The organism is Methylocaldum gracile (genome assembly GCF_053646815.1).
In genome coordinates, this window is record NZ_CM132196.1 from 2,855,890 (window position 1) to 2,913,560 (window position 57,671).

The 57,671-nt window shown below is 58.5% G+C and carries 44 protein-coding genes, 1 tRNA gene and 1 pseudogene (2 of these 46 only partly in view); 19 read left to right on the plus strand and 27 right to left on the minus strand.

Going from position 1 to position 57,671, the window contains the following annotated elements; genetic code table 11:
- Nucleotides 1-932, minus strand: the 5' portion of a protein-coding gene (locus tag ACWJJK_RS12560; protein ID WP_156881435.1) for a glycoside hydrolase family 2 TIM barrel-domain containing protein. Its footprint begins 844 nt before the window's first position; the window shows 932 of its 1,776 coding nt (coding positions 1-932); its start codon is at nt 930-932; its stop codon lies beyond the left edge, outside the window.
- A 30-nt stretch (nt 933-962) separates the two neighbouring features.
- Nucleotides 963-3,647, minus strand: coding sequence for an FAD-dependent oxidoreductase (locus ACWJJK_RS12565; RefSeq protein ID WP_454128127.1), 2,685 nt, complete (start codon nt 3,645-3,647; stop codon nt 963-965).
- Nucleotides 3,648-3,972: 325 nt separating this feature from the next.
- Between ACWJJK_RS12565 and ACWJJK_RS12570 the strand changes: the two genes are divergently transcribed.
- Nucleotides 3,973-5,790, plus strand: coding sequence for an ATP-binding cassette domain-containing protein (locus ACWJJK_RS12570; RefSeq protein WP_133718536.1), 1,818 nt, complete (start codon nt 3,973-3,975; stop codon nt 5,788-5,790).
- Between the two features lie 149 nt (nt 5,791-5,939).
- Here the strand turns inward: ACWJJK_RS12570 and ACWJJK_RS12575 are convergent, their stop codons facing one another.
- Nucleotides 5,940-6,683: a ferritin-like domain-containing protein gene (locus ACWJJK_RS12575; RefSeq protein ID WP_077731592.1), complete on the minus strand. Its 744-nt coding sequence runs from the start codon at nt 6,681-6,683 to the stop codon at nt 5,940-5,942.
- 30 nt (nt 6,684-6,713) lie between these two features.
- A complete protein-coding gene (locus ACWJJK_RS12580; RefSeq protein WP_434150910.1) occupies nt 6,714-7,877 on the minus strand; it encodes a hypothetical protein in 1,164 nt (387 codons plus the stop codon).
- 301 nt (nt 7,878-8,178) lie between these two features.
- Here ACWJJK_RS12580 and ACWJJK_RS12585 point away from each other — a divergent pair, with 301 nt between their 5' ends.
- Both ACWJJK_RS12585 and ACWJJK_RS12590 read left to right on the plus strand, forming a co-directional pair.
- On the plus strand, nt 8,179-9,381 hold the full coding sequence (locus tag ACWJJK_RS12585; RefSeq protein ID WP_454128128.1) for an ammonium transporter: 1,203 nt from the start codon (nt 8,179-8,181) through the stop codon (nt 9,379-9,381).
- Between the two features lie 359 nt (nt 9,382-9,740).
- Nucleotides 9,741-10,118 carry a hypothetical protein gene (locus ACWJJK_RS12590; protein WP_133718539.1) on the plus strand — a complete coding sequence of 126 codons (378 nt, stop codon included), beginning with the start codon at nt 9,741-9,743 and terminating at the stop codon, nt 10,116-10,118.
- A 114-nt stretch (nt 10,119-10,232) separates the two neighbouring features.
- Here the strand turns inward: ACWJJK_RS12590 and typA are convergent, their stop codons facing one another.
- The 11 genes from typA to def all read right to left on the minus strand — a co-directional run bounded on the left by typA (nt 10,233) and on the right by def (nt 22,549).
- The gene (typA, locus tag ACWJJK_RS12595) at nt 10,233-12,053 is read right to left on the minus strand and encodes a translational GTPase TypA (protein WP_077731595.1); all 1,821 of its coding nucleotides are present in this window, start codon (nt 12,051-12,053) and stop codon (nt 10,233-10,235) included.
- A 75-nt stretch (nt 12,054-12,128) separates the two neighbouring features.
- Nucleotides 12,129-12,863: a glycosyltransferase gene (locus ACWJJK_RS12600; protein WP_156881432.1), complete on the minus strand. Its 735-nt coding sequence runs from the start codon at nt 12,861-12,863 to the stop codon at nt 12,129-12,131.
- A 233-nt stretch (nt 12,864-13,096) separates the two neighbouring features.
- Nucleotides 13,097-13,495, minus strand: a complete 399-nt coding sequence (locus tag ACWJJK_RS12605; protein ID WP_077731596.1) for a rhodanese-like domain-containing protein — start codon at nt 13,493-13,495, stop codon at nt 13,097-13,099.
- 53 nt (nt 13,496-13,548) lie between these two features.
- On the minus strand, nt 13,549-14,136 hold the full coding sequence (locus tag ACWJJK_RS12610; protein WP_077731597.1) for a class I SAM-dependent methyltransferase: 588 nt from the start codon (nt 14,134-14,136) through the stop codon (nt 13,549-13,551).
- 15 nt (nt 14,137-14,151) lie between these two features.
- On the minus strand, nt 14,152-15,525 hold the full coding sequence (gene trkA, locus ACWJJK_RS12615; RefSeq protein ID WP_077731598.1) for a Trk system potassium transporter TrkA: 1,374 nt from the start codon (nt 15,523-15,525) through the stop codon (nt 14,152-14,154).
- 60 nt (nt 15,526-15,585) lie between these two features.
- Nucleotides 15,586-16,950: a sigma-54-dependent transcriptional regulator gene (locus ACWJJK_RS12620; protein WP_086135541.1), complete on the minus strand. Its 1,365-nt coding sequence runs from the start codon at nt 16,948-16,950 to the stop codon at nt 15,586-15,588.
- A gap of 3 nt (nt 16,951-16,953) precedes the next feature.
- Nucleotides 16,954-19,140 (minus strand): ATP-binding protein, encoded by a 2,187-nt coding sequence (locus tag ACWJJK_RS12625; RefSeq protein WP_156881431.1) that lies wholly within the window; start codon nt 19,138-19,140, stop codon nt 16,954-16,956.
- Nucleotides 19,122-19,679, minus strand: coding sequence for a DUF4390 domain-containing protein (locus ACWJJK_RS12630; RefSeq protein ID WP_077731601.1), 558 nt, complete (start codon nt 19,677-19,679; stop codon nt 19,122-19,124). Before ACWJJK_RS12630 ends, ACWJJK_RS12625 begins: the two co-directional genes overlap by 19 nt.
- Nucleotides 19,679-20,974 carry a 16S rRNA (cytosine(967)-C(5))-methyltransferase RsmB gene (rsmB, locus tag ACWJJK_RS12635; RefSeq protein WP_077731602.1) on the minus strand — a complete coding sequence of 432 codons (1,296 nt, stop codon included), beginning with the start codon at nt 20,972-20,974 and terminating at the stop codon, nt 19,679-19,681. The genes ACWJJK_RS12630 and rsmB overlap by 1 nt, the downstream gene beginning before the upstream one ends.
- On the minus strand, nt 20,974-21,897 hold the full coding sequence (fmt, locus tag ACWJJK_RS12640; RefSeq protein ID WP_156881430.1) for a methionyl-tRNA formyltransferase: 924 nt from the start codon (nt 21,895-21,897) through the stop codon (nt 20,974-20,976). The genes rsmB and fmt overlap by 1 nt, the downstream gene beginning before the upstream one ends.
- A 115-nt stretch (nt 21,898-22,012) precedes the next feature.
- Entirely contained in the window at nt 22,013-22,549 is a 537-nt protein-coding gene (gene def / locus ACWJJK_RS12645) for a peptide deformylase (protein ID WP_077731604.1), read from the minus strand.
- A 194-nt stretch (nt 22,550-22,743) separates the two neighbouring features.
- Between def and ACWJJK_RS12650 the strand changes: the two genes are divergently transcribed.
- From ACWJJK_RS12650 to ACWJJK_RS12680, 7 genes are all read left to right on the plus strand, one after another.
- Nucleotides 22,744-23,769, plus strand: a complete 1,026-nt coding sequence (locus ACWJJK_RS12650) for a LysM peptidoglycan-binding domain-containing protein (RefSeq protein ID WP_156881429.1) — start codon at nt 22,744-22,746, stop codon at nt 23,767-23,769.
- Nucleotides 23,766-24,881 carry a DNA-processing protein DprA gene (dprA, locus tag ACWJJK_RS12655; RefSeq protein WP_077731606.1) on the plus strand — a complete coding sequence of 372 codons (1,116 nt, stop codon included), beginning with the start codon at nt 23,766-23,768 and terminating at the stop codon, nt 24,879-24,881. Before ACWJJK_RS12650 ends, dprA begins: the two co-directional genes overlap by 4 nt.
- 40 nt (nt 24,882-24,921) lie before the next feature.
- Entirely contained in the window at nt 24,922-25,389 is a 468-nt protein-coding gene (locus tag ACWJJK_RS12660; RefSeq protein ID WP_077731607.1) for a DUF494 family protein, read from the plus strand.
- Nucleotides 25,390-25,480: 91 nt separating this feature from the next.
- Nucleotides 25,481-27,781: a type I DNA topoisomerase gene (topA, locus tag ACWJJK_RS12665; RefSeq protein ID WP_454128129.1), complete on the plus strand. Its 2,301-nt coding sequence runs from the start codon at nt 25,481-25,483 to the stop codon at nt 27,779-27,781.
- Between the two features lie 27 nt (nt 27,782-27,808).
- Nucleotides 27,809-28,363 (plus strand): Sua5/YciO/YrdC/YwlC family protein, encoded by a 555-nt coding sequence (locus ACWJJK_RS12670; protein ID WP_434112491.1) that lies wholly within the window; start codon nt 27,809-27,811, stop codon nt 28,361-28,363.
- Between the two features lie 101 nt (nt 28,364-28,464).
- Entirely contained in the window at nt 28,465-29,487 is a 1,023-nt protein-coding gene (ispB, locus tag ACWJJK_RS12675; RefSeq protein ID WP_077731610.1) for an octaprenyl diphosphate synthase, read from the plus strand.
- Nucleotides 29,488-29,498: 11 nt separating this feature from the next.
- A tRNA-Pro gene (locus tag ACWJJK_RS12680) sits at nt 29,499-29,575 on the plus strand.
- A gap of 651 nt (nt 29,576-30,226) precedes the next feature.
- Here ACWJJK_RS12680 and ACWJJK_RS12685 read toward each other — a convergent pair.
- The gene (locus ACWJJK_RS12685; RefSeq protein ID WP_139841170.1) at nt 30,227-30,514 is read right to left on the minus strand and encodes a hypothetical protein; all 288 of its coding nucleotides are present in this window, start codon (nt 30,512-30,514) and stop codon (nt 30,227-30,229) included.
- Nucleotides 30,515-30,640: 126 nt separating this feature from the next.
- A pseudogene (locus ACWJJK_RS12690) lies at nt 30,641-31,453 on the minus strand (IS5 family transposase).
- Between the two features lie 162 nt (nt 31,454-31,615).
- Between ACWJJK_RS12690 and ACWJJK_RS12695 the strand changes: the two are divergent.
- From ACWJJK_RS12695 to ACWJJK_RS12710, 4 genes are all read left to right on the plus strand, one after another.
- On the plus strand, nt 31,616-36,787 hold the full coding sequence (locus ACWJJK_RS12695) for an AAA family ATPase (protein ID WP_434130236.1): 5,172 nt from the start codon (nt 31,616-31,618) through the stop codon (nt 36,785-36,787).
- Between the two features lie 41 nt (nt 36,788-36,828).
- Complete coding sequence (locus tag ACWJJK_RS12700; RefSeq protein WP_077730190.1) at nt 36,829-37,530, plus strand: response regulator; 702 nt, start codon at nt 36,829-36,831, stop codon at nt 37,528-37,530.
- A 15-nt stretch (nt 37,531-37,545) separates the two neighbouring features.
- Nucleotides 37,546-39,054: a PAS domain-containing sensor histidine kinase gene (locus ACWJJK_RS12705; RefSeq protein WP_347257390.1), complete on the plus strand. Its 1,509-nt coding sequence runs from the start codon at nt 37,546-37,548 to the stop codon at nt 39,052-39,054.
- A 659-nt stretch (nt 39,055-39,713) separates the two neighbouring features.
- Entirely contained in the window at nt 39,714-39,929 is a 216-nt protein-coding gene (locus ACWJJK_RS12710) for a (2Fe-2S)-binding protein (protein WP_454128131.1), read from the plus strand.
- 80 nt (nt 39,930-40,009) lie between these two features.
- On the opposite strand, the gene ACWJJK_RS12715 is transcribed toward ACWJJK_RS12710, so the two are convergent.
- The 7 genes from ACWJJK_RS12715 to ACWJJK_RS12745 form a co-directional block, all read right to left on the minus strand.
- On the minus strand, nt 40,010-40,453 hold the full coding sequence (locus ACWJJK_RS12715) for a DUF2721 domain-containing protein (RefSeq protein WP_077730188.1): 444 nt from the start codon (nt 40,451-40,453) through the stop codon (nt 40,010-40,012).
- 107 nt (nt 40,454-40,560) lie between these two features.
- Complete coding sequence (locus ACWJJK_RS12720) at nt 40,561-40,866, minus strand: DUF6794 domain-containing protein (RefSeq protein ID WP_434112484.1); 306 nt, start codon at nt 40,864-40,866, stop codon at nt 40,561-40,563.
- Nucleotides 40,867-41,736: 870 nt separating this feature from the next.
- Nucleotides 41,737-44,172 (minus strand): sigma 54-interacting transcriptional regulator, encoded by a 2,436-nt coding sequence (locus ACWJJK_RS12725; protein WP_454128133.1) that lies wholly within the window; start codon nt 44,170-44,172, stop codon nt 41,737-41,739.
- 325 nt (nt 44,173-44,497) lie between these two features.
- Complete coding sequence (locus ACWJJK_RS12730) at nt 44,498-47,683, minus strand: efflux RND transporter permease subunit (RefSeq protein WP_454128134.1); 3,186 nt, start codon at nt 47,681-47,683, stop codon at nt 44,498-44,500.
- Complete coding sequence (locus ACWJJK_RS12735) at nt 47,680-48,915, minus strand: efflux RND transporter periplasmic adaptor subunit (protein ID WP_454128135.1); 1,236 nt, start codon at nt 48,913-48,915, stop codon at nt 47,680-47,682. Before ACWJJK_RS12735 ends, ACWJJK_RS12730 begins: the two co-directional genes overlap by 4 nt.
- Nucleotides 48,916-48,975: 60 nt before the next feature.
- Nucleotides 48,976-49,446, minus strand: a complete 471-nt coding sequence (locus tag ACWJJK_RS12740) for a carboxymuconolactone decarboxylase family protein (protein WP_077730183.1) — start codon at nt 49,444-49,446, stop codon at nt 48,976-48,978.
- Between the two features lie 791 nt (nt 49,447-50,237).
- The gene (locus tag ACWJJK_RS12745) at nt 50,238-50,852 is read right to left on the minus strand and encodes a Slp family lipoprotein (RefSeq protein WP_168175401.1); all 615 of its coding nucleotides are present in this window, start codon (nt 50,850-50,852) and stop codon (nt 50,238-50,240) included.
- A gap of 413 nt (nt 50,853-51,265) precedes the next feature.
- Here ACWJJK_RS12745 and ACWJJK_RS12750 point away from each other — a divergent pair, with 413 nt between their 5' ends.
- Nucleotides 51,266-52,333 carry an SDR family oxidoreductase gene (locus ACWJJK_RS12750; protein WP_454128136.1) on the plus strand — a complete coding sequence of 356 codons (1,068 nt, stop codon included), beginning with the start codon at nt 51,266-51,268 and terminating at the stop codon, nt 52,331-52,333.
- Here the strand turns inward: ACWJJK_RS12750 and ACWJJK_RS12755 are convergent.
- The 3 genes from ACWJJK_RS12755 to ACWJJK_RS12765 form a co-directional block, all read right to left on the minus strand.
- Complete coding sequence (locus ACWJJK_RS12755; protein ID WP_454128137.1) at nt 52,287-52,700, minus strand: DUF6567 family protein; 414 nt, start codon at nt 52,698-52,700, stop codon at nt 52,287-52,289. The two genes, ACWJJK_RS12750 and ACWJJK_RS12755, sit on opposite strands and share 47 nt — an antisense overlap.
- Complete coding sequence (locus tag ACWJJK_RS12760) at nt 52,697-53,074, minus strand: sensory rhodopsin transducer (RefSeq protein WP_454128139.1); 378 nt, start codon at nt 53,072-53,074, stop codon at nt 52,697-52,699. The genes ACWJJK_RS12755 and ACWJJK_RS12760 overlap by 4 nt, the downstream gene beginning before the upstream one ends.
- 87 nt (nt 53,075-53,161) lie before the next feature.
- Complete coding sequence (locus ACWJJK_RS12765; RefSeq protein WP_454128140.1) at nt 53,162-54,952, minus strand: thiamine pyrophosphate-requiring protein; 1,791 nt, start codon at nt 54,950-54,952, stop codon at nt 53,162-53,164.
- 529 nt (nt 54,953-55,481) lie between these two features.
- On the opposite strand from ACWJJK_RS12765, the gene ACWJJK_RS12770 reads away from it, so the two are divergent.
- From ACWJJK_RS12770 to ACWJJK_RS12785, 4 genes are all read left to right on the plus strand, one after another.
- On the plus strand, nt 55,482-56,261 hold the full coding sequence (locus ACWJJK_RS12770; protein WP_454128141.1) for a L,D-transpeptidase family protein: 780 nt from the start codon (nt 55,482-55,484) through the stop codon (nt 56,259-56,261).
- 137 nt (nt 56,262-56,398) lie between these two features.
- On the plus strand, nt 56,399-56,752 hold the full coding sequence (locus tag ACWJJK_RS12775; RefSeq protein WP_434112471.1) for a BON domain-containing protein: 354 nt from the start codon (nt 56,399-56,401) through the stop codon (nt 56,750-56,752).
- Nucleotides 56,753-56,813: 61 nt separating this feature from the next.
- Nucleotides 56,814-57,539, plus strand: coding sequence for a ZIP family metal transporter (locus ACWJJK_RS12780; protein WP_454128142.1), 726 nt, complete (start codon nt 56,814-56,816; stop codon nt 57,537-57,539).
- Nucleotides 57,540-57,662: 123 nt separating this feature from the next.
- Nucleotides 57,663-57,671 carry the start of a cytochrome ubiquinol oxidase subunit I gene (locus ACWJJK_RS12785; RefSeq protein WP_454128143.1) on the plus strand. Its footprint extends 1,377 nt past the window's final position, so only the first 9 of its 1,386 coding nucleotides appear in the window; the start codon lies at nt 57,663-57,665; the stop codon falls past the right edge of the window.

Below are 57,671 nucleotides of genomic sequence, written 5' to 3' on the forward strand. Positions count from 1 at the left end.
TCCGGCCAGTAGCCCTGGTCCAAGGCCAGGCGCAGAACATAAGGCCGGCCGTTCAGCAAAATGCGCTCCCGCTGTGCGCCCACAGACCGCAGAGCGGTGTAGGAATACACTTGATCGACCACTTGCCCTTCGCAGAGCAGCTTTATTTCGGCATCGATCAGCGTAGGCCATTCAGGAGACCAGAGCAGTTCGTTGCGGAAGTCGTCGATGCCGGGATCGGACAACCCGATCCGTCGATGCACCTCGCCGCCGATGACGCGATAGGTGTCGTTCGCGAGAATTTGCGCACCGCAGCGGAGACATACGGAGACATAAGTCTCATCGGGATGCCTCCCGGTCACGTAAGCATCGAAGGCGATGTCCCAGCGCTCCACGCTGGGGGTCCAGCGGATTTTTTCGATGTAGTTGTCGCCCACGAATTCCAGCCACACGGTCTGCCAGATGCCGGTGGTACGTGGATACCAGATGCTGTGGGACTCCAGCCGCCAGTCCTGCTTGCCGCGCGGCTTTTCGAGATCATGAGGGTCATCCTCGGCCCACACCGTGATGCGCTGCCTGCGACCGGGCGCCAGTGCGAAGCTGATGTCGGCGCCGAAGGGCGTATGCCCGCCCTGATGTTCGGCCACCTTGACGTCGTTGACCCAGACCCGAGCCTGCCAGTCGACCGCGCCGAAGTGCAGCAGAACCCTGCCGCTGCGATTTTCCGGAAGATCGAACTCCCGCTGATACCAGCACGCCCGGTGAAAACTCGTATCGGCGACACCGCTCCGCTGGCTTTCAGGGGCGAACGGCACCTCGATGGTCAAAGGCCAGTCGGGCACGTCGCGCGGTACCCGGAAAGCCAGTTCATCGTCGAACCGGAAGCGCCACGAACCATCCAGCGATATCCAGTCGGGGCGCCGCAGTTGAGGTCTTGGATAGCGGCTATCCATACCGATCCTTCTACATGTCATCGCGCCGCTCTAGAATTTCAGCGCGCCCTCCGCGGCCGCCGCTGCAGCCAGGAGCACCGATTCGGAAGCTGAACTCATCTTGTGTTGCGCGCGCTTAGTCTGCCGCTCCCGCACCGCCTCGGCGGCCCGCTTTCCGGCGAGGAAGGCGTGATCGGAATTGTAATACTCCCATTCGCTGTAGCGCCCGGCCAAAAGGATGTCGTGTTCGGCAAGCCAGTCCCGGATCAGCTTCACGTTTTCGGCACGGACATGATCGTAAATGACGTAAGCATGCGGCAGGTCCACTTGGTGGGCAGCCCAAATCGGGTCGTCGGGGGTGAACATGCCAACCCTCTGACAGTCTCGAACGCAGCGCTCGATCAAGGCGTCACCGTCGCAGGGCAGCGGTTTCGCGGGCGAATAGGTGATCTCGCAGGTGAGGCCGAAACCGCCCGGCGCATTGCAATGGGGGCTGGCGTTGCCCTGCACGAAAATGCGGTGAAATACCGTGTCCTCTGGGTAATAGATCCAATGCTTCTCGGTGAGATGGGGCCGGCCGATCCCGAGATTTACGCAACGTACCGAGACGTGGCGTAAACCCTCGCTCGCCCGGCGGATATGGACCGGCGCTTCCTCGCCGAGGCTACGGACCAGTACCGGCAGCGGCATCGTGCTGATCAAGTGGCCGTACTCGATCTGCATGCCATCGGTCAAGGTTGCGGTATGCCGGTGAGGAGAGATCGCGACCACCCCGGCATTGAGGCGGAGCCGATCGCGCACGTGGGGAATAAAGCCGTTCATCAGCGCCTGAAACCCGCCCCGCAGGGGGTAGCCGAAGCGGGCGTTCGGTCCCATGGGCTTGGGCACCGGCCTCAAGGCGCCCTCGATCATGTCCTCCAGATCGGGCAGCGGTACCCGTCCGCCCAGCCAGGAGGTTTCCATCGCCTTGAGATCCACCGCCCATAACTTGCGGTTGTAGGGAATGGCGAAATGCTTGGCGATGCCGGCGCCCCACACCTTATAGATGAATTCCTCGAAATTTGCGAAGCCTTCCGGCAGTCCTTTCCGAGTGTTCGCAGCACCCCAGCGGACGGTACTTTCCAGGATGCCGTCGCCGCAGCAATCCTTCACGTCCCCGATCCGGCAATCCCGTTCACGGTGCGATTCCCGGCGGTTACCACCCAGAGTTTTCCGTTCACTCAGGGGGCCAAAACGGGCTTCGATGGCACCGACGAGACACTCCTTGATGACTTCGGGCGGCAGGCCGTACAGACCGCCCTGGAACGGATAGCGGGTGTACACGCCCTTGCTGTAGATCCAGGCTTCCCGATCCTGCCAGTGCACGTTGTCGCCCAAAAGCTTTCGGTATAGCTCGTGCACATACCCATCATTGGAAAACATGATATGCCCGGCATAATCGAAGGTGAAACCGTTCTCCTCGATGGAGCGGCACCAGCCGCCTATGCTGTCGTTAGTTTCCAGCAGCAATGCGCCGGGGGCATGATAAGCGGCGGATAGGCCGGTCGGTCCGGCTCCGATGATGGCAATATCCCACTGCTCCTTCTGCGATCGCATCGAACGGCGGGAAACGGGACCGGAGCCGCGCCGGCGTCCGTGCAGCACTTTGCCGATCTCGTTGGCCATGGACCGTGCGGTAGCATCCCAGGACGTATTCCGCAATACCTTGCGCATCGCCTCGCTGCGCCGGGTGCGATCGTCCCCTTCCGTCAGCGCCCGGTCGCAGGCGGTGACGAATTGCTCGACGCTATCCCCAAGGTGGACGATCTCCCCATAGGGCCCCGCCACGTCGGCGATGGGCGTGCCGACGATCGGTTTTTCCGCCGCCATGTATTCCAAGGTTTTGGTCGGACTGATGAAGCGGGTCGAATCGTTCCGGGCGAAGGGCAACAGGCAAAGGTCCCATCCAGCCAAGAATGCGGGCAGCTCCTCATAGGAACGCTGACCGAAGTAATGGAGGTTGGGGTGCCGTGGCAACTCCGCGGGATCGATCTTGGCGACGGGTCCGACCATCATCAATTGCCAGTCCGGCCTTGTCCGTGCCATGGCGTCCAGTAACGGCAGGTCGATGCGCTCGTCGATAACACCGAAGAAGCCGAGCCGCGGCCGGGGCAGATCCGCTTGCTCGGGATGATCCAGGCCGGCTTCGCCAGCCTTGCCGAAGTGGGCCGCATCAACGCTGCTCGGAAAGCAGTGTACGTTGGGATGGCGGTGCGCCTTGGCGCGATACAGGCTGGGGCCTCCGGTGAATACCAGGTCAACTGCGCGATAGGCCTCCGCTTCGAACTCCAATAGATCGGGAGAGGCGCCCTTGAAAGCGGACAGCTCATCCATGACGTCGTAGACCATCGCCGTGGGCTTGAGCCGACGGGCCAAAGGCAGCGCCATGGGTGTGTAGAGCCAAACCAGGCCATTGCGCAGTTCCTCGCGCTCGCTCAAGTCGTCCATGAGCGGCTCCAGTTCCGTGAACTGGCGATGGTTGAAGCCCGGGTCGAGAATAGGCGTGAAAGGGGTGGCAACAAGCACCCCCGGAACCGGGCGATGAAACTCCCAATGCGCGGCTTCAGAGTGTAGCGGCTCCTCGATAAAGACAGTGGAAAAATGCTTGGCCAGGCGAGACAGCAGATGTTGAGGGCGTTGCCAGACCCAATTCCAACGTAGGTGGGAAAATACGGTCATCTTGGGTGTTTTTTCCATGAGCCCTCCTTGGAAATGGATTTTTCTGCTGCATCGCGAAAAATAGACTATCCAATGAGACCGGGTCCGTTTGTTCGCGGTTCCGAAGTACGGAGAACGCGAAACCCGCTCCAACATCGAATCAAGCGCTAAATCCTTGTTTGTCGGCATGTTCAACGCCTACATATCCTCCTGATATACGGGACAGCCCCTATTCACCCGAGGTTTCGATCCGCTTAGCATCGGGTCGGATAACTGGCGGTTAGAGCGGACACGTCATAAGCATGATGCCAAGCCTTGCCGTTGCAATTGCGCATGAGCTTTGCGGTTTAGGGATCAGGGACAGATGCCAGACACCAAAAATTCGAATACGTCCGAAGCGACACCTCGTTTTCTGAGACGTCCCTTATTCTTTCTCCTGCACTATGTTCGGCGCCGGCCGTTCCATTTCGCCGGTTTGTTCCTGTTGGTGATCGGCGCCGCCGCCTGCGCCATCGGTGTGCAGGTGGGCATGAAGTTTCTGGTAGACGCCATGTCCGCTCCGGAGAGGAATCGGCTGGCCGTCTGGGGTCCCCTGGCACTGTTTATCACTCTCGTGGGTGTCGAGCATGGGCTGTGGCGATTGAGCGGCTGGCTCGGCTGCCGGACCATGGTGAGCACCGGCGTGGATGTGCGGCTCGATTTGTTCCAGCACCTCTCCGGCCACTCCATGTGCTATTTCAATGATCGTATGGCCGGCTCCCTGGGCAACCGCATCAGCGAAACCGCTGCCGCCACGGGGACGCTGTTCAGCGTACTCGCCTGGAATATGGTGCCGCCTTGCACCGATTTCCTGGGCGCTATGATCGTGCTGGGAACTGTCCACGGTGACATGGCTGCGCTCCTGTGCGTCTTTGTCGCGATCGTCGGTGGAGGCATGATTCTATTCGGGCGGCGCGGCCAACCCATACATCGCCATTATGCTGAACAGTGTTCGCGCGCGAATGGCGAACTGGTTGACGTGGTGGGAAACATCTGGGCGGTGAAGGCATTTTCCGCCCGGCAACGCGAACGGGAACGCTTGGCCGAGCATTTGGGATTGGAAGCCGAAAGCCAGCGGCGGAGCTGGATGTATCAGGAGAAAACCAGGGTGCTTCACGACCTGCTGCTATGGTTGATGGCGGGAACCATACTGGCTTGGGCGCTCCAACTCTGGGCTGAGAATCGGATTACGCCCGGCGAGGTGGTGCTGGTCAGCACGTTGACATTCCGCATACTACACGGCTCCCGCGACCTCGCCTTTGCCCTGTTCGGCACCACTCAGCAGCTCGGGCTTATCGCGGAGACCCTGAGGGACATCGGCAAGCCGCACTCGGTAACCGATTGTCCACGGGCGAAACCGTTCGTGCCACAAGGCGGAGCCATCAAGTTCGAGAACGTCTGCTTCGGCTATGCAAACGGCGATCTCCTTTTCCGCGATCTAGGCCTCGATATTCCGGCCGGACAGCGGCTAGGCATCATCGGCCCATCCGGCGCCGGCAAGTCGACGCTGGTGAGCCTGGTGCAACGGCTCGACGATGTTCATACAGGCCGCATTCTGATCGACGGTCGGTGCGTGACCGAAATTCCGCAGGATGCTCTGCGTGCGGCTATTGCCGTGGTGCCGCAGGATATTTCGCTGTTCCACCGTTCGATCCTGGACAACATCCGCTACGGCCGCTCCGAGGCCAGCGACGAGGAGGTCTACGCCGCGGCCCGTCAGGCCTTTTGCGATGCCTTCATCCGCGCGTTACCGGAGGGATACCACACGCTGGTCGGAGAGCGCGGCGTGAAACTGTCCGGAGGTCAGCGTCAGCGCATCGGCATCGCCCGCGCCTTTCTGAAGAACGCGCCGATCCTGATCTTGGATGAAGCCACCTCGGCACTGGATACCGCTTCGGAGCTCGAGATTCACCAGGCGCTGGCCAAGCTCATGCGGGGCCGCACCGTGCTGGCGGTGGCTCATCGGCTGTCCACGGTGGCCTCGTTCGACCGGATCATCGTGCTCAGTGAAGGCTGTATCGTCGAGGACGGCAGCCCCGAGGAACTGAGACGGCGGCGCGGTGTATTCGACGCCATGTGGCAGCTGCAAGCAGGAAACGCCGTTTCTCAGAATCCCAAAATCACTCCGGCTGCGCGGGCATGAATCGTGACGAATAAAATGGGCGAAGCAAAGGCGTTAGGCAATACGATCCTATGGTACGACAGCGCATCATCCTACTGCCCTGCAGCCGCCTCGGGCCGACCTTTGCCTGAATAAAAAGCCGAATCCCGAGGCAGCCGCACCGATGGCCGTCAGATCGCCGATACGCCTGCGTGGGACAGCGTGGATTGTTCGTGCCACTGGCGCACCTGCATCAGGTGATCATCCTCCTCCGCAAGCGCCGTCCGGAAATCGTTGGCCATATCATCAAGCCCCATCTCGCTGGTCAATCGGATCAAGAGTTCCCAACCGGCATGATCGACCAACTCGGCGGTGAGGATTGCTTCTAAGGATTGGTCTATGGAGGTGCGCGGATCGCTCATGATCTGAAGCACTCCGCTCGACGCGACGGCGCTGACGTCCGCACCGGGCGTTTGCGTGGTCGGATCGGCGCCTAACGACTCCAGTGCCTTTGCGACCAGCTTGAAATGCTGTGCCTCCTCTCGCCGAAAACGTTTGAGCGTGTCGACGGAGATCGGCGAGCCGGCCTCGGACGCGGTTTCACATTTGTTAATGAGATAGTCGTAGAGCCGCGTACCGGTGCGCTCGAACGCCAGGCGCTCGCCCAGCTTATCGACCAAGACTTCGGGATGCTTGCCGGTCAGTTTCTGTAGGGTGGCCTGAGCCATACCTTTCAAGGTACCCGGCGGCGGAACCGACCCCACCGGCTCGGCTTCCCGAATATAGACGCTATCGAGTTTCGCAAGCGCCGATTCGTCTCCCGACGAACTCGGAGGAGCCGCCTGCGCCGCGTCTATCATCCGCTGGCTGTCGACCGGCGACATGCCGATACCGGTGCGATTTTTCGAGCTCATCTCGACTGATGTTTTTTCCATGGTTCAACTCCTCAGACGGTTTCTAGCGATTTATGCGACCCTGCGATTCAACTCGGTACCGGGGGACCACTGGTATCCCGCCGCCACCGTTTGAGATGGCGACCCGTCCGAATTCATATGCTGCCGGTAATCCAAGGACGCCGAATCTTCCTGCGACTTATCGACAAATTGAGTGCCGCGGGTGCGCAAGTTCACTTCTTGATCGAGCACCTTGCGGACGAATTCGCGGTTGCTCTTGAACGGAATAGGTTCCGGCAACGTGTCTGAAATGACCTCGGCCGGATCGCGCCTCTCATACTTCTTGAACAGTTCCGACACGTATGCGACATGTCCGAGCTCATAATCCAGGAAACGCTCCCATATCGCCTTGATGCGCGGGTTGGATTCCTGCTCCACGCAGCTGTAGTAGTTGTAGGCTTCCGTCGCTTCGTGCAGCAGCCATTTTTCGAGCCATGTTTCGTTGGGGTCTATGATGGACTCATACTGAGTGACATGCTGCTCCTCGATCGAGGCGATTTCGGCATATAACTGGCGGGCGACCGCATCGGCATACATCGGTCCGACATTGGCGTAGAAATCATGGGTCTGATACTCGGCGGCCATGATCGTCGTCGCATGCAGCTTGCTGATCGCGGCCGCTTTGGTTCGATCGTAGTGCTCGCGCAAATCGTTCTCCGGCGCTCGATGCTCATCCACGGTCGGTCTTCCCGGGATGATGTCCGTGTGGGATTGCAGAATGTTGTTCGCGTCTTTGCCCTCGAGCCGATCCAACAGCGCCGAATAGCGGTAAAGGTGGTCGAAATCCTCCAGCAAGCCGAAGCGGTAAACCTGAGCCAGATAGCCGTCGGGCTCGTTTTGCGCTACCGCCGCGGTGACCTCGACGGCCACTTGCTCGTAGGCGATGGTGGTCTCCAGCGGTGAATGATCGGAAGAAATGAGCCAATTGACGGTAGTCTGCTGATGCTGTTCGGCCCGCCTGACCTTAGCCAGCGGCACCTGAAGGTCCTTGTTCATCCGTGCGCACAGGTGCTGAAAACGTAGCGCCTCCATTTCAAGTCCGTTCATGAGGATGATCCTGACCCGCGTGAACGCCTCGTCATCGAGCTTGCTGATCGGCTTCTGAACCATCTCTTTCCACGTGAACCGTTGCTTTTCAAGGGGAACACCCCTCGAGTCAAAGAGCTTTACGGCCATAACGCCTCCTGTCCAAAAATAAGTCAGTCCCAAGGAAATATCGTTTCGTTTTCGAAACACTCCTGACTATGACAGCGGGAAGGAGAATGGATTCAGGCAAACAATCTAAGTGCATTCACTTACCCTGCATGACGTATTGTTCATCTCTGGTGCACCTCTGTCCTTTTCGCACCATATAGGATCATTCGACGCTGCACCGTTTCGGGAAGACATGCCCCAAAACGAGGCCATATGCTGCCAAGAACAAAAGGCTCGTTTCTTGCTTACGACACCCCGTCCTGAAACCAAAGAGATCGTTTTTATGGAGACAGTCAGTAAAAGCAACGACGTATTCTTCGTGCTACTCGGCGCGGTCATGGTGCTTGCAATGCACGCCGGCTTCGCGTTTCTCGAACTCGGCACCGTTCGCCGCAAGAATCAGGTTAACGCCTTGGTAAAGATCCTGACGGATTTCGCCATGTCGACCGTAGCCTATTTTTTTATCGGCTATTACATCGCCTACGGCGTCCAATTCTTCGACGGGGCGGCACATCTGGCTCAAAACAACGGCTATGAGCTGGTCAAGTTTTTCTTCCTGCTCACTTTCGCAGCCGCGATTCCCGCTATCGTGTCCGGCGGGATAGCGGAACGCGCGAAATTCAATCCGCAAATAACCGCTACGTTTTTGCTGGTCGCGCTCGTGTACCCGTTTTTCGAGGGGATTGCATGGAACAAGAATTTCGGCGTTCAGGCTTGGCTCGAGCAGAGTTTCGGAGCAGGATTCCACGATTTTGCCGGCTCGGTCGTGGTGCATGCCGTAGGCGGCTGGATCGGCCTGGTCGCCGTGATTCTGCTTGGGCCGCGCCGGGGCCGTTATCATCGAAACGGCGACATCTCCGCCCATCCACCATCAAGCATACCGTTTCTGGCGCTCGGTGCCTGGATACTGACTGTCGGCTGGTTCGGCTTCAACGTCATGTCGGCGCAGACCTTGAATGCTGCCAGCGGTTTAGTAGCCTTGAATTCTCTCATGGCGATGGTCGGGGGGACCTTGGCTGCTCTTCTGATGGGACGCAACGATCCCGGCTTCGTACACAATGGTCCCTTGGCCGGTTTGGTTGCCGTATGTGCGGGATCCGATCTCATGCACCCGATCGGTGCATTGGTAGTCGGGGCCGGCGCCGGGATTCTGTTCGTCGTCTTGTTCACCCTGACCCAGAATCGCTGGAAGATTGACGATGTGTTGGGCGTTTGGCCCTTGCACGGCCTTTGTGGGGCATGGGGAGGAATCGCTGCCGGAATTTTTGGCCTGCCAGCACTCGGGGGTGTCGGCGGCGTCAGTTTCTTATCGCAGTTGATCGGCACCGGGCTCGGGCTTTTCGTAGCCGCGGTCGGCGGTCTCCTGATTTATGGATTTCTCAGGCTTACGGTCGGATTGCGCCTGGACCCGGAAGATGAATTCGCCGGCGCGGACTTAACCATCCATAAAATCAGCGCTTCCCCGGAGAAAGAAGCCGGCTGGTAGGTTCATTCACTCTCGGCCGATTTTTACCGGCCTTTTGATCCTCAAAACGTGGGCAGCATATTGTCGTGCTCCAATAGGTGCAGAGCGTTCTCCAGTCATGTTTTCAAGAAAGCTGTTAGGCCGCGTCTTGTTTCCCGTCACAAGAAATCGCCTGTTCGACGCTTTATAAGACGCTTTATAAATGGCAGATTGCAGCCTGTATCTGTAAACTGAAAACGGCAGGGTCGACGCTCTGTTCTGCACCAGGAAGACACCGTGAGGAAGCTCGACGAGACGCGAACTAGATAAACCCTGGCTTGGGCAAAATTTTTGTGCGGCTGCCCGAGAACCGGGGCACGAAAAACCAAAGGGGATCCACGATGAAAAAGGCCGGAGTGATTGGAGCAGGAGTGCTCGCAGCTATTTTTTGGGGCGATGTGCTGCTGGATTTTCTGATCACGGCGGTGGAACTTCTGCTCGAAACTCTCGAATTGGTGACCGAGCATGTCCTGGAGGCTCTCCTTGCCCTCACCCCGTATGAAGCTCAGGCAGTTACCGCGTGGCTCGGATTCGGGCTGCTGATGCTCATCCTCCTTTTCGGATTCAAAAAGCTGAACGGAATTTTCCAACGAGCCAAATCAACCGTTCCCGTTTGGTGGCAGGAACAAAAAGAGCGCGTCCAAGTCAGCTGGTCGAGCATCGGCTGGCAGATCGCCCTCACGGGGATGGCCCTGATACTCCTGCTTCTTTATATCTAGCGGAAAAGCCGAGCACCAGACCTTGGGCAGCCTCGACCGTCCGCCGCGATGACAAGCATCCGACAAACGGCCAAGGCAGATATCGACAATCGCGAATATTCCCTTATCTCGGCATCAGGCGCCCGCTGCACGGGTGGCTTTTTTGCGTTCGTGTTCCAGAAGCAGCTTTTTTCTGAGTCGAACGGATTTCGGGGTCACCTCCACTAGTTCGTCATCATCGATGAACTCCAGAGCCTGCTCCAGACTCAGTTTGATGGGCGGAGTCAAAATGATGTTCTCGTCGCTGCCGGCGGCGCGGATATTGGTCAACTGCTTGGCTTTGGTGGGGTTCACCACCAAGTCGTTGTCGCGGGAATGGATGCCGATGATCATGCCCTCGTAGACTTCCGTGCCGTGCTCGATGAACAGGCGTCCGCGTTCTTGCAGATTGAACAGCGCATAGCCCAGGGCCTTGCCTTCCACCATGGAAATCATCACACCGTTGATACGCTGGCCGATATCGCCTTTCTTCACCGGGCCGTAATGATCGAAGACGTGGTACAGAAGGCCGGTGCCCGAGGTGGCAGTCATGAATTCGGTCTGAAAGCCGATCAGGCCGCGTGACGGCATCATGTATTCCAGCCGTACCCTGCCCTGCCCGTCCGGCACCATGTTCAAAAGATCGCCCTTGCGCTCGCCCAGTTTCTCCATCACCGCGCCCTGATTCGCCTCCTCCACTTCGATGGTGACGAATTCATAGGGTTCGCAGAGCTCGCCGTCGACCTCCTTGATGATCACCTCGGGACGCGACACGCCAAGCTCGTAGCCCTCGCGGCGCATGTTTTCAATCAGGATGGAGAGATGCAACTCGCCGCGTCCCGAAACCTTGAATTTGTCGGGATCGGACGTGTCTTCCACGCGCAGGGCAACGTTGTGCAGCAGTTCCCGCTGAAGACGTTCGCGAATTTGCCGCGACGTGACGAACTTGCCCTCCTTGCCGGCAAAAGGCGAGTTGTTGACCTGGAAGGTCATGCTCACGGTGGGCTCGTCAACGGTCAAAGGCGGAAGCGGCTCTACGCAATCGACGGCACAAATGGTGTCGGAAATCTCCAGCGCATCGATGCCGGTGAAGGCGATGATATCGCCGGCATTCGCCTCGGGCACTTCGACCCTTTCCAGCCCCTTGAATCCGAACACCTGCAGGATACGGGCGTTGCGCTGCTTGCCGTCGCGGCTGACGACCACCACCGGGGTATTGGTCCTGATGGTGCCGCGCTGGATGCGGCCGATGCCGATCACGCCCACATAGGAGCTATAGTCCAGCTGGCTGATCTGCATTTGAAAGCCGCCCTCTTCGTCGACCACGGGCGGATGCACCTTTTCGATAATGGTTTCGAACAAGGGGTCCATGTTGCCTTCGCGGATATCCGGGCTGTGGCCGGCATAGCCGTTCAGGGCGGATGCGTAAATGACCGGAAAGTCGAGCTGCTCTTCGGTCGCTCCCAGCCGGTCGAATAAATCGAAGGTCTGGTCCAATACCCAATGGGCGCGCGCTCCCGGACGATCGATTTTATTGATGACGACGATGGGCTTGAGCCCCAGGGCGAACGCCTTCTGCGTCACGAAACGGGTCTGCGGCATCGGGCCGTCTACCGCATCGACCAAGAGCAGCACGGAATCGACCATGGACAAAACGCGTTCGACTTCGCCGCCGAAGTCGGCGTGGCCGGGGGTATCGACGATGTTGATGTGATAGCCGTTCCAGTCGATGGCGGTGTTCTTGGCCAGAATGGTGATACCGCGCTCCTTCTCCAGGGCGTTCGAGTCCATGACCCGTTCCTCCACTTTTTCGTGGGCGGCGAACGTGCCGGATTGCTGGAGCAGCTTATCGACCAGAGTGGTCTTGCCGTGGTCTACGTGGGCGATGATGGCGATATTGCGAAGTTTTTCGATCATAAATCGGAAAAAGGATGGATGGTGGGGGCAGGGAGCCGGGTAAAACCGGTTATTCTACCAGATTTTAAAGCTCACTCAGTCCTGAGCGGACGCACCGCTTTCGCCCTGCTGGACATGCGACCAGTAACCCCAATCCAGTCTGCGCCAGCGGGCAGGAATCAGGTCGCAATAAAGGAATAAGCACCGGACAACAGAGTGAAGCGTCTTGCGGAACACGCCCCGCTCCAGACGACGATGATCCATTGCATATACGGGCAGATCCGGTGCGAACGCGGTGCGGTAGCCGGCGCGTTTAATGCGCCAGACCAGTTCCGAATCTTCGTTGCAAAGCAGATCGGGATCGAATCCGCCCACCTCCGTCACGATATGGCGCCTGACCAGCAAATTGGAGCCGCTCGCCGCAGGAATTCCCATTTTGTGAGATATCCATTGCCCGTGGGCGAACCAGCGGTAATATCGGCGAAATCGATTGTGCGACAGTTTTGGACCGTAGACGCAGTCGAATTCCGCATATCCGGCGAGTGCCCGAAAGTAGGTTGGTGGGAATACCACGTCTGCGTCCGTAAACAAGACCCATCCGGTTCCGGCCAACTCCATACCGATCTGACGAGCTTCCGATATCGTGCTTTTCAGCCTCACGATTTGGGTGAACTCCGGCGAACGGTGGCGAGCGACGATTTCCGCAGTTCGGTCGTCCCCGGCATCCACGACAATGAGACGACAGCGATCCGGTAACGACGACAGAAAATGAGCGATGTTTATCTCTTCGTTCAGCGTCGGCAGCACAACCGTGATATCACTCGATTGCATGAAAACCCCTCTGATCCCTTCTCTATCGTTTTTGCGATACATGAGGCGACTATCATTAACATCGCCATGTTGCAAAACGAAGAACGGTAGCCGGTTTAAAGGGATTTATCGCAGGTCGAGCCTTTGATATGCGGATACGGACGCAGGGGGGGTGCGAAGCGCCTATCGGATCCGCGCCTTCCCCATTTCCGTGTGCGTTAGGGCGTTTAAAGTGACGGGCTCTTTCGTCCCTATCAGCTTTGCTCCCAAGGAAGCCCATGATAACGCCAGCCGCCGACGCTGCTACGATGTTTCTGTTCGTCGAGAGGGCCTTCGAAGCCTTGCTCGATATTCGTAAGATCCGAATAGCCTTCGGCTGCCAAGGCATTGGCGGCATCGAGCGAACGCTGCCCGCTGCGGCACAATAAGAAAATCGGGGTATCGGCGTTCGGAGCGATTTGGCGAACGCGATTCACGAAGTCCGGATTGGGCTTCCAGTCCGGCGCCCATTTCCACGGAATGTTGATGGCGCCGCACGGATGCCCGACATAGGAGAATTCCAAAGGATCGCGGACATCCAGCAGCACGGCACCGCTTTGTTCCCTGAAAGCATTCCACGCGTTGGGCGGAGTTAAGCTTTTTACAGACGACATCTTGGTACTCCTGAAGAGTTGATTCACGTGAGCAAGGTACCGCTACACGGCGCCTATGCCTTTTGCCCCACAAAAAAAGCCTCGTTGCGACTGCCTCGGTTCAAATCGCCGATTTGTCCTTCTTCCCGATAAAACACGAGTCTGAGGCTGCCAAACAGCCGAGGCAGTTCGTTCGTATCGAGAAGAAAAGCCGGATTTGTAGGCCCGATCCCGGCAGCTTTGTCTCGTGTGTAAGTCTGATAGAAGAGCAAGCCGCCGGGTTTCAGCGCCTTTGTAATAGCCAAGGTCAAAGACCGTTCCAAAAAGCGGCTGATGACGATGACGTCGAAGGATTCCGCCGTGGGAGGCAGCTCGACCACGTCTCTGGTCTCGGCGCGGAGACCCAGACCGAGCCGTCGGGCATGGACGTTCAGCCGGCTGATCGCCTCCGGAGAAATATCCCATGCCTGGGTCTCCAGCCCTCGCCGCGCCAGAAACAACGCGTTTCCTCCCAGCCCGCAAGCCAAGTCCAAGGCGGTTCCGGATTCAGGGAGAAGATGCGCATTATCCGCCAAAACCGGTGCCGGCTCGGGAATCGCGTCGCCGGCTCCCCGGTAGATCCGGTCCCATTTGTCTCGAATCGGAAACCCGTCGTCGGTCATAGATAATCTCCGGAATCAAACCGGTACATCGGTAGCTTGAAAGATTTGTTCGACCATGGGAATAAGTTTCTTGTCGAGTAGGAACATGATGACGTGATCACCCTCCTCGATCACCGTGTCGTGGTGAACCTGAATCACCTCGTCCCCCCTGACCAAGGCCCCCATCACCACGCCCGGCGGAATGTTGATCTTGTCGATGGGTATGCCGACCACCTTCGAGCTGCCGCGGCGCCCGTGGGCGACCGCTTCGATCGCTTCCGAGGCGCCATGCCGAAGGGAGTGGACCTGAACGATATCGCCGCGCCGAACATAACGCAGCAAGGCGCTGATGGTCGCCTGCTGCGGAGAAAGGACGAGGTCCACCAGTGAGGAATCGACGAGGTCCGCGTAAGCGCTCTTGTTCACCAGGCTGATCACCCGGCGGGCACCCAGGCGTTTGGCCAACATGGCGGACAAAATATTGGCTTCGTCGTCGTTGGTAATGGCGCAGAAAATATCGGTGTTCTCGATGTTTTCGCTGAGCAGAAGCTCCTTGTCCGAAGCATCGCCCGCCAATACCACCGTATTGCTCAGATCGGCGGCGATTTTCTGGGCGCGCTTATAATCCTTTTCTACGAGCTTGACCTGATAACGCCCCTCCAGCGCTTGAGCCACGCGCTTGCCGATGTGCCCGCCGCCGGCGAACATCAGTCGCTTGTAAGGCCGTTCGAGCTCTCTGAGCTCGCTCATGACCGCTTTGATTTCTTCGGACGATGCGGCGAAAAATACCTCGTCATCCGCCTGAATAATGGTTTTTCCGTTCGGGATGACAGGCAGGCCGTTTCGAAAAATTGCCGTGATGCGCGCATGGACATTCGGCATGTGCTGATGAAGCTCGCGGATTTCCCGCCCGACCAGCGGCCCGCCTTGATGGGCCCTGACCGACACCAGCCGGACGCGGCCTTCGGCAAAATCCAGGACCTGAGAGGCCCCCGGATACTTGAGCAGCCGCTCGATGAATTGCGTGATGATCTGTTCCGGGCTGATGACGACGTCGATAGGAATGGTCTCGGGGGAAAAAATGCCCGGATAGCTGAAATATTCGATGGCGCGGACCCGGGCGATCTTTCGCGGAATCTTGAACAGGATATCCGCCATCTGACAGGCCAGCATATTGGTTTCATCGTCGCTGGTGACGGCGATGAGCATATCGGCCTCATCCGCCCCGGCTCGCTTCAATACCGTGGGATGCGCCGCATTGCCCTGAACCGTGCCGATGTCGAACCGGTCTTGCAAATCCTTCAATAAGGCGGGCTGCGTATCGACCATGACGATATCGTTAGCCTCGCTCGCCAAGCTGGCGAGCACGCTGCTTCCGACCTGCCCGGCGCCAAGTATGATTATTTTCATTATCGAGAGCAGAAGTTAGAGAAACTAAGACAGGAAACGGCAAATTCGAGAGCCGCGATGCTATCGCTTTTCTCTGAATTTGATCCCAAGCGAATTGAGCTTGCGATACAAATGAGTACGCTCGAGGCCGATGGCATGTGAAAGACGGGCAACGCTGCCGCTGTATTTTTCCAGGTGATACTCGAGATAAGCCTTTTCGAACCGTTCGCGCGCCTCTTTGAGCGGCAGGTCATAGAAATCGGGCTGGCCCGCGGCTGGGCCGACTTCGCCCAAGGACTCGCCGAGCGCCGCCTTCACTTCGTCCAGCTCTACCTCTTCCCCGCTGCCCAGGATCAAGAGGCGCTGCACCAGATTCTTGAGCTCGCGGATATTGCCATGCCACGGATAATTCCGCAAAAAGTTCTGGACCGGAACGGGAAACTTCCGGAACGGCAATTTCTCCCGGCTCACGAAGTAATCCACATAAAACCGCAGCAGCTCGGGCACATCTTCGCTGTGTTCGCGCAAGGGCGGAACCTTGAGCGTGACGACGTTCAGCAGGTAATAGAGCTCGCGCCGGAAACGGCCGGCCCGCACCTCTTCTTCCAACGATTTTCGGGTCGATGCGACGATGCGGACATCCACGTTGATCAGTTCACTGCCGCCCACCCGCGAGAATGAACTCGATTCCAGCGCGCTGAGGAGGCGCAACTGCGTCTCCTCTTCCATATCGGCCACTTCGTCGAGGAATAACGTTCCGCCGTGCGCCTGCTCCAGCAATCCGTAGTGAATCCGGCCGTCTTCCATCCTGCCGAAAAATTCCACCGCCGAGAACTGCGGCGCGATCGTTCCTACGCCCACGTCCACGAAAGGGCCGTCGCGCCGCGCGCTGTTGGCATGAAGATAACGCGCCAGGGTTTCTTTCCCGGAACCGGGCTCGCCCACGAACAAGACGCGGGCGTCGTGCTGCGCCAAACGCTTGATCTGATCGCGGAGGCGCTCCATGGCGGCGCTCTTGCCGACAGGTTCTATCGGGATGTCCACCCGCCGCTTCAATCCGATGTTTTCCCGCTTGAGCCTGGCGTTTTCCAGGGCCCGCTCGACGGTAACCAGGAGTTTGGCCAGGGACAACGGCTTTTCAAGAAAATCGTACGCGCCCAGCCGGGTCGCTTCGACCGCGGTTTCAACCGTCGCGTGCCCGGACATCATGATGACAGGGCAAAGCTGGTCATCCCGGAGCCACTCTTTCAGCAGAGTGATGCCGTCCTCGTCCGGCATCCAGATATCCAGCAATATTAGATCCGGCATGCGTTCCGCCCAGAGCTTGCGCGCAACGCTCGCGTTCTCGGCCGCGGCAACCCGATAGCCCTCGTCCTCCAGAATCTCCTGGAGCAATTGGCGAATGTCCGGCTCGTCGTCCACCACCAAAATATTCGCTTTGACCACCGCTTATACCTCCATCGCTAGCCCGCGCACCGCAGCCGTTTCGGTTGCGATGGGCACTCGTATGATAAAGCGCGCGCCTTCACCGCGCCCCGAAACCAGCCGGATGCTTCCCCCATGCTCCTCGACAATCTTCTTTACAATGGCCAATCCCAAACCGGTACCCTTCGATTTAGTCGTTACATAAGGTTCGAAAATTCGGTCAGCCTGCCCGGGCGGAATACCGGGCCCGGAGTCGTGCAACTCGATTTCGACGTAATGATGACGGTTTTCCTCGATCAAACGCGTCTGAATGCCCATTTTACCCGACACCCCCGGTGCCATGGCTTCCTGCGCGTTCTTGATCATGTTGTGCAGAACCTGTCGAATTCTGATCGGATCGGCGTATATCGGAGGCAAAGTGGGCTCCAGATCGAGTTCGAACTCCAAACCGGATTGAGGCGGATAAAGCGCCACGACTTCCTCGATCAAAGCATCGATATCGATCCGTTGCAACTGGATAATGGATGGTTTGGCGTATTCGGAGAAGGCATTGACCATGGTCTTCATGGCCTCGACCTGTTGCACGATGGTACGGGTCGCGCGATCCAGAACCTCGGCTTCGGCCGTCTCCAGATTCTTGGACAGCTTGTGCTTGAGACGCTCGGCCGAAAGCTGAATCGGTGTGAGCGGATTTTTGATCTCGTGTGCCAGACGCTGAGCCACTTCGCTCCATGCCGCCTGACGCTGGGCCTGGATCAGTGCGGTGACATCGTCGAACACCACGACGGCACCTTGCGACTCACCGTCCGAACCGAATAGCGGCGTTCCGCGGCATAAGAGTTCCTGCCGGCCCTTGGGCCCGAGGAAGGGAATTTCTTCGCGCCAGACGCTATTTTCCTTTTCCAATCGATTTCCAACGATTTGCATCAAATCGGCCAGATGCGGCTGCGCTTCCGTCAGCTCGCCGATCGTAGCGCCGACGCTCTTGTCGAGTTCGGCGTGAAGAATGGCATTCGCGGCCTGATTGGCGGTCAGAAGCCGCATCGACTCGTCGAAACTCAACACGCCGGAGGAAAGGTTCGCCAATACGGTTTCCAGATAGGCGCGCTGGCGCTCAACCTCCTGCCGGGAATGCTGCGCCTCGTCTCTTGCCTGGGCGATCTTCTGCGTCATGGCGTTGAACGACTCGACCAAGAAGCCCAGCTCATCCTTGCGTTTTACCGGCAAGCGCTTCTCGTAATTGCCTTGGGCCACGGCTCTGGTGCCCTGGGCCAAATACCGGACCGGAGCCACGATGCGGCGGATGCTGAGAAACGCGGACCACATCGCGGCTAAAAGACTCAGAAGGAGTACCAGAGACAGGGTCAGGGAAAACGTCAGCTTCAATGACCCCCGCAGAAAGGTAAGCTCCTTGTAGTGAACATAAGCAGCCTCGACCGTTTTCGCGAGATCGGCCACACGCAACGGTACCGGATAAATGCCTTGAAGGTATTGCGCGTCATCCCCTGCGATGGATACGACCGCCCTGATTTGCAGGCCGTTTCCGACGTCGGGTTCGAGACCTACGTACGATTTGCCTTGCTTCACCTGCAACAAGACGCCCGTTTCCGGAAAGTCCGGAATGATTCTTCCGGTTTGGCTGCCGATAAAGCCCATGATGCGGCCTTGCTTGGAAAAAACGGTGAGCTCGCCGTCCTCGGCATGGCTGCGCAGCTCTGCCAAGCGAATAGGCACAAGACCTTCCGGCGAGCCTTCCAAGCCTTCCGCCATTTGCTCGGTTTGCTTCAAGACGGCTCGCATACGTTCGTCCAAAGCGGCTTGTCCCAGTTGCAGCGCATCCTCCATGGCCTGGTCGACGCGGACATCGAACCAACTGTCGATGCTCTGCTGAAGGAATTGCATGGAGTAATAAAAGACTATGGTGGCCGGGGCCAGGCTCAGCAGGGTGAACAGAAACACCATGCGGAGCGTGAGATTGGAACCGGCCGCCTTCCGCCTCAACTGTTTCAGCAGCCAGTAGACGTTGGCGCCCACCAATCCCAGAAGCAAAACCGATCCCAGCGAATTGATCAGCACCAGCCAGGAATACATCTTTCCGAGCTGGGACGCGTCTTGGGTCGCCGTACTCATCAAATGAAGCGATGCCAAGAGCGCCGAAAACAGCACCAGAATCGTTAAACTGAGCGGTGGCTTTAATCTGCGACGCGCCATCGGTACCAGGAACTCCCGAGATACCAGCTTGGGGAAACGTAGGCAATCGGACGCAAAGGAAGCGGCAAGGATTCTATATCCAGATCTACCGACAGGCTCGCTTCGTAGCTATTGCCCTCGACGATGCGATCGGCCGGCAGCATGAACCAGCCCCGGATCGCGCCCATGGCTTCCAGCAAGGCCGTCAGACTCGCAAAGCTTTCGGTATTCCCGCCCGCGTGAATGATCTGGAACGACCTCCCTAAGGGATGATAGAGAATCCGGAACTTATGGATTTCACTCAAGATCGTTTCATTTAACCAATAATGCCGCTGACGCTTGATCTTGAGCCGAACAGCCAAAGTCAGGGGAACTCCGTGTCTCAGGGCTTCGAGGGCGGACTCGCTGAAACGGTAGTCGATATCCGCGTTTAAAACGAAGTTGGTGCCGGACGGCACAAGCTCGGCGCGTATGATCCGAAATCCGTAATCCGCGCACACGGCATCGAAGGCCAGTAAAAGGCCGACAAGAAAGCTCCATTGACTCAGACGTTGGAGCACTAGCTGGTTTTCACTATGCGAGCGTAATAAAACCCATCCATTCCCTGATCGCCGGTCAATATCTGCCGGCCATGGCTTACCGCCTCCCCCCAAGTCGCCTCGATGGGCACTTCCCGTGCGTCGGAATGATTCTCGAGGAATTCGGCGATTCTCACTTCGTTTTCTTGCCGCAAGATGGAACACGTAGCGTAAAGCAGCAATCCGCCGGGCGCCAGCATCGGCCAAGCGGCATCCAAAATAAGCCGCTGCAAGTCCAGCAACCCGCCAATATCGGAAGGCTTACGCAATACCTTGATATCCGGATGACGCCGTATGACCCCGGTAGCGGAGCAAGGCGCATCCAACAAAATCCGGTCGAAAATCTGCCCGTCCCACCACGCTTCGGGATCCGTGGCATCGGCAGTCAGCACCCTGGCGTTCAGCCCGGCGCGCGCAAGATTATCGTGAATCCTGGCAACCCGCTCGGGGGAAATATCGACTGCAACCACTTCCTTCAAACCGGAACAGGTTTCGAGGACATGCATCAATTTACCGCCGGGAGCCGCGCACACATCGAGCACCCGCAAACCCGGCTTCAGCTCCAATAACGCAGCGGCTAACTGGGCGGCACTGTCCTGCACGGATACCCAACCCTCCGCGAACCCCGGCAGCCTCTCTACCGCCGTAGGGCTTTCCAACACTACGGCACTGTCGCCGACCGGGGAAGCATAGGCCGAAATGCCTGTCTGCGCCAATCGCTCCAGGTAAGCCGCCCGCGATATCGCCAGGCGGTTTACCCGCAAAACCATGGGAGGAGCGAGATTGTTTTGCCTCAGAACCTCGGTGTATCGACCCGGCCAGTCTCGCTGTATCTGCGAGGCCAACCACTCCGGGTGAGCTTCGGCAACGACTTTCTTTTCCTCAACCCGAGCTTCCAGCGTCGACTGCTCCCGAAGATAGGTGCGCAAAATCCCGTTCAGTAGCGGCTTCGCCCAGGCCTTCCGCCGTGCCGCCGATACCGTTTCGGCCACCGCCGCATGAGGCTTTACCCTAGTGTACTTGAGTTGATATAAGCCGAGCATGGCCAACATCCGGAGATCCAGGTCCTTGATCGGTTTCCGCGTCAGCAACCCGAGCAGATAATCCAGCCGCCAATACCAGCGCATGACGCCGTAGCACAGGGCTTGCACGAAAGCGCGGTCGTTTTCCCGTGGAATCTTGGGCAGGACGGATTCGAGTGCGTGCGTGAGGGTTTTCTGTTCTCCCACCACCTGAACGAGTACATCCGCCGCGAATACGCGTGAATTCGACTCCATCAGCCGAAGCGTTCCGATCTAACCGGATGCGCGTTCAGAAATGCCTGAGCCGTCATCCGCCTCCCTCCCGGAAGCTGAACTTCCAGCAGCCGGAGTACTCCGCTGCCGGTGGTGACATCCAGGGTCTTGCCGCGATCAAGAATCGTTCCCGGCTCTGCCCCCGCGGGTTCATCCAGGCTCTCAGCCCGCCAAATCCGTAAGATGTCTCCCCGGTAAAGTGTCTCGGCGACCGGCCAGGGATTGAATGCTCTGATCCGGCGCTCCAGGTCGATCGCCGCCATCGTCCAGTCCAAACGCGCCTCGTGCTTTTCCAGCTTCGCCGCATAGGTAACTTGGGTTTCGTCCTGAACCTCGGGCCGCACCGTCCCTGCTTCGATTTCGGGCAATATTTCCGCGAGCGCTTCCGCGCCGAGCCCGGCCAGGCGGTCGTGCAGTTCTCCAGCCGTTTCCAAGGGCGCGATCCTGCAGCTCTTCTTATGCAACATCGGGCCCGCGTCCAGACGCGGCTCCACGAACATGATGGTAATGCCGGTTACCTCGTCGCCGGCGAGGATGGCCCGCTGTATGGGCGCCGCGCCGCGCCACCGAGGCAGTAACGATGCGTGAACATTGACGCAACCTAGACGGGGAATCTCCAGAACCGCTTTGGGCAAGATGAGGCCGTAAGCCACCACCACCATCAAGTCAGCATCATGAGACCTGAGCCGCTCCTGTTCCTCGGGGTCCTTCAGCGTGGTCGGCTGAAAGATGGGTATACCGTGAGACTGTGCCAACTGCTTCACCGGACTCGGCTTGAGCTTCTGGCCCCGGCCCGCCGGGCGATCGGGCTGGGTATAGACCGCACAGACATCATGCGGCCCCTCCAATAGCATCTCGAGGGTAGGAACGGCAAACTCCGGTGTGCCGGCGAAAACGATCTTCATAAGATGGAAGTGGCGAATTGCAAAGACGCAGCTACGTGCCGCTGCGTAAACCAAAAGAAGGACCCTCTCCGCCCGGAGCGAATCCTACTCCCCCGAAGTATCGGGAGACTTGAAATCAGACGACTGCCCGTGTTTTCTGCGGCTGCTGTGAGGTCCGCTGCCGCTGATCCTTTTTCAGTTTCTTACGGATAAGCTGGCGTTTCAACGGCGAGAGATAATCGACGAACAACTTTCCATCCAGATGGTCGATCTCGTGCTGGATGCAGACTGCGAGGAGGCCATCGGTTTCAAGTTCGAAAGCATCGCCATTGCGGTCCAATGCACGAATCTTGACCGTCTCGGCGCGAGTTACCTTTTCGAAAACACCGGGAACCGACAAGCAACCCTCATCCATTTCCTCGCTCCCGTCCTTCTCCACGATCTCGGGGTTGATCAGGCAAACCGGGGTGTTCTTTTCCTCGGACACATCGATGACCACGATGCGTTTTTGGACGTTGACCTGCGTTGCGGCAAGACCTACGCCGGGAGCGGCGTACATCGTTTCGAACATGTCGTCCACAAGCCGCTTGATCGACTCGTCGACCACGGGCACGGGAACCGCTTTCTTGCGGAGCCGGTCATCGGGAAATTCAAGAATGGTTAAGATGGCCATAACGTTTATCGTGGACGCTGAATACCTAAGTCAATGGAATTCTAACGAAATTCAACTAGACTTTGAACGCCGTTCCTTAAGACTCGATTGGTTTTTGAAAGTTGCACATGCCTTATCGCGAACAAATTCTTGCAGTGAGTCCAGCGCTTCCCACACTCGAATGGCCGCGCCATGCGTGATGAGCAGGAGACAAGATGACGCTTCGAATCATTATCGGTATTGCCTTATCGTTCGTCGTCGGCACGGTGTCGGCCGATCACATTCAGCTAAATCCGAATCATCCGGACCGATACACCGTAGTCCAGGGAGACACGCTATGGGGCATCTCCGGTAAGTTCTTGAGCAAGCCCTGGCAGTGGCCGGAAATTTGGCAAAACAACCCCCAAATCGCAAATCCGCATCTTATTTATCCGGGCGACGTGATCGCCCTGAGCTACGTAAACGGCGAGCCCCGCCTGCAAATCGAAACGCCGTCCGAAGTACGCCTGAGCCCGGAAGTTCGAGTCAGCCCGATCGCCCGAGCTGTGCCGCTTATCCCCATGGACGCGATCCGTCAGTTTCTGAGTAGACCCAGGGTCGTCAACAAGCGCGAATTACCGGATGCGCCATATATCGTGGCGTTTGTCGACGAGCATATCGTGGGAGGGATCGGCGACGGGATTTACGTGCGTGCGGTCGAAGACGGCACGAACCAGGCATTTACCTTGTTCAGACCGGGCCCGGCCTACCAGGACCCAGTTACCGGCGACATTCTCGGCTATGAAGCGATCTACGTAGCCGACGCCCAACTGCAACGTATCGGCGACCCGGCAACACTGGTGTTGACCCGCGCCCAGCGCGAAGCCATTATCGGCGACCGGCTCATGCCGGTCGAGCAAGAAAAAATCGAGCTTTATTTCCAGCCACGTGCGCCCGAGCAAGATATCGAAGCCCATATCATCAGTGTCTTGGATGGGGTCTCGCAGATCGGCCAATACCAGGTCGTGGTGATCGACAAAGGAACCGCCGACGGCATCGAAACCGGACACGTTCTCGACATTTATCAAAGCGCACGTCCGATACGGGATATCGTAAGCCAGAGACCCGGCGAAACCGTGGCCTTGCCCGACGAACACGCCGGCTTGTTGATGATCTTCCGCCCCTTCGAACGCGTCAGTTATGCGCTGGTCATGAACGCAACACGTGCGATACACGTGTCAGACATTGCTGCAACCCCTTGACGACAGGCTGCTCCGCGGAAAGCTTAGAAGACCTGCGCTACTGGCTGGCACTGCATCGAGCACCGCTCATCGGAAGCCGGCGGTTCTGCGCCATTCTCGCCCATTTCCACAGTCCTAGAATCCTCTTCGAAACCAAGGCGGCTGATCTAGCCGCCTTAGGTCTTAAAGAAGAAACCATCGTCTATCTCTGCCATCCGGATTGGCTGGCCGTGGAAGCCGATTTGCAATGGCTGAGTGCGTCGGGCCACGATTGCCTCACGCTGCACGATCCTCGATATCCCGCGCTGCTGCGCGAAATATCCGATCCGCCCCCGCTGATCTTCGTTAAAGGGGACGTTTCGGCCCTTTCATTTCGCCAGATTGCAGTTGTCGGCAGCAGAAATCCGTCGCCGTCCGGTCGGCGGATTGCGCGAGAAATCGCGTCAGGCTTAGTCTCCGCTGGCTTTGCTGTCACCAGCGGGCTGGCATTGGGGATTGATGCCGCCGGGCATTCCGGAGCGCTCGAAGCGGGCGGTGTTACCATAGCCGTCGCCGCCACGGGATTGGACCGAGTATATCCGTACCGTCATCAGAATCTGGCACACGAAATCATCGCCCAGAACGGAGCCTTGGTATCCGAATTCCCTCCCGGAACCGGCCCCAAGGCCGATCATTTCCCCCGTCGGAATCGTATTATCAGCGGCCTTTCCTTGGGTACCCTGGTCGTCGAAGCCGCGCCGCGGTCCGGATCCTTGATCACTGCACGTCTCGCAGCCGAACAGGGACGCGAGGTCTTCGCCGTACCCGGCTCGATTTACAATCCGCTTTCCCGCGGTTGCAACGAATTGATAAAAAACGGAGCAAAACTGATCCAAACGGTTGAGGATATCGTCGAGGAATTCGAGGCGCGATTATCCGTCCAAGCCTACAAACCTTCGTTCAAAACCGATTCGGACGACAACCAACCCCATATGGAACTCTTGAAATATATTGCGTACGACCCAACCTCTGTGGATACTCTAGTGGCAGCCACAGGAAAAACGCCGGAAGCTATCGCCTCGATGCTTTTAATGTTGGAACTGCAAGGTCATGTTGCCTCTACACCCGGAGGATGCTACTTCCGGACCCAGTAAATTTCCTAGCCGTTGCGCATCCCTTAGTTGAGACCACTCAATGAAAGAAAACGTATTCGATGTCCTAATTTATCTTTTCGAAAACTATATGGATGATGATGTCGAGCTCACACCCGATCCCGACATGATTCGCACCGAACTTTTGGAGGCGGGATTCCCTCAAACCGAAATCAATAAAGCCTTTGAGTGGCTAGAATCGTTGGCCGAGCATAATGCGATCAAGCCTGTTTCCTCGCCGGCATTTCGTATCTTTTCCGCCCAGGAAACGGCTAAGCTCGATGCCGAATGCCGTGGTCTCCTGATGTTTCTGGAACAAAGCGGAATCCTTACGCCGGCAAGCCGCGAACTGGTCATCGACCGTGTCATGGCATTCAACGAAGAAGCCATCTCTCTGGAAAACCTGAAGTGGGTTGTGCTTATGGTACTTTTCAGCCAACCCAACGAAGAAATCGCTTTCGCGCGCATGGAAAATCTCGTCTACGAGAGCCTGCCTAATTATCTGCATTGATACATCACCCGTTTCTCCATTTCTTCTCCGCAGAAGAAACCGGAGAATCGTTTATTCTTAAACGCAAATAGCTCGCACCTTATTAACTCCGATGAGCCAAAACCTGGTCATTGTTGAATCACCAGCAAAAGCCAAGACCATTGAAAAATATCTCGGCCGAGATTTTCAGGTCTATGCATCCTATGGCCATGTCCGTGACCTTGTTCCCAAAGAAGGAGCAGTAGATCCCGATCATGATTTCGCGATGAAGTATGAACTCATCGAGAGAAACGAGAAGCACGTACAAACCATCGCCAAAGCTGCTCAGAAAGCTGACGCCTTGTTCCTCGCGACCGACCCGGACCGCGAAGGCGAGGCCATTTCGTGGCATATCTACGAGATCCTGAAAAACCGCAAGGTGCTCGACAATAAACCGGTACACCGTGTCGTTTTCCATGAAATCACCAAGCGCGCCATTACCGAGGCGATCAAACACCCCAAAGCGCTCTCTACCGACCTGATCAATGCGCAGCAGGCGCGCCGTGCACTGGATTATCTGGTCGGCTTTAAGCTGTCGCCCTTGCTGTGGAAAAAGATTCGGCGAGGCCTATCCGCCGGACGGGTGCAAAGCCCGGCACTCCGGATGATTGTCGAGCGCGAGATCGAAATCGAGAACTTCCAGATTCGGGAATATTGGACTCTCGATGCCGACGCCAGCACCGAGGGGCAGAAGTTCCGCGCCCGGCTCATCAACCTGAACGGCGCGAAGCTGGAACAGTTCAGCATCGTCACTGAAGAACAGGCGAGCCAGATTAGGAACTCGCTGCTTGCGGAGGCCAACGGCAAGCTCCGGGTGGTGAAGATTGAGGAGAAAGAGCGCAAAAAGAATCCCGCGGCACCGTTCATTACCTCCACTTTGCAGCAGGAAGCGGCTCGCAAGCTGGGGTTCACCACCAAGCGCACCATGGCAATCGCCCAGCAGCTTTACGAAGGTATCGACCTGGGGGGCGAAACCACCGGGCTGATCACCTACATGCGTACCGATTCGGTCAATCTCGCCAATGAAGCGGTACAGGAAATTCGTGAGCTGATCGCGTCCCGGTTCGGCAAAGAAAACCTGCCCAAGCAGCCGCCTCTATACAAAACCAAGAGCAAGAACGCTCAGGAAGCCCACGAAGCCATTCGGCCCACATCGGCTTTTCGGCTGCCGGAACAAGTCAAGCCTTATCTCAGTCCCGAGCAATACAAGCTTTACAACCTGATCTGGAAGCGGACCGTCGCTTGCCAGATGATTCACGCCACCATCAAAACGGTCTCGGTCGACCTGTCCTGCGGCACGATGGGCGTATTTCGCGCAACAGGCTCGACGGTGGTGAATCCGGGCTTTATGAGCGTCTACCTCGAAGGCAGGGACGACGTATCCACCGAAGACGACGAAAGTTTATTGCCCGCGCTGAAAGAAGGCCAATGGGTCGATCTGCTCGATATCGTCACCGCTCAGCACTTCACCGAACCGCCGCCGCGCTATACGGAAGCAAGCCTGGTCAAGGCGTTGGAGGAGTACGGCATCGGCCGGCCGTCGACTTACGCGGCTATTATCTCGACCCTGCAGCAGCGTCATTACGTCGTGCTGGAAAATAAACGGTTCCATCCGACGGACGTGGGGCGCATCGTCAACAAATTCTTGACGGAGCACTTCACCCAATACGTCGACTACAACTTCACCGCCAATTTGGAAGACGATCTGGACGCCGTCTCGCGCGGCGAAAGAAATTGGATTCCGCTGATGCGCGAGTTTTGGTATCCGTTCAAGTCGCTGATCGATGCCAAGGATGAAAGCTTGAGACGCGCGGACGTTACTCACGAATCGCTAGACGAAGCATGCCCCGAATGCGGCGGACAGCTATCCATACGCCTCGGACGTAACGGCCGCTTCATCGGCTGTACCAATTATCCCGAGTGCAAATACACCCGCAACATCAACGGGGAAGCCGCGCCCGCCGCGCCGGAAGTCGTGGAAGGAAAGGTCTGCCCCGAATGCTCCTCGCCGCTGGTCATCAAGACCGGTCGGTTCGGGAAGTTCATAGGCTGCAGCAATTATCCCAAGTGCAAGCATATCGAACCGCTCGAAAAACCGGAGAACACCGGGGTACGTTGTCCTGAATGCAATAAGGGCCAATTGATCAAGCGGAAGTCGCGCTTCGGAAAATTATTCTTCTCCTGCAATACCTATCCCAGTTGCACCTACGCCGTCTGGAACCCGCCTGTCGCAGAGCCCTGCCCCAACTGCGGCTGCCCGATCCTGACGCTGAAAGTCACCAAGCGGCGCGGCACGGAAAAAGTCTGTCCTCGCAAGGAATGCGGCTATGCGGCGCCTTACGAAGGCGAACCGCTGGCCGAATCCGCAACCTAGCGTTTTCGACCGCGGGCCAAGGAAAAAATGCTCTCGCCGTTTCGTCTGAGGCTCGCGGCGAGTCACCTGCGTCGCGGAGGCATTATCGCCTATCCGACCGAGGGCGTGTACGGACTCGGCTGCGACCCTCTCGGCCAAGATGCGGTACGCCGGCTCCTGGCTTTAAAGGAACGACCCTCGGCGAAAGGACTGATCCTCATTGCCGCAGAATTCGATCAGATCGAACCTTATCTCGACATCCCGACCGAATTTATGCGGAGCCGACTCTTGGCGACCTGGCCCGGACCGGTCACCTGGATCGTTCCCGCTGCTAGCTGGGTACCGGCTTGGCTCCGAGGCGAACACGCGACGCTGGCCGTCCGCGTCACGGCTCATCCCGATGCGGCCGCCCTATGCCGCGCTTTCGGCGGGCCGATCATATCGACCAGCGCCAACAAAAGCGGCCGGCCGCCAGCCCGTACGCCGATATCGGCTCGCAAGCATTTCTCTACCGGGCGCGTCCTGATCTTCCCCGGACGACTCGGAGGACTGCGCGGTCCAACGGCCATCTATGATGCATCGACTGGCGTTCGGCTACGCTAAGTGGCAAGTCGAAACCGTTTTAGCTTGACACGCCGACCTCTCATCCATAGCATTCCAGCGTTTTGCAGGACTCTGCCGCAGCGAGAGCAATTTCATCCTTAATGAGCATATTGACTACGTCACAGATCACAACGACAGCTTCGCAAAATCCAAAAACAGCCTTTACAAGTATCCGCTGTTTGGTAGAAGAAGAAACGTCGGCTGTCGACCGACTCATTCTTCGCGAGCTCAGTTCCGATGTATTGCTTATCAATCAGATCGGCCGATACATCGTAAACAGCGGCGGCAAACGACTGCGCCCGATGCTGTTGCTGCTGGTCTCCAAGGCTCTCCAATATCAAGGGCAGCAACACATCACCCTTGCAGCAGTCATCGAATTCATTCACACGGCTACCCTCCTCCACGACGACGTGGTCGACGAATCGACCCTGCGCCGTGGGCGAAATACCGTCAATGCGCTTTGGGGAAACTCGGCCAGCGTTCTAGTCGGCGACTACTTGTATTCCCGCTCGTTCGAATTGATGGTGAGCGTGCAGGACCTCCGCATCATGGAGATCCTCTCCCGCACCACCACAGCCATCGCCGAGGGCGAGGTGTTGCAGCTTCTCAATTGCAATAATCCCGCAACAACCGAACACAAGTACCTCGAAGTCATCTCTCGCAAGACCGCAATCTTGTTCAGCGCCGCAGCACAATTGGCCGCTGTGCTAACGGGAGCGCCCGAGTCCACCGAATTGGCGCTGAAGGACTATGGCCTTCACCTCGGCATTGCGTTTCAGTTGATCGACGATGCCCTGGATTACATGGCGAATCCCGAAGAGCTCGGAAAAAATCTCGGTGATGACCTGGCCGAAGGCAAACCGACGCTGCCTCTGATCTATGCCATCGAGCACGGCAATGCATCGCAGGCCGCCGCACTTCGGGACGCTATCGAGAACGGCAACCGCGATGCGTTCCGCGAAGTTTACGAAATCGTTGAATCTACGGACGCAATCGCGTACACTGCACGGCGCGCTAGGGAAGAAGCAAACAAAGCGGTCGAACTGCTCAATGCACTTCCCGCATCAGACTACAAGGACGCACTCGTTCAGCTCGCCCACTTATCGGTCGAACGAAGCTATTAAAATCCAATTTCCGGGGTGTAGCTCAGCCTGGTAGAGCACTGCTTTCGGGAGGCAGTGGCCGGAGGTTCGAATCCTCTCACCCCGACCAATTTAATCAATTGGTTATCCCGTCTTCTCCTACTCGATCAAAGTCACAGCATGGCCAGATCGTGACCGATCTCCTTCAAGGGCCTTCACCGCAGCCCTGACATTCTCCGGCGAAAGATGGCCATAACGCATCGTTACCCGGATGTCTGAATGCCGTAGGAGTTCCGCTACCTCCCGGATCTAAACTCCAGCCTGAACCAAGCAGGCCGCACAGGTGTGACGCAGGTCATGCGGATGAAAGTCCTCGATTCCCGCCTTTTATAAGCCCCTTCGAATCCCTTCCGTATCGAGCCAAGCCGCGTTCCGTCCGGTGAGCGAAAAACCAGGGCGAAGCCGGGCAGTGCGTAGCTCTGAACCGTGCTCGCGATAGGATCGCTTCCCGTACTTCCCGATTCAGCGGCACACTCTCGCCTCTTCCATTCTTCTGGTTTGTTGCTTGGAGGTAGGCCTGGGACCGAGCCAGGCCTACCTCCAAGCAACAAACCAAAAACTCGCCCAACGGGGAGCGTGGGGAACCGGTCGCACGACCGCGCGGTTCTGCGCCTTATCTGCAGCGACCGAAGGAATCCGTCATCCTTGAACGGCCCGCCGCACCAGGCTTTCCGATCCTAAGAAGCCCGGCTGGGCGATCTCTTGGAACAACCGCCGGGCGTTATGGATACCCGTTCCGCCAGCGCTGCGGCAAGTGCGGCCGGAGCGGATCAATGAGGCCGGGGACCGGCGCCCGCTCTGGAATGCCTTCGGCCCGTAGGAAACGCCGTACGATAATGCACTCAAGATCGAAATGGTGGGCAATCGCCCGAAACGACCAGCTTTGTTGCCTCAGGTTCACGACCGCTTCATGACGAGCCAGGCGGTAGGTCCGATGGTCGGCCCGCGCGCGTTCGGCGCGCATCAGCGCAGAGGTGGTGCAGTGGCAATTGGATTCAGTGGTGGCCACATTACCGCGTCCGTGGCCTCCTGCAAGGCCCAGTGATGACGGCTCAACAATCCACTGGTGCAGCACCGTCAGCGTACTCTCCTACTGCCGTATAGAATCGTCTCCTCAGCCGATCACCCGGCGTCGTTAGAATGTAAATGCGGCTATAGCACCAAGGCCTGTTAACACAACCTGAGTACTTCGATGAAAGGCGAAATGAATAACCGCCGCAAATATCAGGTCCAGATTATCGAAGCGAGAGAAGAATCGGCGAAACCCTTTGAGTCGATGGACCAAACCAGACCTTTTTGCGCGTGCGGAACGTCGCGAGGTAGTACTCCTAGGGCGGCAAGCGGTCGCATTGAGCGTAACGAACCTAGGTACTCAGATCGAGCGCGAGTTGAAGGATTTCGTCGCCTGCGCTGGCGCGGTCCATGATGAGGCAGCGGGAGACCGGTGGAGCCCTCGAACCCGACAGCACTGGACGATCTTTCGGGATATCATGGGCATAGCCGGAAGAGAGGGCAAAGGTTATAGCACAGCATTCATTCGCGGCAACCACACGAATTTTGGTGCTCCATCGGGCGCGCGGCTTGCCAACGGCTTGGCGGCCGTTTTCCTTAATGCGCCGGTGCCATCCGTATGTATCTCGATGACCGTACTATCCAACGGCACCGCTTCGATCTTGACCGGAACAATTTCGATTTTGATCTGAATGATCTGCTGGTGCTGCAATTGCTCGAACACCCGGTCGAGCACGCCGCTTTTGGCCCAGCGCATCATGCGGGTATACACGGTGTGCCAGGGGCCAAAGCGCGGCGGCAAGCTGCGCCACGTGCAGTCATGTTTGGCGACATATAAGATCGCATTGAGCACCTGGAGATTCGAGAGACGCACATTACCGCGCTGGCGCGGCAGACAGTGGGCGATTTGTTGATATTGAGATTCACTGAGCTCCATGCGCGAAGTCTAACAGACATTGTGTTAACATGGCCTAAACCACATTCGGTGGGTGGATATTAACGGATCATCATATGGCGGTTCGCGACAGCCCCGCTCTTATTCAAGCCTCGCGACTTCACCGTCGCAAGGCCTTCGGCTTTAGCCTGAGATTACTTCATCATGCCTGGCATACCTCACGTTCCAGAGAGCATAGCGCAAGCAGTTGATATAACAACAAAGCATCAACCGCAGGGCCTGCCAACACTGGGCAACTACATCGCTACCGAAAAACTCGGAGAAAGCTTGCAGGCCTCGGTATTCAAGGGCTACCACATACACGTCCCCGACCAACCGCTGGTCATCAAACTGCTGAAGCAGCTGTCGAGCTGGGACGATCAGTCGCGGCATCTGCGCCAGAAGATCGAACGCCTGAAAGTGCTGCACGATCCGCGGGTTTGTACGCCGCTCGCGCTGGAGTCCTACGGCGACCTTCAGTTTATCGTTCAGTCCTGGTTCGCGGGCCAAACGCTGAATCATTGGGTGGCACACCAAAATAAACTCGATCTCAACGATTTTTTTACGCTGGCTTGTACGCTGGCCGATACGCTGCACGCGGTACATGATGCCGGCATTACCCACGGCGGCATAAAGCCCCATAATATTCTGATTCAACCGGGGACGCTGACGCTCCGGCTGACCGATTTCATCACCCCGCTCGACATTCGTGACGTCAGCCATTTCATCTACGATCCGGAATTCGTACGCCATACCTTGGCCTACACCTCGCCGGAACAGACTGGCCGCATCAATTATCGTGTGGATTTTTCCACCGATTTGTATTCATTAGGGATCGTGTTTTATGAGCTGCTGACCGGTCAGCTGCCGTTTTTTTCCAGCGATCCACTGGAACTGATTCACTCGCATCTGGCTGAGGAAACGCCTAGAGTCAATCAGCTCAAACCGCAGATTCCCCAAGCTTTGGCCGATATCATTGCCAAACTTACCGTCAAGCAGCCGGAGAAGCGTTACCAAAGCACCGCAGGGTTACTGGCCGACCTAATCCGCTGCAAGGACGAGTACGCCGCCACCGGCAGCGTATCAGCGTTCACGATCGGCCTGCACGATCGTAGCCGTCGGGTCATCTTCATCTCGAAGATGGTGGGCCGCCAGCACGAAAGCGAGCTGATACGGGAGCAATATGACGAGGTCATCAGCGGCAAATTCCGCTCGGTATTTATTTCCGGACTGTCCGGCATCGGCAAAACCCGGCTGATTCAGGAACTGCAAAAACCGCTGGTCAAGAATCGCGGTTACTTCACCTCCGGCAAATTCGACCAGTATCAGAAAAACATCCCCTACAGCTCGCTGATTCAGGCCTTGCGCAATCTAATGCGCATCTTCTTGACCGAAAGCGATCTGCAGGTTCAGCAGTGGCGGAAGAAAATACTCGATGTCGTCGAGAACAACGGAAGCGTCATCATCGACGTGTTGCCGGAACTGGAATTCATCATCGGACGGCAGCCTGAAGTGCCGCATCTGCCTCCGGTGGAAGCCCGCCATCGTTTCAACAATTTGTTCGGCCGGTTTCTCGCTTGTCTCGCCAGCGAAGACAATCCGCTGGTACTGTTCATCGACGACCTGCAATGGTGCGACAGCGCAACCTTCGACTTTCTGCAAAACCTGTTCGACAACCATGATGAACATCCCTATTTGTTTTTCATGGGCGCCTATCGGCACAACGAAGTCGACGGCAGCCATCCGCTCAGCAAGCTGATCCGCAAGATTCAGGAAAACAACGGTCCGTTCGCGGAAATTCGCCTGGAGGCGCTCACCGACGCCGACTGTCATGAAATGGTGGCCTACATCCTCGACTCTTCGCTGGAAGCCACGGCCAATCTGGCGGAATTTATCGCCCACCTCACCGAAGGTAACCCGCTGTTCGTCAGCGAAAGTTTGGCATGGCTGTATAACGAGAACTTGCTGAACACCGATGCCGAACACCACTGGCACTGGGACATCAAGCGGATTCGCGACACGCAGATGCCGACTTCGGTAGTTGAATTGTTCAGCTCCAAGGTGAGCAAACTGCCGGTCAAGACCCTGCATATACTCGACCACTGTGCCTGCATGGGCAACCGTTTCAGCGTCGAAGACGTGGCGCTGGTGTTGGACATTCCCATTGAAAAGCTGTTTGAGGATTTGAAGCCGGTCTTGAATCTGGGGATGCTGCTGGAAAACAAATCCGATCTGCAATTCGTCCACGACCGGGTTCAGGAAGCGGTGCTGCGCCAGGTCGACACTGAGGCCAAACCCGCGATTCACTGGCGCATCGGCAACCGCCTGCTGCAAGCGGTGCCGGCGGGAACCCATCTCGAACTCCTCGATAACTTGTTTACCATCGCCGCCCACCTCAACCTGGGCCGCCCGGCGGAGATGGAACCTGAGCTGGCGTATCGGCTGGTCGATATCAACTTCCATGCCGGCAACAAGGCGCTGGATGCGCTGGCCGGCGATGCCGCCAACGACTTTTTCCAGAAAGCCCACGACTACCTGCCCGACGATTGCTGGCAACAGGCCTACGATCTGACCTTTCGCATATACCAGCGTCTGGCCAAGACCGAGTTGATGTGCGGCCGTTATGAACGATCGGAAGCGCTGCTCAATCATTTGATCGAATACGCCGCCAGCGACTTGGACAAAGCCGAAGCCCTGGCGGAACAGACCACGTCGCTGTCCTCGTTCGGCAACTTCAACGAGGCGATAGCGACTGCCAACCGAGGCCTGGCCTACTTCGATAAATCAATCCCCGAACAAGCCGAGATCGCTCACCAGCGAATGCGGGCGTTAATGGCGGAAATCGAACGGCAAGGCGACGTCTGGACGACGATCCTGCACATGCCTTTTACCCAGGACCGCAAGAGCAAGATCGAGCTGGCGTTTTACAGCGAGCTCATTCCGGATCTTTATATGTCCGGCCTGGTGCCGCAGCTGTATCTGTCCGCCGCGCAATCGACCCTGCATTGCCTGCAGGGCGGCATGGACGAATCGGTGATTTACTCGTTTTCGATCATGGGCCTCAATCTCGGCGAGCAGGGCAAGTTCGAACTCGCGTTCCGTTATCAGGATCTGGCCCACGACCTGTGTGAAAGACACCCCAATACCTTTGGCGCCACCCGCGGCATGAACGGCATCGTCTGGTGCAACATGCATTCGCGCAGCCATCCGGCCGAGATCGTCGATTACTGCCACAAAGCCATACAGTGCGGCAAGAATTGCGGCGACCTGTATAACGCCGGCCTGTCCTACGGCCCCTTGATGTGGAATTTGCAGGTGCAGGGCAAAGATCTGCGCCTGGTCGAAGAAGCCGCCGAGGAATGCCTGCATTTTTCCCGCAAGAACCAACTGTCGTTCTCGGTCGGCCTCGCCGAAGCCGTGCTGGCCGGCTGGGTGGCGCCGATGAAACCCGATTACCAGCCGGTGGACATGACCGAAACCCTGGCGCGCTGGGAAGCCGACAATTATGTCGCCGCTTCCGGCAGTTATTTTGCGCTGCTGGGTTTTGCCCACCATTATTTAGGCGATTACGCCGCGGCAGCGGTGTCCTTGCACACGGTGGAACGCTATCTGCACGGTTTGACCGATAACGTGCTGAAACGGCTCTGGTATGTCTTCCGTATCGTCAATCGCCTGCGCTGGCCGGAGGGTGCCGACTGGCCGGCGCTTGAAGCGGAAATTGCGCCGTTGCTGGCCGAACTGGAAACCTGGGCCCGTCTCGGCCCCCTGCTGAAACCCTTTTTGGCCTTTGTTCATGCCGAGATCGCCCGCGCTCGAAACCAAATGCGCGAGGCCCGCAACTTGTATTTGGATGCGATCGCGGTCGCCCAGGAACAAAACTACGGCCTGCTCACCGGCCATTTATACGAAGCATTGGCTGATGTCATGGCAGCCGGCAATCTCGGCGATGCCGGACTTTATTACGGCGCGGCGCGACGTATCTACCGGGCGTGCGGCGCCGATCGCAAAAACGCGCAATTGCAGCAACGCCTCCCTTATACTGAAGCGGACTACCCAGTTCGTGCCGAAAAAACTGTCGCCCTCGACAAGCCGGCTACGCTGCCGAATCTCGATTTCAATTATCTGATCAAATCCGCGCTGGCCCTGTCGGCGGAAGTCGATCTGAATCGGCTCATGCAAAAAATCATGAGCGTCGTGCTGGAAAGCTCGGGGGCTCAGCATGGCTACCTGCTGATCAAGGAAGCGGATGAACTGCTGGTCGCCGCCGAAAGCCATGTCGGCGAAAAACACATCGTCAATCGCGAGTATCTCAGTCTTAAACAGACCCGCAGCAGCATTAGTCATGCTATCGTCAACTACGTACTGCGCACGCGTAAAAAAGTATTACTGCACGATGCGATGGCCGAGGGCGAGTTTCAGGACACTGCGGAAGTGCAGGCGCTAAAACTGCGTTCGGTGTTGTGTCTGCCGATCATCAAGCAAAACGAACTCATCGGCTTGCTTTATCTGGAAAATCGATTGTCGGCAGGTGTATTTACCACTGAAAAAACCGACATGACCGAACTGTTGACCGCCCAGGCTGCGATTTCCCTGGAAAACGCCCGCCTCCTGGAACAAACTCGGAAGGCCTACACGAAACTACAGGAAAACCAGGAACACATGCTGCAGATGGAAAAACTCTCGGCATTGGGGACGCTGGTCGGCGGTGTGGCGCATGAGATCAACAATCCGCTGATGGGCGTGATGAATTTCGTCGAATTCGCCGCAGACAGAAGCACGGATGAAAAATCGAAGGAAATTCTCGATCAGGCGCTACAGCAAATTCACCGTATCAAGAAGATCGTCAGCAACATGCTGGTATTCGTTCACAACCGATCGACTCCGAGCGGCACCTGCCAGATAGCGGAGGCGATCAGGCAAACTCTATTGCTGCTGGAAGGCGAATTGGGCAAGCACGGCATCAAGGTCGAGGTGGATGCCGTCGACGATCTGCCGGCCATTCGCTGTAGCTCCGACAGTCTGCAGCAGATCCTGGTCAATCTGATCATTAACGCCCGCGACGCACTAGTCGATAGCCAGCAACCACAAATCAGAATCATGCTCAGGCCCGTGGACGGCATGTTAGAACTGAGCGTGGCCGACAACGGTCCCGGCATCCCGCAAGAGGTGCAAACCAAAATTTTCGATCCGTTCTTTACCACCAAGCCTCCCGGAAAAGGCACCGGACTGGGTTTGTCGGTCATCCGCCGTCTGGTTCAGGATGTCGGCGGCCATATACAGGTGGAGAGTTTACAGGGGCACGGCTGCTGCATGCGGCTACGCTTTCCCCATGTTTGAGCATTTGAATTCGATACATAAGAGAAACGATATACAAGGTTATGGCAAGCAAAATCCTGGTAATAGATGACGACCCGGCAGTGCGCAGTGCCTTCAAGCTGATTCTGGAAAATGACGGTTTCTCGGTTCGCGTAGCCGAGAACGGCTTACAAGGCATCGAGCTGGCCCGCGCGGAACGCCCCGATCTGATTTTTCTCGATCTGCGCATGCCCGGCATCGATGGCGTGGAAACCTTGCGCCGTCTGAAAACCATTGACGAAACGCTGAACGTTTACATCGTCACCGCCTTTGCCAACGAATACATGGAGCAACTGAAAGGCATCAATGAGGAAGGCTTTCAGTTCGAACTGGCCAGCAAGCCGCTGTCTTCCGCACAAATTCGCAATCTCGCCCAGATTGCCCGTATCGGCAATCCTCAGGAAGAACGGCGCGCAAACCAGCACAAACTGGTTCTAACCCTGTATGTGGTGTCCCTGAACAGTGAAACCCGCCGTCTGGTCGAGCAGATTTCCACTGCGCTCGCCAATCTTTACGATCCCGGACAATGGGTTCTGGACGTCGTCGAAGTCTTGGGCATGCCGGAAAAAGCATTGGAAAAGGACGTGTTTGCAACGCCGATGCTGGTGCGCGACATGCCGGAACCCGTATTGAAACTGCTCGGTGACTTGTCGCGGGCTCCTTCGATCATGGCGGCCATTACCACTCAAGCGAAAGGAATCGGCGTACAAACCATCATCGTTTAAGCCCGCTTATCGACCATGAACACCCGGCTTCGCAAGCTTGATCTGATCCTCGACACTATCACCGACGGCGTTTTGGTTGTAGACAGCCAGGGTGTCGTACTCTATGCCAACCAAGCTGCCGAAACCCTGCTGGCGCGAAGCCCGATAGTCGGTCAATCGCTGGCGATTCCGATCAATCCAGATAAAAACAGCCATCAGGACATTAATTTAATCCGTCCGAACGGACTCGCCTGGGCGGAAATGCGCTCCACACCGATCGAATGGGACGGGCAATCCGGCTACGTCATCGCCCTGCGTGACATTACCGAGCGCAAGCACATGGAGCTGGAACGGCAAAAGTTCGTTTCGCTGGCCGATAACAGCATGGATTTCATCGGCATATGCGACATGAATTTCACGCCGTTTTACATCAACGAAGCCGGCATGCGCCTGATCGGCATAGACAGCCTGGAGCAGTGCATCCGAACACCGATCCAGGAATTTTTCTTCCCCGAAGACCAGCGCTTCATCCTTGAAGAATTTTTCCCGCGCGTTATGCGCGAGGGCCACGCCGATGTGGAAATCAGGTTCCGGCATTTCAAGACCGGCGCCGCCATCTGGATGATCTACAACGTGTTCTTCATCAAAGACAGCACGGGCGAACCGGTTGGCATCGCCATCGTGAGCCGCGATATATCTTCGCGCAAACAGGCCGAGGCTGCTCTGCGCAAAGCCGATCAACATAAGGACGAATTCCTGGCCATGCTGGCTCATGAACTCCGAAATCCGCTGGCCCCCATCAGCAACGCAACCCACATTTTGGACATGCTGAAGCTGGAAGACACGCGGTTTCACTGGGCTAAGGACATCATTAAGCGACAGGTGACGCACCTCGCTCGCCTGGTCGACGATCTACTGGACGTCTCCCGTATCGCGCGCGGCAAAATTTCGCTGAAGAAAGAGCGGCTTGACCTTGTAGAAGTGATTAAATCCGTCTTGGAGACGGCACAAGGCCTCATCTCGGCCAAACAACAACATCTCGATGCTTGTCTGCCTAACCAACCGATAATGTTGGAGGGCGATTCCGTGCGCCTGTCTCAAGTGTTGCTTAACCTGCTCGACAATGCCAGCAAATACTCTCCGGAAGGCAGCCGGATCGAGGTTGATGTCCAACGGCTCGGGGGCGAAGTCGAGATCCAGGTGCGGGACAACGGCACTGGCATCTCGACGGAACTATTGCCGACGATCTTTGGGCTATTCCAGCAGGGTACGCGTACCCTGGATCGGTCTCAGGGCGGACTAGGCATTGGGCTTACCCTGGTAAAACGGCTAGTGGAACTACACGGCGGACAAGTAACGGCATCAAGTCCTGGCGCTGGACTCGGCTCCACGTTCAGCATCCGTTTGCCGACGATTGACGAAGGGACCACCCTTCCTGTCTCTAAGACATCAGTGCCATCGCCTAACGCAGAGATGCGGGTGGTGGACGATAATTCCGACGTAAGAGAGAGTAATACCCTCCTCCTGACTGCCAACCTTAGGTAAACCGGACCTCGATTTCCTCGCTACCTCCGGCGGTGCCGAAGTTCACCGGGAATTGCATCGGACGCAAGACACCGTGTCATTATAAGCACTGATCCACCCCTGTCTTCGAGATGGTTTCGTTATAAAGATCATCGCCCTTACCTATCCGTGAAGCGGCTAGCAAATATTTGGTTATTAACCCGGCCTATAAATATAGGCCGGGTTAATCCGGGGCAGGGATGCCCCGGCGCGGCGACAAGCCGCGTGAGCCCAGGCCGGGCGTGTACCGGGCCTGGGCGGCGGCCCGAAATACCAGGAGGGTATTTACGGGCCTGATTAATAGCTCAGACGGAAATCCATGCTCGACCGATAGTGCCTACTGCGCAATGAAAACGGTGATAACACCCGACACAGGATTGGCATTGAGTTAAATCAGAATCATCCGGCCGCGGCCGGATAAGTAATCTTCCGAAGTTTAAAACACCGACGGATGCGCACGGGGCGTTTCTGCAACCGGCGCCGATGGAACCGAGTTTTCCGGTTCAGAGCGGCCACCCTGTCGACCGGATCAAAGAGCTCCTCGACCACGGCTCCCTACCCGCCCGATCCATGGCGGCGCGAAGCAGTCACGACGGTATCCGTTGTGCCTTACCCTAGAACTCTAGACTTTCGCCATTGAAATGAACATCAACCATCCCGACCAGAAAAAGAACGTGATTTCCCGCTGTAGCGGGACGACGACAGGACAGATCAAGCGACTTGTCGATAAGGGAGTCAACGACCTGGACAGCATATCGAGAGCGACCGGTGCATGTTCAGGTTGCGGGGCCTGCGATACAGACATTCTGGCCTTGTTAGCCGAATATGCTTCGCCTGTTTTGCACGATGCCCTATAGCGCCGCTCTGTTTTCCTCGACAACACGGCGAAGGAAGATTGATGCCAAACGATGGTGTTGGCAGCAGCTGATAACGGTGCTCATTTTCGGTAGCGCCATCGGAACCGCAAGCTGGCGGTCGCCAGATAAATTTCGTGCAGGAAGCAATAAAGGCCGATGATCAGGGCGGCCATCGCGGCGATAAAGAGAATCGCGATAGCGTTCGAAACATCCAGGCTTAAGAAGGCCCCGACGAACAGAACGACAATGAGTGTACAGATGAGCAAGGCACAGGCCGTACAGAGGCTAATCGCCCAGTACGCTATGCGGGCGCGGCGCGATAGCATACTGATCTCGCACTGAATGTCCGGATGGAGGTGTTCGTCCGTGCCGGCGTGTTTGTCCTCGATCTGGCGGGACCGATCAACGATGCGGCCAACGCGAGAGCTAAGCACCGACAGTAGAGCACCGATGCCGGTAAGAAGAAATACGGGCGCCACCGCAAGTTCTATGACATGAGCAATATCGGTGGCAGTGGCTTGCATCGACAGCCTCACAGATTAAATGGTTGAGCAAAAGGACAATTTGGAGGAAGACCGCGCTTCATGAGATTAATCTCCTCCTTACAGAAGGGTAGCAAGCTGCGCTCACATCACAGACCGGACTGGCGCCGCAACCTTGCCCACAGCTCACGGATAATCACGACCGAAGCCTCCTCGGGATTGAGAGCGCCACAGGATGCCATCAGCGCCTTGTTTCCGCGCCAAAGACCAAAGACCTTCCGGATATAAGCCCCTAGGCTGAAGTGGACAATGATGGCGTCCGCACTGGATGCCGCGGCAATTTTGTCTTTTTCGGCCTGACTCAACAGGAGGGTCAACCGGTCCACGGCTTCTCGAAGGGTTCGAGGCAAACTCTGATCGGCCTCTGAATCGGGCGATGGTAACGGATTGGTCATTTTCTTTATGATGAGAGGAAGCTGCCGGAAATAAGGACCAAAATCGGGAATATTGGAGTTTAGAGCGTTTTCATACCTACTGTACGGACACTGGCGAGTAGGTCGGGAATCCCTCCCAATCGCAAACGGTCATCCGGGGAAGGGGCTGGCCGGCGCTCCCGGCCAGGCCGTTTGCGATTGGAGCACCCGAATGACCCTTCCAATCGCAAACGGTCGCTTTAGTCGCGACCCTTCCCGACGCCGCCGTTGGGCCAACGGGTTCGTCGGCAAAGGATTGCCGACCTACGAAAGCTTGAATCGATCTACCCTAGCCGAAGGCGCCAACGACGTCCGCCAAGCCTGTTTTGCCGTACGAGCGAGATGAAAACGCTCTAGCCATAAAGAGGCAAGGAACATTCGACCGCGCATTGGCAATACAAAAAGCTTAAGAACATGTACTGCAATACGGCCGTCTCCTACAGGCCGACCGTGGCTTCGGTCTCTTGGGCACCCGCCCCCATAGTTAGCGATTTCAACCGGGCAAGACAAGAATCCATGCAACTCACCGCTGCGGCTATCGGCAGCCGCGACCTGGATACCATGAAGAAGCGGGATATGGCCTGTGACACGTTTTCGAGTCTTATTCCATTCGGCATTCGAGTGAACATTCATCGTAGGATGGGTAGAGCGAACCGAAACCCATCGATGGTGGGTTATAGCCCCTCGGCTCCGCTCGTGACAGGCCCTTCGACAAGCTCAGGACAGGCCCCGCGTAACCCACCGACCCTTCGACGTGGCTCAGGACAGGTCCGAGGCCGTTCGGTGGGTTACGGCCTCGCGGCCTAACCCACCCTACAGAAATTAATGCCTTACTGAAAGCGATAATGTTCGTCACGACATGTCGCGGGATATGCCGAGTTTTTCCATGCGGGAGCGCAGGGTGCTCCGCTTGAGGCCCAGTCGTTCCGCGGCCCCTTTCGGCCCGCCGATCACCCAGTCGGTTTCCCGCAAGACTTGGAGGATGTGTTCGCGTTCGACGTCTTCGAGTGTTCTCGATGCGCCGCGCATTGTGTAAGATTCCTTGTGAACGGATACCGAATCGGGCAGGGGCACGCGCAGCACGCCATTGGGCGACAGAATTACCGCGCGCTCGATGACGTTCTGAAGCTCGCGCACGTTGCCCGGCCATTGATAACGCTTGAGCGCTTCGGTCACCTCGTTGGGAATGTGGGTGATCGGGCGGTTGATGCGCCGCGCGAACTTTTCCACGAAATGTCGCACCAGGGGCGCAATGTCCTGGGGACGCTCGCGTAGAGGCGGAACCGTGATGGGAAAGACGTTCAGACGGTAATACAGATCGTCACGAAACGTCTGCTCCTTGACCATCCGGGCCAGGTTTCGGTTGGTCGCCGCCACCAACCGGACATTGGTTTTAACGGTACGGGCACTGCCGAGCCGCTCGAACTCCTGCTCCTGCAGCACCCGCAGCAGCTTGGGCTGCAGATCCAACGGAATCTCACCGATTTCATCGAGAAACAGAGTGCCCTCGTGTGCGAGTTCAAACCGACCGATTCGCCGCGCGATCGCCCCGGTGAAGGCGCCTTTCTCATGGCCGAACAGCTCGCTCTCAAGCAGATCCCTGGGAATGGCCGCGCAGTTCACCTTGACGAAGGGATGAGCGGAGCGCGCGCTCAGGTCGTGAATGGCCCGGGCGATGAGTTCCTTGCCGGTACCGGTCTCACCGGAGATCAGAACGGTCGCATCGGTCGTCGCCACGATTTCGACCTGTTTGAGAGCGCACGCCAGCGCAGGACTTTCGCCGATGATTTCGCCAAAGTCGTGCTCGATCCGGATTTCGTCTTCAAGACAGCGCTTCTCCTCTGCCAGCCGTTCCTTCGCCTCACTCACTTCACGGTAATTCAGGGCATTGTCCACGGCGATCGCCACCTGCCCGGCGATCTTCTCCAGGAAATCGATCTCCCCATCGCTGAAGACGCTGTCCGCCAGCCGCAATAGATTCAAGGTGCCGAGCAAGCGGTCGCAATGGATCAGCGGAAAGAAACAACCGGATTTCAGACCCTCCGCCAGGCCAGGATTGATTCCCCTATCGAACTGGGCCATGCGCTGGGCGTCGAAGACCTGGAGGCGACCTGTCCGGAACGTCAGACCAGACGGCGTCCCTTCCATAGGAAAAAGCGCGCCTGCCCGGACGGTTCCTTTGCCGTCCGGGAAGTCGAGCGTGTAAAGGCGCATCCCGCCCGCCTCGAGATCGGGCAGAGTAAGACCCACGAAATCGCACTGCATGACGCGCCGGACGCTCGACGAAACGGCCTGGCAGAGTTGTCTCAGATCCAGGTGCGAAAGCACCTCGTTGGTGAGATTCAGCAAAAGGCGGAGTCGCTCGTGTTCCTCCTGCAATTGTTGCTGCAGCCGCTTGCGCTCGGTGACATCCTCGACCAATGCCATGACAAAGCCGGGGCAGTAGCCTCCGTCCAAAACACGGGAAATGGTGTTGCTGACCCAGAGCACCCTCCCGTCCTTGCGCCGATAGCGCTTTTCGATCTTGAACTGCTGGAGCTTCCCGCTGAGAAACTCCTGGTAAAGGGCCAAGTTATTGCCGCGGTCTTCCTCGTGGGTGATATCGGGCCAGGAGAGTGCAAGCAGTTCCTCTCCGGTGTAACCCAGCATTCGCTGAAAGGCGGCATTGGCGGCCAGAAACCGGCCATCCACGTTGGATAATGCGATACCGATCGCGGAATTCTCAAACACCTGGCGCCAGCGTTCTTCACTGTGCCGCAGCGCCATTTCGGCCCGGCGGCGCTCCAACTCGGCCCCGGCGCGCACGGCAAAAATCTGCAGGATCGATTCGGCCAGCTTCGGGCTTTCGATGGGGTGGTCGAACAACACCACGATCAGGCCCAGGGCACGGCCGCCCGAATCAAGAAGCGGCGTTCCCACATACCCTTCAACCTTCATCTCGGCGAGAAACCGATCCTGGGGGAACGATTGCTGCACACCGCTCGCATAGGAGCACAGGCTCTTGCCGATCACGTGCCTGCAAGGGGTATGCGCCAGATCGTATTCAAAGTTGTCTACGATTTTCCCGTCCGCCCACACGGCGATGGTGCGCACCCGTTCCGAGCCGGCTTCCACCAGCTCGCCGATGAAGACGCGGTGGGCGTCAAGGGAAGCGGCAAGGTGTTCGACTAATGAGCGGAAAAAGCTTTCACCGGTCGCACTGGAAATCCCCTTGGCGATGTTGAGCACCCTGTCCTCCGGCGGGCTGCGGTCCATCTTGGGAATACCGCCGGTGATCAATGTTTGCATGGTCGCGATGCTGCCTGAATGATGTAGGCCTGCATGTCCTCGAACTGATGTCCCCCCGTGAATCACGCGAACTTGGTGAAGTGATGCGAGAACGTCGGAACCGTCACCGTTTCGGCTATCCGCTTCGTTCTCCACGCATGACGGTATCAAAGATCAGCCTAGAAAAGAAGCCGGTTGAATAAGGCCGTTGCGCGAGGCCTTACAATCGCAAACGGCCTATCGATTGGCCATTCCTCGCTCTCGGCTTCGGGCTCGATCCGGATGACGAAGACACCCACTTAACAGCGCGAGGCTCAGGGCCGAACCCATAGCGACGGGCTTCGCGCTAGTCATCGGACACCCTCCCCAGCTCGTCCACCACGGCGGGAACCGGTGCCCGCCCGCGCCTCCGTGCCACCCGGGCGCGGATGACCACGTAGAAGACCGGTGTCATGAACAGGCCGAACAAGGTCACCCCGAGCATGCCGGAGAACACGGTGACACCCATGATACGGCGCACCTCGGCCCCGGCGCCGTGAGAGAACACCAGCGGGACGACGCCGGCGATGAAGGCCACCGAGGTCATCACGATCGGCCGTAGCCGCAGCCGGCTCGCCTCGATCGCCGCCGCGACGATGCCGCGGCCTTCGCCCTCGAGCTCGCGCGCGAACTCGACGATGAGGATGGCGTTCTTGCAGGCGAGCCCCATCAGCACCACCAGCCCGATCTGGACGAAGATGTTGTTGTCGCCTCCCGTCAGCCACACGCCGAACAGCGCCGAGAGCAGACACATGGGCACGATCAGGATGACCGCCAACGGCAGCGTCCAGCTCTCGTAGAGCGCGGCCAGCACCAGGAATACCAGCAGCACGCACAGCGGAAACACGACTTTATTGGCATTGCCTTCGTGGATCTGCTGATAGCTCAGGTCGGTCCAGTCGTAACTCGTTCCGGCGGGCAGCACCCGAGGTGCCAGGGAGGCAATGGCGGCAATGGCTTCGTTCGAGGACATGATCCTGGGATCGGCCTCGCCGATGAGGTCCGCGGCGGGGTAGCCATTGTAACGGATCACGGGGTCCGGCCCATAGGTCTGACGGACCGTCACGATGCTGCCGATCGGCACCATCTCTCCGGCTTGGTTGCGGGCGCGCAGCGTGAGGACGTCCTCGGGCTGGTCGCGGAACTGGGCGTCGGCCTGAGCGTAGACCTGATAGGTGCGGCCGAAGCGGTTGAAGTCGTTCACGTAGGTGGAACCGAGGTAAATCTGCAGCGTTTCGAACACCTCGCTCAAGGGCACGCCATGTCGCTTCGCCTTGGTGCGGTCGACGTCGGCCGTCAGTTGCGGCACGTTGGCCTGATAAGAGCTGATGGGAAACCCCATCCCCGGTACTTCCGAAAGAGCGCCCGCGAGTCCCTGGACCGCATGCTGCAATTCACCGTAGCCCAGGCCCGCACGGTCCTGGACGTAGAGCGAAAAGCCGGACCCGGTGCCGATGCCGAGTATCGGTGGCGGCATGATCGCGAACGCGAACGCCTCCTGGATCGAGGAAAATTTGCCCATCAGCTCGCCGACAATCTCTGTCGCCGGCCGCTGGCGCTCGTCGAACCCGTGCAGGCCGAAGAAGATCGTACCGGTATTTGGCGTGTTGCTGAACTGCAGGGCATTGAGCCCCGGAAATGCCACGGCATCGCGGACCCCTTCGGTGGACAGGGCCATCTCGCTCATGGTGCGCACCACCGCTTCGGTACGATCGAGCGAGGCGCCTTCCGGCAGCTTGACGCCGCCTATCAGATACAGCTTGTCCTGGGTCGGGATGAAGCCCCCCGGCACCGCCTGGAAGCTCAGCCAGGTCAGGCCGATGAGACCGCCGTAGAGCACCAGGATTCGGCCGCTTCGGCGCAGGATCCTGACCACGGCGCCGGAGTATGCCTCGGCGCTGCGCTGGAAGCCGCGGTTGAAGGGTCGAAACAGCCAGCCGAACAGCGTGTCTAGCACGCGCGTCACCGGATCGGGTGTCGCGCCGTGCCGCTTGAGCAGCGTTGCCGCCAGCGCCGGTGACAATGTCAGCGAATTCACCGCCGAGATCACGGTGGAGATGGCGATGGCCACGGCAAACTGGCGGTAGAACTGGCCGGTCACGCCGGACAGGAAGGCCATCGGCACGAAGACCGCCGTCAGGACCAGCGCGATGGCGATGATGGGGCCGCTGACTTCGCGCATGGCCTGATGGGCCGCCGCTCGCGGCGCCAGTCCGTTGGCGATGTTGCGCTCCACGTTCTCGACCACGACGATGGCGTCGTCCACCACGATGCCGATGGCGAGCACCAAGGCGAACAGCGTGAGCGTGTTGATGGAAAAGCCCAGCAACAGCAACACCGCGAAGGTGCTGACGATGGAGACGGGTACCGCGAGCAGCGGGATGATCGAGGCTCGCCAGGTCTGCAGGAACAGGATGACCACCGCGACCACCAGGAGCACGGCCTCGAACAGCGTCTTCACGACCGCCTCGATCGAATCGCGAACGAACACCGTCGGGTCGTAGACCACGTCCCACTTCACCCCCTCGGGGAAGAAGCGTTCCAACTCGCGCATCTTGGCGCGCACGCTGTCGGAGAGCTCGATCGCGTTCGAGCCGGGGGCCTGGAAAATCGCGACCGCCACCGCCTGCCGATTGTTGAGCAGCGAGCGCAGCGCGTATTCGGAGGCGCCGAGCTCGATCCGCGCCACGTCGCGCAGGCGGGTGATCTCGCCGCCGGCGCCGGTCTTGACCACGATGTCGCCGAACTGCTCCTCGGTGACCAGCCGCCCCTGCGCGTTGATCGACAGCGTGAAATCACTGACGCGCGGCTGCGGAGGGCCGCCTATCGTTCCCGCCGAGACCTGGACGTTTTGTTCGCGGATGGCCCGGACCACGTCGCCCGCCGCCATGCCGCGCGCGGCGACCTTGTCCGGATCGAGCCAGATGCGCATCGAATAGTCGCCGCCGCCGAACACCATCGCCTGGCCCACGCCCGGCAGGCGCGCGAGTTCGTCCTTGACGTGCAGGGTGGCATAGTTGCGCAGGTACAGGGTGTCGTACTTCTGGTTCGGCGAGAGCAGATGCACCACCATGGTCAGATTGGGCGACTGCTTCTCGGTGGTGACGCCGAGCCGGCGCACATCCTCCGGGAGCCGCGGCAGGGCCTGGTTGACGCGGTTCTGGACCTGTACCTGAGCGAGGTCGACGTCAGTACCCGGCCTGAAGGTGACGGTCAGGTACATCACGCCGTCGGAGCCCGCCACCGACTTCATGTACATCATGTGTTCCACCCCGTTCATGGCTTCCTCCAGAGGGGTGGCGACGGTCTCGGCGATGACCTTGGGGTTGGCGCCGGGATAAACCGCGCGCACCTGCACCGAAGGCGGCACCACATCGGGGTATTCGGCCACCGGAAGCAACGGGATCGCGATCACTCCGACGACGAACAGGAGGATCGACAAGACTGCCGCGAAAATTGGGCGGTCGATGAAGAAGGCGGAAAAGTCCCTCATGCGCTGGGCTCCCGGGTCCGGTTTGCCGAGGTCTGCTCATTACCGGCGTTCAGCTTGGGATCAGCCGGATGCGGCGGGGGATCGCCCATCTTGATGAACTGCGGGCTGACCGGCATGCCCGGGAAGAAGATCTTTTGGACTCCGTGTACGACCACCGCGTCGTCGGTGCCCAAGCCCTCGGTGACGATGCGGAGGCCATCGAACATCCGCCCGAGCTTGACGTCGCGACGCTGCGCCCGGTTGTCGGCATCGAGCACATAGACGTACTTTCGATCCTGGTCGGTGAGGACCGCCTTGTCGTCCAACAGCACGGCCGGGAACTTGCCGCTGCTCGGAAGTTTCACGCGCGCGAACAGCCCCGGCGTCAACATCCCATCCGGGTTGTCGACCACGGCGCGGGCGCGGATGGTGCCGACAGCGGGATCGAATCGATTGTCCAGAAAATCCAGGCGCCCTTCGTGCGGGAAGCCCTCTTCATCGGCCAGCCCCACGAACACGGGGTTCACCGCCTCCTGCAAGGTGCCCCGCTCGCCGGTTCGCCTCCTGGCGCCCTGGCGCAGATACGCCTGCTCATCGACCTCGAAATAGACGTAAATGGGGTCCGACGAAACGATGGTGGTCAAGAGGGTCGCCGTCCCGGTTCCGTCGTTCACCAGATTGCCCTCGGTGACGAGTTCCCGGCTGATGCGTCCGCTGATCGGGGCGCGCACTTCGGTGAATTCCAGGTTGAGCTTGGCCTCGTCGACGGCGGACTGCGCCGATTGGACGGCGGCGATGGACTCGCGCAGGTTCTTGTCGCGGGTGTCGAGCTCCTCTTCGGAAATCACCCGCTTCTCGAACAGCCGCTGCGCCCGCGCCAGATCGTTTTTCGCCAGGTCGCGCCGGGCCTGGGCGCGCGCCAGCTCTCCCTGCGCCCGTCCGAGCGCGGCCTTATAAGGTCGGGGATCGATGACGAACAGCAGGTCGCCCTTCTTGACCAGGGATCCGTCCTTAAAATTGACCTTTTCCAGATATCCCCCCACGCGAGCCCGCACCTCTACGGTCTCCACGGCGTCCAGCCGTCCGGTGTACTCTTCCCATTCCACGACTTCCCGTTGAATCGGCCGGCTTACCGCAACCGCCGGGGGCGGCGGTCCTGCCGGCTCTGCCGTCGGTTGGCCGCAGCCGGCGAGCAGGCTCAGGAGGAGACCGAGCCAGCTTGCCTGAACTATCCAGTACCTTTTGTTGATCACGTTCTTGCTACCGTTTACCTTGCACTATTCCCCGGAGCGCATCGCCAGCACGCCAGGGTTTTACCGGAACTTTCCACACGCTGGCCGGTAGGTGTCCGGTACCTTCCGAAAGCCGATGGCGAGCCGGTTCCACCCGTTGATGGCGATGGTCGCCAGCGTGAGCTTGACCAGCTCTTCGTCCGTGAATTGCGCGCGTGCCTGTTCGAAGACCTCGTCCGGGGCGTGTCCTTCGCTGATTTGGGTGATCGCTTCGCACCAGGCGAGTCCGGCCCGTTCCCGATCGGTATAGAACGGCGCCTCGCGCCAGACGCTGAGCGCGTAGAGCCGCTGCTCGGTGTCGCCCAGAGCCCTCGCCTCCCTGGTGTGAAGGTCTATGCAGTAGGCACAGCCGTTGATCTGAGAGGCTCGGATCTTGACGAGCTCCAGCAGGGATCGCTCGAGACCGCATTCGTCCGCGTACTTTTGTAGCGCGCACATCGCCTCCATGGCGTCCGGCGCCGCTTTGGCATAGTCCAAACGTCTTTTCGTCATGGCCTTCTCGTGGTGGGTTAACCTCTGGGACTGGACTCTCTTTTTATCAACTTTCGTACCAGCCCCGACCGGTTCATTCGAACTTTTATGGATCAAACGTTTACCTTGAGCTTGCGGTACGGAAGCGAATTTATCGCAGCAAGCCGCGGGACAGAGGCGGCGATATCTCGCCCCGAGGCGACATATCGCCGCTCATCGGGCGGGTCTCCTTCCGAACTAAACGCCGCATGTCCCGGTTGTCTAGGCAAGTGGCCGCGGTTAGTGAATCCACACACCAAGGACAATGGGGGATTGGCGTGTTGACTATGGCGTTACAAACAAAGAAAAAGTTGACCCAAGGCCAATCACAGCCGCATGAGAACCAGAGGCCGCATAAAGGCGTTACCAAAACGATAGCCGTGCCCCAACTGGCGGCAATCGCCGGCGCCCTCAAAGGATTCATGTCGACCTTTCTTACCTGACGAGAAGGCGTCGGACCGTAGTTTGGCTTTTGCTCCATGCCAAGAGCATTCGTTTAGAGCTTGATGATGAGCGGATCTTCAGGAGTATCGGCCAGTTGCTCTTCCCACTCCACCAATTTTTGTGAACCTTTACATAGTTGACCGGGCCTACTTCGGCCTGAAGCCGAAAGGATACGGCCAGCATCCACACCAAAAGCGCTTTCATTCGTCGATCGCCGAGAATTGGAAATGGTGTTCAGAGTAGAACTTTCCGGCAGAGCAAAGCGCGCAGGGCTCGCATTGAGAACCCGTTTTACCAAACTCCGGATCGTTTGCTCCTGAAACGGTCGATTACCGAAACGGCTGATATGGCTGATAGTAATAGGGGTAAGCGTAGCCAGTCCCTCGCCACTCGCGAGGCCCAAACCGATAGGGCGGGACGTAGACATCAGGGAGCTCCCAACGTTGGGGCCACACATGGACTTGGCCGCAATCGATCACCGGGTAGCGGACCGCCGGATAAATGTAGTGGAATCGACCCAACGGCCTAATTTCCGCGTCTTGGACCGCCTGCTCCTGGATCTCCCCGGCCACGGTAATCAGACGGCCCGGAAAGTAGTCCGCTGAGTTCAGAGAGCCAAGGCACCGGACCAGAAATCGGCTTTGAGAGGCGTTGAACTTTTCCTTGGGACGGTCACTGGAATCCAGAGGCTTTTGCCAAACCTCGATTTCTGTCACTGACGGCAGAACGCGGGCAGCAGCCACCTTACCGCCCAAGATTACCGTCTGTCCTCTGAACGACTCCGGATCGGCGCTGATCTCTGCAAAGGACGGCTGATTTGTAGCCGCCTGCCGCCAGGACTCGGCTATCGGACTCGCTGCGCAACCACCCAAGAGCGGAAGAATCCATAACCACCCGCGCAACCGGTGCATCCTGCAATACCCGGTACCCCACGAACCAGACATCCCTCGCCTGGCCGGAAAGATCGAATGAATATCCATAGCGGCGACTCACAGGCCAAATTCCTTAATGGCTTAGATGTCCTGGCCGGACTTCCGGTTCATGCCCAGCCCAAGAGTGGGCTTATGAAGAGGACTAACATTTTCCGTGCTACGGCCTGCTTCAAGGCGCTGCCAGTCTGATCTCGGAGGGATTTGCCGCCCTGAGAAGGGCATCTTTCATGGCAGCAAGGCAAAGGATGAACCGCCACTATCGGGTGGCTTACTTGACTTTCCGAAACATAGACCACGATATCTAGGCTCAGCCAACCCAATCCTTCTATCTTTAGCCTCATCGTGTCCGAACACCCGTCGCAAGCGCCGGTCAATATCCGTAAGCGTACGCTTATCGCCGGCGAAATAATTCAGCAGGAGCAGCCATGAGCACATCGGACGTCGTCGTGATCACCGGAGCCTCGGCCGGCGTGGGGCGCGCCACTGCGGTGGAGTTCGCCCGACGCGGCGCACGGGTCGCCGTGCTGTCGCGCGGCGCGGACGGATTGGAAGGTGCTAGGCGGGATATCCGGCAGGCCGGAGGCACGGCGCTCGTCATTCCTGCCGACGTGTCCGATCCCGATCAGGTCGAGCAGGCCGCCGGTCGGGTCGAGCAGGAATTGGGGCCTATCGACATCTGGATCAATTGCGCCATGGCAACGGTATTCTCGCCGGTGAGCGCTATGACGCCCGCGGAGTTCAAGCGGGTGACCGAGGTCACCTATCTCGGCTACGTCTACGGCACGATGGCGGCGCTCAAGCGGATGCGGCAAAGAAACCGCGGAACCATCGTGCAGGTAGGCTCCGCCCTCGCCTATCGCGCCATTCCGCTGCAATCGGCCTATTGCGGGGCCAAGTTCGCCATCCGCGGCTTCACCGATGCGCTCCGTTCCGAGCTGATTCACGACCGCTCCGAGATCCGGCTGACGATGGTGCAGATCGCCGCGTTCAACACACCGCAGTTCGATTGGGCGCGCATACACATCAACCGGAATCCCCAGCCGGTTCCGCCGATCTTTCAGCCGGAAGTGGCGGCGCGCGGCATCGTTCACGCCGCTTATCACCCGCGCCGCGAATTCTGGATCGGCTGGCCGACGGTGAAAACCATTCTCGGCAACAAGCTCGTCCCCGGCTTCCTGGACCGCTATCTCGCCGACAAGGCTTACGAAGGCCAGCTCGGCCCGGAACCCTTGCCGTCGAACCGCCCCGACAACCTGTTCGACCCGGTGCCCGGCGATCATGGCGCCCACGGCCGGTTCGACAACCGGGCCAGGCCGTGGAGTTGGCAGCTCTGGGCGAACATGCACCGGGGCTGGCTCGCGGCCGGCGCAACCCTGGTCGCTGCTCTGGCGGTTTGGGGCTGGTCGGGTCAACCCGAGCGCCGGATTCAAACCAAGCGCTCCCGCCTCATCGCCGGTCGTCCCGGAACTCCACCAAATCCCCGCGCACAGTGATCTTCGGCAGCGAAAACAGGATGAAATACGGGCTCGTCTGATCGTACACCAGGTTCACGAAAACCTGCGCCGTGCCATTCGAGACTCCGGCCTTTTCGTACAGGCGCGTGATCGCTTCGGCATAATCCGGGCTCTTGAAGGTCAGAAGGCCGAGCAGCCTGAAACCGGTGCTGCTGCCGATGACATCAGCTTTCACGAGGCGGAAATTGGGTTGCGATAACGTGACCTGCGTGACGGTCGTAATCTGCGTACCGCCGGCGGCCGAAGGCGCAGCCAAAGGAAATCCGGTTGCAACGGGCGGGACGGGACAGCCGGTGAGCAAGAATAAAAACGGGATCAACAGCAGAAACCGCATGAGTACTCTCATCCCTCCGAATAAGCCATGGTGGTCAGCAGCGCGAGTTCGGCCTGGCGCGAGTCCAGCCGGGTGTGCTGCACGACGATGGGTACATCCGATTCGATGATGCTGGCATAGTCGGTATCCACGGGGATGGGCTCGGGATCTTCCAGATCGTTGAAACGCAGGTGCAGCGTGCGCCGAGCCGGCACGGTCAGCCGATACGTTCCGGCCGGTTCGCGGTCGCTGAAAAAGATGGTGATGGCCACGTGGGCGTCCGTGTCGCCTGCGTTGAGCATGCAGACGGTTTCGTGACTCTCGAGCGCCCGGCCCTCGCCGACGCTCGTCGGCGGGATATAGCCTTCGGCAATGGCCCAGAGTTTTTTGCCGATGGAAGTCGCCATAGTGCTTGCCTCATGTCTGAACCGGCAACTGTCGAAGCGCCATTTCCAAGATACTGACCGCGAGGCGCCGGCGCACCGTGGCCAGGCTCAATCCGTCTCCGGCAAAACCGTCGCTTTCATTTCCTTCGCGGCGGATTTGACAATGCCCCAGGCATCCACGTCTCCGCCGAACAGTGCCGAAAGATAAGCCTTGGCCTGCTCGAAGGTGATGTGCGGCGGCAGCGGCGGCACGTTGGGATCGGTGTAGGCTTCCAAGAGCACCGGCCGGTCGGCGGCGAAAGCCCGCTCCCAGGCCGGGGCGATGTCCTCCGGCTTGTCCACCTTGAGCCCCATGAAGCCCAGCGATTCGGCGTACCGGGCATAGGGGAAATCGGGCACATCTTGCGACGCCTCGTACTTGGGGTCGCCCGCCAAGGCCCGCTGCTCCCAGGTCACCTGGTTGAGGTCGCGGTTGTTGAGCACCAGCACGATGAAGCGCGGATCGCGCCATTCCTTCCAGTATTTCTCGACCGTCACCAGTTCCGCGTTGCCGTTCATCTGCATGGCCCCGTCGCCCACCAGGGCGATCACCACCCGATCGGGATAGGCGAACTTGGCGGCGATGGCGTAAGGCACGCCGCAGCCCATGGTGGCGAGCCCGCCCGAGAGCGAGGCCATCATGCCGCGGCGGATTTTCACGTCGCGAGCGTACCAGTTGGTGCCGGAGCCGGAGTCGGCGGAAATGATGCAGTTGTCGGGAAGGCGCGGCGACAGTTCCCAGAAGACCCGCTGCGGATTGATGGGATCGGCCGCGTTCATGGCGCGGGATTCCAGCACCTGCCACCACTCCCGGATTTCCCGCTCGATGAAATCTCGCCAGCTGCGATCGGTCTTCCGTTGCAGCAGCGGGATCAAGGCCCGGAGCGTCTCGGCGCTGTCGCCCACCAGATTCACCTCCATGGGATAACGCATGCTCAGCATCCGCCCGTCGAGATCGATCTGCACGCCGCGGGCCTGGCCCTCCTTGGGCAGAAACTCGGTATAAGGAAAGCGCGAACCGATCATCAGGAGGGTATCGCAGTTCAGCATCATCTCGTAGCTGGGCCGGGTACCCAAGAGTCCGATGGAACCCGTGACGAAAGGCAGGTCGTCCGGCAGCGCCGCCTTGCCCAAGAGCGCCTTGGCGACGCCGGCCCCGAGAATCTCCGCCGTTTCGGTGACTTCGTCGGTCGCATGCAGGGTGCCCGCGCCCACCAGCATCGCGACACGCTGGCCCTGGTTCAGCACGTCCGCCGCCTTTTGCAGATCCTCCTCTTTGGGCACCACCCGCGGCGCGGCATAGCCGACCCCGGACAGAATATGGCCGTGTTTCCGGGGCGGCGTGGTGACCGCGTCCAGTTCCTGTACGTCGTTGGGAACAACGATGCAGGTGACGGTCCGCTCGCACACGGCGATGCGCACCGCCCGATCCACCAAGTGCCGAACCTGGTCCGGGCTCGATGCCATGTAGACGTATTCGTGGGCCACATCCTTGAACAGCGTCACCAGATCCACTTCCTGTTGATAATCGCCGCCCAGGGCGCCGCGCGCCTGTTGCCCGATGATCGCCAGGACCGGCTGGTGGTCCAGCTTGGCGTCGTAGAGCCCATTCAGAAGATGAATCGCGCCGGGTCCCGAGGTCGCGAGGCACACGCCCACCTGCCCGGTGAACTTGGCGTGGGCGCAGGCCATGAAAGCGGTCATCTCCTCGTGGCGCGCCTGGATGAATTGAAACCGGTCCCCGGCCCTGCCGAGCGCGCCAAGAATGCCGTTGATGCCGTCCCCCGGATATCCGTAAATGCGCCGGATACCCCAAGCGGAAAGCCGAACCAGCAGAAAATCGCTCGCCGTGTACGCCATGAGTCGCCTCCTTTCCCAGGTCCTCTGCCGGCCACGCCCGCGACGCCCGATCATCGAGACCGGCACGCGGACGATCATGCTTTCGAGTTATTAACCCGGCCTATAAATATAGGCCGGGTTAATCCGGGGCAGGGATGCCCTGGCGCGGCGACAAGCCGCGTGAGCCCAGGCCGGGCGTGTACCGGCCTGGGCGGCGGCCCGAAATACCAGGAGGGTATTTATGGGCCTGATTAATAGGACCGATGGGATGAGCGAAAATTGCGCGAGGGCGCCAAAAACCGGAAAGCGGCGCGATCCTCAAAAGAAGGGGCACTCAGAAAAAGCGATCCTTCTGCCCTCAGGTTCGAGCGAACTTGGAGCCTATCTGAGTTGGTCCCCAAATCCTTCGACAGGCTCGGGACAGGCCCTTCGACAGACCGGGGCGAACGGTCTACTGAAATAGGCTCCTAAACTCGGCTCGAAAATTGACAGATATCAAGGCGATTATTGCGGTCAAAACATTATCAGCCGACGATATCGAAGACCCGTCATGGACAAGACCAGGTTAACCATCGCATTCGTCTTGCCGTACCTTACAGCATTGCTGCTTTATCCCGAGCCGACGGATTTTCCGCTCCAGACGCCCAAAGCTCCGTTGAGCCGTCACGGCGGGAATCCGCGCGATCGGCCGATACCGTATCGCATCGCCGACCGCCCGAGCCCGCAAGTGGACCGGGAGATCGCCGCGCTCTTCGCACCGACACGGCACCCGCCCTTGATCGCCGACCGACCGCCGGAACTCGACCCGTACAAACAGAGCCGGACATCGAAGCCCAAGATCGAATCAAAGCACGCGGCAAAGCCCAAAAGCCCCGTCATCATCCAAATCGATCAGACCCACCAACGCCTGTCGGTGCATGTTGGCGGCGAGGCCGTCGAGGGGCTCGAATCGGTACTAGTTTCGACCGGACTTCCGGGCAAAGCCACCAAAACTCCGGACGGCACCTATTCCCCGCGTGCCTTGGCGGTGCGCCGCCCTTCCTATTTCGCGACCAGACTCTTGAACCGGCCGGTATACCTGACCCATGCGATTCAAATCGTGGACGGCATCTTCATGCACGATGCCTCGGACGGGGCCATGGCACATCTCGGCAAAAAGCGCTCCCATGGCTGCGTACGGGTCGATCGCCGGCAGATGCCGAAGATCTTTCGCCTCGTGAAACGGCACCGGACGAACACCCGGATTCAGATCTTTCATTCATCCATAAAGGACGCGATCCGGGGCGATCCTTCCATCGCCGCACGTTCGGAGATCGAAGACACGCGCTGAACCGGAAACCGCCTCGCGACCTTTCCGCTCCCTTCTCGGTCAAAACAAAAAGTGCAACCGTGCTTTCTCGACTGATCGAGGCTTCATCGATTCCGATTCGGAAAAAGCCGGCTTTACCACGCGCAAAGGAGGGCGCAATGACTCACCCCATCAAATCGCTTACGCTCCTGACCGCTGTCGCTGCGGCTCTTACCCCAGGTATCTGGAACATTGCCACTGCCGACCCTTTAGACCGTCCCTTTCTGGCCAGTACCGGTACGGTCATCGACGATACCGTCATCACCACCAAGATCAAGGCGGCCTATGTACGAGACCCGGTGGTCGGTGCTCTCGATATTCATGTCGACACGATCAAGGGCGTCGTCTATCTCAGCGGATTGGCCAATAGCGAGGCGGAAAAGGAAAAAGCCGCCACGCTCGCCAAGACCGTCGAAGGTGTCGTGGAGGTCAGGAACAATATCCAGGTGAAGCCCGCCGCGACCGGCGAGTGAAGCCTGCCGGGGCGGCTCGACCTGGATTCCGCCTCTGCGTGGCCGATTCACCCGTCTGAAGATGAATGATCTCTTATCGGTACTTGCAGTGGCGGTCTTACCCGCCGCCGGAAACATCGTCGGCAGCCTTTTGGCGGAGAGCCTTCGCGCGCCGCCATGGATCATCGGCGCCGCGTTGCACGGCGCGGCCGGTGTGGCGATCGCGGTAGTCAGCATTGATCTCATGCCCCGAATTCTGCCCGTGATCCCGACGTGGCTATTGATTTCGATGTTTCTCGGAGGATCAGTTTTTTCGGCAGCACTTGCTCGCGCGTTTCGGTATTGGACGGGCTCCCGGTCAGGACGGTCCGGCGCTTGGATGGTTTATCTGGCCGTGGCGGTCGACCTTCTCACGGACGGCCTGATGGTTGGCGCGGGTTCGGCCGTTTCCGGCGGCCTCGGATTACTGCTCGGATTAAGCCAGGTGATTGCGAATATTCCCGGCGGGTTTGCAGCGATCGGCAACTTTCGAAACCGTCAGGTGCCGCGAAAACGGCGGCTCGGCATCTCGGGCTCGTTCATTCTTCCGCCGATTTTCGGCGCGGCGATCGGCTATCTGCTACTACGCGACGCGAGCACCCAGGCCGAGCATGCGGCACTTGCGTTTCTGGTGGGCGTGCTGTTACTGGCGACTGTGGAAGACATGCTGCCCCAGGCCGATGAGCCGGGCGTCGCCCGATGGATTTCGACCCCGTCCTTCGCCGGAGGATTCGCCCTGTTCGCCGCCTTGTCCGCCTATGTCGATTGATCCCAAGCCTCGAATCAGCGTTCGCAGGCTGAAATGACGTTCGTCGCATAAACGACACCGATTCTCGCCGGTCCAATTTCAAAACAGGGAAGGCCCGGCCTCGTCACCGATAGGAGAGTAACAATGGATGCG

What these genes read in the sequence shown, in the direction of transcription:
- ACWJJK_RS12780 (WP_454128142.1), top strand. Translation starts at nt 56,814, where the DNA reads ATGAATGATCTCTTATCGGTACTTGCAGTGGCGGTCTTACCCGCCGCC.
- ACWJJK_RS12585 (WP_454128128.1), top strand. Translation starts at nt 8,179, where the DNA reads ATGGAGACAGTCAGTAAAAGCAACGACGTATTCTTCGTGCTACTCGGC.
- ACWJJK_RS12740 (WP_077730183.1), bottom strand. Translation starts at nt 49,446, where the DNA reads ATGACGAAAAGACGTTTGGACTATGCCAAAGCGGCGCCGGACGCCATG.
- rsmB (WP_077731602.1), bottom strand. Translation starts at nt 20,974, where the DNA reads ATGGAGTCGAATTCACGCGTATTCGCGGCGGATGTACTCGTTCAGGTG.
- ACWJJK_RS12720 (WP_434112484.1), bottom strand. Translation starts at nt 40,866, where the DNA reads ATGACCAATCCGTTACCATCGCCCGATTCAGAGGCCGATCAGAGTTTG.
- ACWJJK_RS12695 (WP_434130236.1), top strand. Translation starts at nt 31,616, where the DNA reads ATGCCTGGCATACCTCACGTTCCAGAGAGCATAGCGCAAGCAGTTGAT.
- ACWJJK_RS12590 (WP_133718539.1), top strand. Translation starts at nt 9,741, where the DNA reads ATGAAAAAGGCCGGAGTGATTGGAGCAGGAGTGCTCGCAGCTATTTTT.
- ACWJJK_RS12570 (WP_133718536.1), top strand. Translation starts at nt 3,973, where the DNA reads ATGCCAGACACCAAAAATTCGAATACGTCCGAAGCGACACCTCGTTTT.
- fmt (WP_156881430.1), bottom strand. Translation starts at nt 21,897, where the DNA reads ATGAAGATCGTTTTCGCCGGCACACCGGAGTTTGCCGTTCCTACCCTC.
- ACWJJK_RS12770 (WP_454128141.1), top strand. Translation starts at nt 55,482, where the DNA reads ATGGACAAGACCAGGTTAACCATCGCATTCGTCTTGCCGTACCTTACA.
- ACWJJK_RS12765 (WP_454128140.1), bottom strand. Translation starts at nt 54,952, where the DNA reads ATGGCGTACACGGCGAGCGATTTTCTGCTGGTTCGGCTTTCCGCTTGG.
- ACWJJK_RS12775 (WP_434112471.1), top strand. Translation starts at nt 56,399, where the DNA reads ATGACTCACCCCATCAAATCGCTTACGCTCCTGACCGCTGTCGCTGCG.
- ACWJJK_RS12725 (WP_454128133.1), bottom strand. Translation starts at nt 44,172, where the DNA reads ATGCAAACATTGATCACCGGCGGTATTCCCAAGATGGACCGCAGCCCG.
- ACWJJK_RS12745 (WP_168175401.1), bottom strand. Translation starts at nt 50,852, where the DNA reads ATGTCTGGTTCGTGGGGTACCGGGTATTGCAGGATGCACCGGTTGCGC.
- ACWJJK_RS12710 (WP_454128131.1), top strand. Translation starts at nt 39,714, where the DNA reads ATGAACATCAACCATCCCGACCAGAAAAAGAACGTGATTTCCCGCTGT.
- ACWJJK_RS12760 (WP_454128139.1), bottom strand. Translation starts at nt 53,074, where the DNA reads ATGGCGACTTCCATCGGCAAAAAACTCTGGGCCATTGCCGAAGGCTAT.
- topA (WP_454128129.1), top strand. Translation starts at nt 25,481, where the DNA reads ATGAGCCAAAACCTGGTCATTGTTGAATCACCAGCAAAAGCCAAGACC.
- ACWJJK_RS12755 (WP_454128137.1), bottom strand. Translation starts at nt 52,700, where the DNA reads ATGAGAGTACTCATGCGGTTTCTGCTGTTGATCCCGTTTTTATTCTTG.
- ACWJJK_RS12750 (WP_454128136.1), top strand. Translation starts at nt 51,266, where the DNA reads ATGAGCACATCGGACGTCGTCGTGATCACCGGAGCCTCGGCCGGCGTG.
- ACWJJK_RS12565 (WP_454128127.1), bottom strand. Translation starts at nt 3,647, where the DNA reads ATGGAAAAAACACCCAAGATGACCGTATTTTCCCACCTACGTTGGAAT.
- ACWJJK_RS12580 (WP_434150910.1), bottom strand. Translation starts at nt 7,877, where the DNA reads ATGGCCGTAAAGCTCTTTGACTCGAGGGGTGTTCCCCTTGAAAAGCAA.
- typA (WP_077731595.1), bottom strand. Translation starts at nt 12,053, where the DNA reads ATGATCGAAAAACTTCGCAATATCGCCATCATCGCCCACGTAGACCAC.
- ACWJJK_RS12625 (WP_156881431.1), bottom strand. Translation starts at nt 19,140, where the DNA reads ATGGCGCGTCGCAGATTAAAGCCACCGCTCAGTTTAACGATTCTGGTG.
- trkA (WP_077731598.1), bottom strand. Translation starts at nt 15,525, where the DNA reads ATGAAAATAATCATACTTGGCGCCGGGCAGGTCGGAAGCAGCGTGCTC.
- ispB (WP_077731610.1), top strand. Translation starts at nt 28,465, where the DNA reads ATGAGCATATTGACTACGTCACAGATCACAACGACAGCTTCGCAAAAT.
- ACWJJK_RS12705 (WP_347257390.1), top strand. Translation starts at nt 37,546, where the DNA reads ATGAACACCCGGCTTCGCAAGCTTGATCTGATCCTCGACACTATCACC.
- def (WP_077731604.1), bottom strand. Translation starts at nt 22,549, where the DNA reads ATGGCCATCTTAACCATTCTTGAATTTCCCGATGACCGGCTCCGCAAG.
- ACWJJK_RS12660 (WP_077731607.1), top strand. Translation starts at nt 24,922, where the DNA reads ATGAAAGAAAACGTATTCGATGTCCTAATTTATCTTTTCGAAAACTAT.
- ACWJJK_RS12730 (WP_454128134.1), bottom strand. Translation starts at nt 47,683, where the DNA reads ATGAGGGACTTTTCCGCCTTCTTCATCGACCGCCCAATTTTCGCGGCA.
- ACWJJK_RS12715 (WP_077730188.1), bottom strand. Translation starts at nt 40,453, where the DNA reads ATGCAAGCCACTGCCACCGATATTGCTCATGTCATAGAACTTGCGGTG.
- ACWJJK_RS12605 (WP_077731596.1), bottom strand. Translation starts at nt 13,495, where the DNA reads ATGTCGTCTGTAAAAAGCTTAACTCCGCCCAACGCGTGGAATGCTTTC.
- ACWJJK_RS12600 (WP_156881432.1), bottom strand. Translation starts at nt 12,863, where the DNA reads ATGCAATCGAGTGATATCACGGTTGTGCTGCCGACGCTGAACGAAGAG.
- ACWJJK_RS12575 (WP_077731592.1), bottom strand. Translation starts at nt 6,683, where the DNA reads ATGGAAAAAACATCAGTCGAGATGAGCTCGAAAAATCGCACCGGTATC.
- ACWJJK_RS12700 (WP_077730190.1), top strand. Translation starts at nt 36,829, where the DNA reads ATGGCAAGCAAAATCCTGGTAATAGATGACGACCCGGCAGTGCGCAGT.
- ACWJJK_RS12670 (WP_434112491.1), top strand. Translation starts at nt 27,809, where the DNA reads ATGCTCTCGCCGTTTCGTCTGAGGCTCGCGGCGAGTCACCTGCGTCGC.
- ACWJJK_RS12610 (WP_077731597.1), bottom strand. Translation starts at nt 14,136, where the DNA reads ATGACCGACGACGGGTTTCCGATTCGAGACAAATGGGACCGGATCTAC.
- ACWJJK_RS12650 (WP_156881429.1), top strand. Translation starts at nt 22,744, where the DNA reads ATGACGCTTCGAATCATTATCGGTATTGCCTTATCGTTCGTCGTCGGC.